This is a genomic window from Streptomyces sp. NPDC006208 (assembly GCF_040613775.1).
In the GTDB taxonomy this organism is placed as follows: Bacteria; Actinomycetota; Actinomycetes; order Streptomycetales; family Streptomycetaceae; genus Streptomyces.
The window spans coordinates 1-56,327 of the sequence record NZ_JBEXSW010000034.1; the positions used below are offsets into that span (position 1 = coordinate 1).

General features: G+C 70.5%; 51 protein-coding genes, 1 tRNA gene and 1 pseudogene (1 of these 53 running past the window's edge). 35 read left to right on the plus strand and 18 right to left on the minus strand.

The features are described 5' to 3' along the window. Positions 1-185: 185 nt before the first annotated feature. Genes ABZ208_RS25605 through ABZ208_RS25620 form a run of 4 tightly spaced genes read right to left on the minus strand, consistent with a single transcriptional unit; the run spans position 186 to position 3,617 of the window. On the minus strand, positions 186-1,256 hold the full coding sequence (locus tag ABZ208_RS25605; RefSeq protein WP_356911809.1) for a nitronate monooxygenase: 1,071 nt from the start codon (positions 1,254-1,256) through the stop codon (positions 186-188). Continuing rightward, positions 1,256-1,990 (minus strand): CoA-transferase, encoded by a 735-nt coding sequence (locus ABZ208_RS25610; protein WP_356911810.1) that lies wholly within the window; start codon positions 1,988-1,990, stop codon positions 1,256-1,258. Before ABZ208_RS25610 ends, ABZ208_RS25605 begins: the two co-directional genes overlap by 1 nt. Next, positions 1,987-2,835, minus strand: coding sequence for a CoA-transferase (locus ABZ208_RS25615; RefSeq protein ID WP_356911811.1), 849 nt, complete (start codon positions 2,833-2,835; stop codon positions 1,987-1,989). Before ABZ208_RS25615 ends, ABZ208_RS25610 begins: the two co-directional genes overlap by 4 nt. After that, on the minus strand, positions 2,832-3,617 hold the full coding sequence (locus tag ABZ208_RS25620) for an enoyl-CoA hydratase family protein (RefSeq protein ID WP_356911812.1): 786 nt from the start codon (positions 3,615-3,617) through the stop codon (positions 2,832-2,834). The genes ABZ208_RS25615 and ABZ208_RS25620 overlap by 4 nt, the downstream gene beginning before the upstream one ends. A gap of 56 nt (positions 3,618-3,673) precedes the next feature. Here ABZ208_RS25620 and ABZ208_RS25625 point away from each other — a divergent pair, with 56 nt between their 5' ends. The 4 genes from ABZ208_RS25625 to ABZ208_RS25640 all read left to right on the plus strand — a co-directional run bounded on the left by ABZ208_RS25625 (position 3,674) and on the right by ABZ208_RS25640 (position 6,263). Beyond that, the gene (locus ABZ208_RS25625) at positions 3,674-4,441 is read left to right on the plus strand and encodes an SDR family oxidoreductase (protein WP_356911813.1); all 768 of its coding nucleotides are present in this window, start codon (positions 3,674-3,676) and stop codon (positions 4,439-4,441) included. Then, positions 4,438-5,349, plus strand: coding sequence for an SDR family oxidoreductase (locus ABZ208_RS25630; RefSeq protein WP_356911814.1), 912 nt, complete (start codon positions 4,438-4,440; stop codon positions 5,347-5,349). The genes ABZ208_RS25625 and ABZ208_RS25630 overlap by 4 nt, the downstream gene beginning before the upstream one ends. 115 nt (positions 5,350-5,464) lie before the next feature. Then, positions 5,465-5,845 (plus strand): ribonuclease domain-containing protein, encoded by a 381-nt coding sequence (locus tag ABZ208_RS25635; protein ID WP_356911815.1) that lies wholly within the window; start codon positions 5,465-5,467, stop codon positions 5,843-5,845. Between the two features lie 31 nt (positions 5,846-5,876). Beyond that, positions 5,877-6,263 (plus strand): barstar family protein, encoded by a 387-nt coding sequence (locus ABZ208_RS25640; RefSeq protein WP_356911816.1) that lies wholly within the window; start codon positions 5,877-5,879, stop codon positions 6,261-6,263. Positions 6,264-6,387: 124 nt separating this feature from the next. Here ABZ208_RS25640 and ABZ208_RS25645 read toward each other — a convergent pair whose 3' ends face one another. Continuing rightward, positions 6,388-8,085 carry an ankyrin repeat domain-containing protein gene (locus ABZ208_RS25645; RefSeq protein WP_356911817.1) on the minus strand — a complete coding sequence of 566 codons (1,698 nt, stop codon included), beginning with the start codon at positions 8,083-8,085 and terminating at the stop codon, positions 6,388-6,390. Positions 8,086-8,108: 23 nt separating this feature from the next. After that, positions 8,109-9,002 carry a hypothetical protein gene (locus ABZ208_RS25650; RefSeq protein ID WP_356911818.1) on the minus strand — a complete coding sequence of 298 codons (894 nt, stop codon included), beginning with the start codon at positions 9,000-9,002 and terminating at the stop codon, positions 8,109-8,111. A 256-nt stretch (positions 9,003-9,258) separates the two neighbouring features. Here ABZ208_RS25650 and ABZ208_RS25655 point away from each other — a divergent pair, with 256 nt between their 5' ends. From ABZ208_RS25655 to ABZ208_RS25675, 5 genes are all read left to right on the plus strand, one after another. Next, positions 9,259-10,059, plus strand: coding sequence for a serine protease (locus ABZ208_RS25655; protein WP_356911819.1), 801 nt, complete (start codon positions 9,259-9,261; stop codon positions 10,057-10,059). Between the two features lie 171 nt (positions 10,060-10,230). Then, entirely contained in the window at positions 10,231-10,575 is a 345-nt protein-coding gene (locus ABZ208_RS25660) for a chorismate mutase (RefSeq protein ID WP_356911820.1), read from the plus strand. Positions 10,576-10,669: 94 nt separating this feature from the next. After that, positions 10,670-13,159: an aminopeptidase N gene (gene pepN, locus ABZ208_RS25665; RefSeq protein ID WP_356911821.1), complete on the plus strand. Its 2,490-nt coding sequence runs from the start codon at positions 10,670-10,672 to the stop codon at positions 13,157-13,159. Positions 13,160-13,355: 196 nt separating this feature from the next. Further along, positions 13,356-14,732 (plus strand): aminotransferase class V-fold PLP-dependent enzyme, encoded by a 1,377-nt coding sequence (locus tag ABZ208_RS25670; RefSeq protein ID WP_356911822.1) that lies wholly within the window; start codon positions 13,356-13,358, stop codon positions 14,730-14,732. Further along, entirely contained in the window at positions 14,729-16,147 is a 1,419-nt protein-coding gene (locus tag ABZ208_RS25675; protein WP_356911823.1) for a SidA/IucD/PvdA family monooxygenase, read from the plus strand. The genes ABZ208_RS25670 and ABZ208_RS25675 overlap by 4 nt, the downstream gene beginning before the upstream one ends. On the opposite strand, the gene ABZ208_RS25680 is transcribed toward ABZ208_RS25675, so the two are convergent. Further along, positions 16,144-17,952: a 5'-nucleotidase C-terminal domain-containing protein gene (locus ABZ208_RS25680; RefSeq protein ID WP_356911824.1), complete on the minus strand. Its 1,809-nt coding sequence runs from the start codon at positions 17,950-17,952 to the stop codon at positions 16,144-16,146. The two genes, ABZ208_RS25675 and ABZ208_RS25680, sit on opposite strands and share 4 nt — an antisense overlap. A gap of 164 nt (positions 17,953-18,116) precedes the next feature. On the opposite strand from ABZ208_RS25680, the gene ABZ208_RS25685 reads away from it, so the two are divergent. Further along, a complete protein-coding gene (locus ABZ208_RS25685) occupies positions 18,117-18,839 on the plus strand; it encodes an SIMPL domain-containing protein (protein WP_356911825.1) in 723 nt (240 codons plus the stop codon). 197 nt (positions 18,840-19,036) lie between these two features. Beyond that, a complete protein-coding gene (gene pyk / locus ABZ208_RS25690; RefSeq protein ID WP_356911826.1) occupies positions 19,037-20,464 on the plus strand; it encodes a pyruvate kinase in 1,428 nt (475 codons plus the stop codon). A 206-nt stretch (positions 20,465-20,670) separates the two neighbouring features. On the opposite strand, the gene ABZ208_RS25695 is transcribed toward pyk, so the two are convergent. The 3 genes and pseudogenes from ABZ208_RS25695 to ABZ208_RS25705 all read right to left on the minus strand — a co-directional run bounded on the left by ABZ208_RS25695 (position 20,671) and on the right by ABZ208_RS25705 (position 22,910). Further along, a complete protein-coding gene (locus ABZ208_RS25695; protein WP_356911827.1) occupies positions 20,671-21,894 on the minus strand; it encodes a hypothetical protein in 1,224 nt (407 codons plus the stop codon). A gap of 62 nt (positions 21,895-21,956) precedes the next feature. Then, positions 21,957-22,725 (minus strand): annotated as a pseudogene (locus ABZ208_RS25700) (transcriptional regulator). Positions 22,726-22,835: 110 nt separating this feature from the next. Next, positions 22,836-22,910: transfer RNA gene (locus ABZ208_RS25705), tRNA-Leu, on the minus strand. Between the two features lie 100 nt (positions 22,911-23,010). Between ABZ208_RS25705 and ABZ208_RS25710 the strand changes: the two genes are divergently transcribed. The 7 genes from ABZ208_RS25710 (at position 23,011) to ABZ208_RS25740 (ending at position 30,337) form a co-directional block, all read left to right on the plus strand. After that, positions 23,011-23,664 carry a response regulator gene (locus tag ABZ208_RS25710; protein ID WP_356911828.1) on the plus strand — a complete coding sequence of 218 codons (654 nt, stop codon included), beginning with the start codon at positions 23,011-23,013 and terminating at the stop codon, positions 23,662-23,664. Between the two features lie 651 nt (positions 23,665-24,315). Further along, positions 24,316-25,473: a branched-chain amino acid ABC transporter substrate-binding protein gene (locus tag ABZ208_RS25715; RefSeq protein ID WP_356911829.1), complete on the plus strand. Its 1,158-nt coding sequence runs from the start codon at positions 24,316-24,318 to the stop codon at positions 25,471-25,473. A gap of 179 nt (positions 25,474-25,652) precedes the next feature. After that, positions 25,653-26,576 carry a branched-chain amino acid ABC transporter permease gene (locus ABZ208_RS25720; protein ID WP_328401863.1) on the plus strand — a complete coding sequence of 308 codons (924 nt, stop codon included), beginning with the start codon at positions 25,653-25,655 and terminating at the stop codon, positions 26,574-26,576. Continuing rightward, the gene (locus ABZ208_RS25725; RefSeq protein WP_356911830.1) at positions 26,573-27,955 is read left to right on the plus strand and encodes a branched-chain amino acid ABC transporter permease; all 1,383 of its coding nucleotides are present in this window, start codon (positions 26,573-26,575) and stop codon (positions 27,953-27,955) included. The genes ABZ208_RS25720 and ABZ208_RS25725 overlap by 4 nt, the downstream gene beginning before the upstream one ends. Then, positions 27,955-28,986, plus strand: coding sequence for an ABC transporter ATP-binding protein (locus tag ABZ208_RS25730; RefSeq protein ID WP_356911831.1), 1,032 nt, complete (start codon positions 27,955-27,957; stop codon positions 28,984-28,986). The genes ABZ208_RS25725 and ABZ208_RS25730 overlap by 1 nt, the downstream gene beginning before the upstream one ends. Before the next feature lie 74 nt (positions 28,987-29,060). Next, a complete protein-coding gene (locus ABZ208_RS25735) occupies positions 29,061-29,750 on the plus strand; it encodes an ABC transporter ATP-binding protein (protein WP_328405954.1) in 690 nt (229 codons plus the stop codon). Between the two features lie 86 nt (positions 29,751-29,836). After that, positions 29,837-30,337 carry a GNAT family N-acetyltransferase gene (locus ABZ208_RS25740; protein WP_356911832.1) on the plus strand — a complete coding sequence of 167 codons (501 nt, stop codon included), beginning with the start codon at positions 29,837-29,839 and terminating at the stop codon, positions 30,335-30,337. Here ABZ208_RS25740 and ABZ208_RS25745 read toward each other — a convergent pair. Then, the gene (locus tag ABZ208_RS25745; protein WP_356911833.1) at positions 30,247-32,244 is read right to left on the minus strand and encodes a BTAD domain-containing putative transcriptional regulator; all 1,998 of its coding nucleotides are present in this window, start codon (positions 32,242-32,244) and stop codon (positions 30,247-30,249) included. The genes ABZ208_RS25740 and ABZ208_RS25745 overlap by 91 nt on opposite strands. Further along, on the minus strand, positions 32,241-32,654 hold the full coding sequence (locus ABZ208_RS25750) for a S26 family signal peptidase (RefSeq protein ID WP_356911834.1): 414 nt from the start codon (positions 32,652-32,654) through the stop codon (positions 32,241-32,243). Before ABZ208_RS25750 ends, ABZ208_RS25745 begins: the two co-directional genes overlap by 4 nt. A 252-nt stretch (positions 32,655-32,906) precedes the next feature. Between ABZ208_RS25750 and ABZ208_RS25755 the strand changes: the two genes are divergently transcribed. From ABZ208_RS25755 to ABZ208_RS25780, 6 genes are all read left to right on the plus strand, one after another. Then, positions 32,907-33,089, plus strand: coding sequence for a hypothetical protein (locus ABZ208_RS25755; RefSeq protein WP_356911835.1), 183 nt, complete (start codon positions 32,907-32,909; stop codon positions 33,087-33,089). A 13-nt stretch (positions 33,090-33,102) separates the two neighbouring features. After that, positions 33,103-33,291, plus strand: coding sequence for a hypothetical protein (locus ABZ208_RS25760; RefSeq protein ID WP_328401878.1), 189 nt, complete (start codon positions 33,103-33,105; stop codon positions 33,289-33,291). Positions 33,292-33,307: 16 nt separating this feature from the next. Further along, entirely contained in the window at positions 33,308-33,499 is a 192-nt protein-coding gene (locus tag ABZ208_RS25765; RefSeq protein WP_328401880.1) for a hypothetical protein, read from the plus strand. 97 nt (positions 33,500-33,596) lie between these two features. Further along, on the plus strand, positions 33,597-34,127 hold the full coding sequence (locus ABZ208_RS25770) for a MauE/DoxX family redox-associated membrane protein (protein ID WP_356911836.1): 531 nt from the start codon (positions 33,597-33,599) through the stop codon (positions 34,125-34,127). Between the two features lie 63 nt (positions 34,128-34,190). Next, positions 34,191-34,700, plus strand: a complete 510-nt coding sequence (locus tag ABZ208_RS25775; protein WP_356911837.1) for a hypothetical protein — start codon at positions 34,191-34,193, stop codon at positions 34,698-34,700. A gap of 65 nt (positions 34,701-34,765) precedes the next feature. Next, positions 34,766-36,553 carry an ABC transporter ATP-binding protein gene (locus ABZ208_RS25780; RefSeq protein WP_356911838.1) on the plus strand — a complete coding sequence of 596 codons (1,788 nt, stop codon included), beginning with the start codon at positions 34,766-34,768 and terminating at the stop codon, positions 36,551-36,553. A 69-nt stretch (positions 36,554-36,622) separates the two neighbouring features. Here the strand turns inward: ABZ208_RS25780 and ABZ208_RS25785 are convergent, their stop codons facing one another. After that, entirely contained in the window at positions 36,623-37,081 is a 459-nt protein-coding gene (locus ABZ208_RS25785; protein WP_356911883.1) for a hotdog fold thioesterase, read from the minus strand. Positions 37,082-37,178: 97 nt separating this feature from the next. Then, positions 37,179-39,458 carry an FdhF/YdeP family oxidoreductase gene (locus ABZ208_RS25790; RefSeq protein ID WP_356911839.1) on the minus strand — a complete coding sequence of 760 codons (2,280 nt, stop codon included), beginning with the start codon at positions 39,456-39,458 and terminating at the stop codon, positions 37,179-37,181. Positions 39,459-39,603: 145 nt separating this feature from the next. On the opposite strand from ABZ208_RS25790, the gene polA reads away from it, so the two are divergent. Then, entirely contained in the window at positions 39,604-42,312 is a 2,709-nt protein-coding gene (gene polA / locus ABZ208_RS25795) for a DNA polymerase I (protein WP_356911840.1), read from the plus strand. 87 nt (positions 42,313-42,399) lie between these two features. On the opposite strand, the gene ABZ208_RS25800 is transcribed toward polA, so the two are convergent. Continuing rightward, positions 42,400-43,218: a DUF4184 family protein gene (locus ABZ208_RS25800; RefSeq protein ID WP_356911841.1), complete on the minus strand. Its 819-nt coding sequence runs from the start codon at positions 43,216-43,218 to the stop codon at positions 42,400-42,402. A 196-nt stretch (positions 43,219-43,414) separates the two neighbouring features. Here ABZ208_RS25800 and ABZ208_RS25805 point away from each other — a divergent pair, with 196 nt between their 5' ends. From ABZ208_RS25805 to ABZ208_RS25815, 3 genes are all read left to right on the plus strand, one after another. Continuing rightward, positions 43,415-45,106, plus strand: a complete 1,692-nt coding sequence (locus tag ABZ208_RS25805) for a lytic transglycosylase domain-containing protein (RefSeq protein ID WP_356911842.1) — start codon at positions 43,415-43,417, stop codon at positions 45,104-45,106. 166 nt (positions 45,107-45,272) lie between these two features. Continuing rightward, entirely contained in the window at positions 45,273-45,410 is a 138-nt protein-coding gene (locus tag ABZ208_RS25810) for an SPW_0924 family protein (RefSeq protein ID WP_356911843.1), read from the plus strand. Positions 45,411-45,420: 10 nt separating this feature from the next. Then, positions 45,421-46,422, plus strand: a complete 1,002-nt coding sequence (locus ABZ208_RS25815; protein WP_356911844.1) for a DUF3068 domain-containing protein — start codon at positions 45,421-45,423, stop codon at positions 46,420-46,422. On the opposite strand, the gene ABZ208_RS25820 is transcribed toward ABZ208_RS25815, so the two are convergent. After that, complete coding sequence (locus tag ABZ208_RS25820) at positions 46,412-49,156, minus strand: ATP-dependent helicase C-terminal domain-containing protein (protein WP_356911845.1); 2,745 nt, start codon at positions 49,154-49,156, stop codon at positions 46,412-46,414. The genes ABZ208_RS25815 and ABZ208_RS25820 overlap by 11 nt on opposite strands. Then, positions 49,153-49,956 carry a class I SAM-dependent methyltransferase gene (locus ABZ208_RS25825; protein ID WP_356911846.1) on the minus strand — a complete coding sequence of 268 codons (804 nt, stop codon included), beginning with the start codon at positions 49,954-49,956 and terminating at the stop codon, positions 49,153-49,155. The genes ABZ208_RS25820 and ABZ208_RS25825 overlap by 4 nt, the downstream gene beginning before the upstream one ends. 350 nt (positions 49,957-50,306) lie before the next feature. On the opposite strand from ABZ208_RS25825, the gene rpsA reads away from it, so the two are divergent. The 4 genes from rpsA to ABZ208_RS25845 all read left to right on the plus strand — a co-directional run bounded on the left by rpsA (position 50,307) and on the right by ABZ208_RS25845 (position 54,025). Then, entirely contained in the window at positions 50,307-51,809 is a 1,503-nt protein-coding gene (gene rpsA, locus ABZ208_RS25830) for a 30S ribosomal protein S1 (RefSeq protein ID WP_328401903.1), read from the plus strand. 190 nt (positions 51,810-51,999) lie between these two features. Next, positions 52,000-52,938, plus strand: coding sequence for a PAC2 family protein (locus ABZ208_RS25835; protein ID WP_356911847.1), 939 nt, complete (start codon positions 52,000-52,002; stop codon positions 52,936-52,938). Positions 52,939-52,961: 23 nt separating this feature from the next. Next, positions 52,962-53,567, plus strand: a complete 606-nt coding sequence (gene coaE, locus ABZ208_RS25840; RefSeq protein WP_356911848.1) for a dephospho-CoA kinase — start codon at positions 52,962-52,964, stop codon at positions 53,565-53,567. An 89-nt stretch (positions 53,568-53,656) separates the two neighbouring features. Next, positions 53,657-54,025: a tetratricopeptide repeat protein gene (locus ABZ208_RS25845; RefSeq protein WP_356911849.1), complete on the plus strand. Its 369-nt coding sequence runs from the start codon at positions 53,657-53,659 to the stop codon at positions 54,023-54,025. A 28-nt stretch (positions 54,026-54,053) separates the two neighbouring features. Here ABZ208_RS25845 and ABZ208_RS25850 read toward each other — a convergent pair whose 3' ends face one another. Beyond that, positions 54,054-54,311 (minus strand): DUF6343 family protein, encoded by a 258-nt coding sequence (locus ABZ208_RS25850; RefSeq protein ID WP_356911884.1) that lies wholly within the window; start codon positions 54,309-54,311, stop codon positions 54,054-54,056. 125 nt (positions 54,312-54,436) lie between these two features. Here ABZ208_RS25850 and ABZ208_RS25855 point away from each other — a divergent pair, with 125 nt between their 5' ends. The 3 genes from ABZ208_RS25855 to ABZ208_RS25865 all read left to right on the plus strand — a co-directional run. Further along, positions 54,437-54,865 carry a DoxX family protein gene (locus tag ABZ208_RS25855; RefSeq protein ID WP_356911850.1) on the plus strand — a complete coding sequence of 143 codons (429 nt, stop codon included), beginning with the start codon at positions 54,437-54,439 and terminating at the stop codon, positions 54,863-54,865. A gap of 141 nt (positions 54,866-55,006) precedes the next feature. Then, a complete protein-coding gene (locus ABZ208_RS25860) occupies positions 55,007-56,122 on the plus strand; it encodes a slipin family protein (protein ID WP_356911851.1) in 1,116 nt (371 codons plus the stop codon). A 148-nt stretch (positions 56,123-56,270) separates the two neighbouring features. Next, positions 56,271-56,327: the start of a DEAD/DEAH box helicase gene (locus tag ABZ208_RS25865; RefSeq protein WP_356911852.1), read on the plus strand. The gene runs 2,850 nt beyond the window's last position; the window shows 57 of its 2,907 coding nt (coding positions 1-57); the start codon lies at positions 56,271-56,273; its stop codon lies beyond the right edge, outside the window.

Genomic DNA, 56,327 nt, shown 5'->3' on the forward strand with positions numbered 1-56,327 from the left:
CGCGATCTACCCCCCCCTCTCTACCCTCTGTCCCGCCCCGCCGCTCTTCCTATCCTCCGCCCCGGACCCCGCGCCTCGCCGTCCCCCGGACCTCGTCCGGGGGACCCACGGGCTGGTGATCAGCCGGTCCGGCGACCCCGGAAACGGCCGGAGGCCTACCGGGGGTGCGGGGGGCACAGCCCCGGTCACGGGAAGGGGCAGGGCGGGGGAAACGCTTCCGGCAGCGCGCCGAGCACCCTGGCCGCCTCGGACATCACGCGGCCGATGAGCTCCTCGCATCTCGGGAGATCCTCGATCACGCCCGCCACCTGCCCCGCAGCCATCACGCCGAGGTCCGTGCGGCCCTGGACCATGGACGCCCGGAGCAGCATCGGGGTGTTCGCGGCGAGCAGGACCTGGCTCCAGGCCAGGTCCTTGCCGTGTTTCATGGCCAGGCCGTCGCGGACCATCGCGGACCAGGACAGACCGGAGAGCTTCCGGAAGGCCGCGGCGTGGCGGACAGCGCGCAGCAGCGTTCGTGCACGGCCGCTGCTCTCCAGGGAGTCGACCAGCTCCGTACGGATCATGCGGTGCGGCAGGCCGTCCACGGCCCGGGTGACCGTGATGTCTTTGACGGTCGCGGCGAGATAGCGCGCCTTGACCGCGTCCGGCACCGTCGATTCCGCGGTGAGCAGGAAGCGGGTGCCCATCGCGATGCCCGCCGCGCCGTAGGCCAGCGCCGCGACCAGGCCGCGGCCGTCGTGGAAGCCGCCGGCCGCGATCACCGGGATTCCGACGGCGTCGACCACCTGCGGTAGCAGCACGGACGTGGCCACCTCGCCGGTGTGACCGCCGCCCTCCCCGCCCTGGACGATCACGGCGTCCGCACCCCACGCCGCCACCTTCTCCGCATGCCGGCGTGCCCCGACGGAGCAGATCACCACCACGCCCGCGTCCCTGAGCTCGGCGATCAGCTCCGGCGAGGGCGCGAGGGCGAAGGAGGCGACCCGCACGCCCTCGTCGACGATGATCCGCACCCGCTCCCGCGCATCACCGGCGTCGGCGCGGAGGTTGACCCCGAACGGCGCCTTGGTGCGGGACGCCACCTCGCGCACGGCCCTGCGCAGTTCCTCGGCGGACATGGTCGCGGAGGCGAGGATGCCGAGCGCCCCCGCGTTCGCGGCCGCGGACACCAGCCGGGGCCCGGCCACCCACCCCATCCCGGTCTGGACGATCGGGTGGCTCACCCCGGTGAGCCTGGTGAGTGCGGTCTCCATCAGGACGCGACCTCCCGTTCACGCAGGCCCGCGGGGTCGATCACCGTACGGATGAGCCGCAGCTCGTCGGGTGTCGGCTCGCGGGTGCACGGCACCTCGCCCGTGACGGCCAGGTCGAACCCCGTGGCCTCACGGACCTGGCCGACGCTCACCCCGGGGTGCAGCGACACGATGCGCATGGCGCGGTCGGGGGTCTCGAAGTCGAAGACGCCCAGGTCGGAGACGACCCGCGGGATGCGGTGGTACCGCGTCGCCGAAGGGCCCGCCGCGGCGGCGTTGTCGTAGCCCACACCGCAGACCATGTCCACGCGCTCGACGAAGGTCCGGGTGGAATGTCTGGGCACCCAGTAACTGACCGGGTTGTTGAGGGTGTTGACGGGCGCGCCGCGCACTCCGAGCAACTGGCGCGCCGGCCGGCGCCAGTCGCCGATGCACGAGATGTTCTGGTTGCCGTGCCGGTCGATCTGACTGGCACCCATCATGACGTGCCGCCGCCCGCCGGTGACCATGGTGAGATGGCGCCGGTAGGGCAGCCAGCCCTCCACCGTCCCGTCGAGGCCGACGAGCATCGCCTCGCCGTCGGTGAGCAGCAGTCCGGGGGAGAAGGTCCGCTTGGCGAGCCGGGCACCGATGGACGGGATCAGCCCCATGGGGCTCGCCAGGACCTCTCCGTTCTCCCGCCAGGCCTCGGCACAGGCGATGACGCAGTACTCGGAACGGCCGGCGGTCCTCATGTCTGCTCCTCGTGCCAGGCGGCCACGGCCCGCTGGTAGGCCCCTTCGTCCCCGGACAGGAAGCGCTCGGCGAACTGCGGCCAGGGCGTGCCGGCGTAGTGGCGCAGGAAGGCCTCGTCGCGGTCGTGGTCCGGGACGCAGGAGGTGAAGTGCGCGCCGTTCGGCGTCTCGACGACCCCGGTGACACTGTGCCGGCTGATCAGCAGGGTCTGCGGCGCCGCGTCCTTGGTCAGCTCGGCCGTCTCGACCAGCCGCTCGCACGAGACGTACGCCTCGTCGGCCGCCTCGCAGAACAGATCGTCGAAGTACGGGTCGGGTCCCAGGTACTGGGCGTTGCCGAGCCGGTCGGCGCGGTTCATGTGGACGAGCGCCGCGTCCATGCGCAGGGCGGGCACGGCGACGAGCGTCTCCCCGTCCTCGTACGGCGATGTCACCGTCCGCAGGCCCGGGTTGACCCGCATGACGTCGGAGCCGATCCCGGCCCGGACCGGCATGAACGGCAGCCGGTTCGCGGCGGCGTGCAGCCCCCACATGAACATCGCCTCGTCGAACTCCGCCAGTTCGAAGGCGCCCCGTTCGCGGGCCGCTCGGAAGTGCGGCTCGAGGGGCACCGAGTCGAGCGTGGCGAAGGCGGTGACCAGTTTGCGGATACGGCCCGCCGCGGCGAGCAGACCCACGTCGGGTCCGCCGTAGGAGACGACGGTGAGATCGGTGATCCCGGAACGGAGCAGTGCCCGCACCAGCGCCATGGGTTTGCGGCGCGCGCCCCAGCCGCCGATGCCGAGGGTCATCCCGCTGTGCAGCCGGGCGACGGCCTCGTCCGCAGTCATCGTCTTGTCGCTCATTCCCGGACCTCCCTGGCCTCCCCGGCCTTGCCGGCCTTCTGGGCCTCCTTGCCGAAGGTGTCGCGGACCCGGCCGGCGGCCCCGCTGAGCCCCGCCTCGAAGGTGAACCCCTGCTCGAAGCGGTAGCTGCGGCGTACGTCGACGGGGTCGATGCCGTTGATGGCCGCCTTCGCCAGCCGGATCAGGGTTCCGTCCTTCCGGGCGATCTCCCCGGCGAGGGCCAGTGCCTCGGCGGCCAGCTCGGCGCGCGGCACGACCTTGAAGACCGAGCCGTGGGTGTGCAGCTCCTGCGCGGACACCGTCCGCGAGGTGTAGTACAGGGCGCGCATCAGGTGCTGCGGGACCAGCCGGGCCAGATGGGTGGCGGCGCCCAGCGCGCCCCGGTCGAGCTCCGGCAGTCCGAAGGAGGCGTCGTCCGACGCGACGATCACGTCCGCGTTGCCGGCCAGGCCGATGCCGCCGCCCAGACAGAAGCCGTGCACCGCCGCGACCACGGGCACCTCGCACTCGTACACGGCGGCGAAGGCCTCGTAGCACCCCCGGTTGGCCCCGATGAGCGCGGTGTGCCCGTCGTCGCGCTGCAGCTCCTTGATGTCGACGCCCGCGTTGAAGCCGCGGCCCGCGGCGGCCAGCACCACACACCGCACATCGGGGTCGCGCCCCGCCGTGCGCACCGCGTCGGCGAGCTCGTACCAGCCCTGCACGGGCAGGGCGTTGACGGGCGGGAAGTCGACCGTGACGAGGGAAACGCCCTTCATGGGGCTTGCGGTGGAGACAGCCATGAGCGGATCATCTACCTTTCCACCAAACGTTTGTTAGGTGAGGAAGGTAGCAGCCGATGGAGCTGGACGGGAGGGTGGCCGTCGTCACCGGCGGGACCCGGGGCGTGGGCCGGGGCATCGCGAGGGCGTTCCTGCGGGCGGGCGCCACGGTGGTCGTCTGCGCCCGCCGCCCGCCCGAAGCCCCGCTCCCCGGCGTCGAGTTCCTGCCCCTCGACCTTCGGGACGGCGGTGCGGTGGGAGCCTTCTTCGACAGGGTGGCGGCCCGGCACGGCCGCCTCGACACCCTCGTCAACAACGCGGGCGGCACGCCCTGGCGGCTGCTCGCGCAGGCGGACGCGGACCGCCACGCCCGGGTGATCGAGCTCAATCTCACCGCTCCGCTGACCGCCTCGCTCGCCGCCCGGGAGCATCTGCGGGCGGCCCGTGGCTCCGTCGTGATGATCGGCAGCGTCAGCGGGGGCCGCCCGTCGCCGGGCTCGGCGGCGTACGGGGCGGCCAAGGCGGGCCTCGAGAGCCTCGCCCGGTCGATGGCCGTGGAGTGGGCCCCCGAGGTGCGGGTCAACACGCTGGTCGTCGGCATGGTCCGCACCGAACTGTCCCACCTGCACTACGGGGACGCGGACGGCGTCGCGGCCGTCGGCCGCACGGTGCCGCTCGGGCGGCTCGCCGAGCCGGCCGATGTCGGCGAAGCTGCCGTCTTCCTCGCCTCCGAGCGGGCCGCCTACATCAGCGGCGCCTCCCTTCTGGTGCACGGCGGAGGCGAGCGCCCCGCCTTCCTCGATGCCGCGAAAGCCGGCAACAGCGGTGAAGGAGAGACGAGATGACGGGTATGTGTGACGGGCGCGTGGTGATCGTGACCGGAGCGGGACGCGGTCTCGGCCGCGCCCACGCCCTCGCCTTCGCGGCCGAGGGAGCCAAGGTGGTCGTCAACGACCTCGGTGTCGGCCCCGACGGGGCGGGGGGTTCGGCCGGACCGGCGCAGGCCGTCGCCGGCGAGATCGTCGCGGGCGGCGGCGCCGCCGTGGCCCACACGGGCGACATCGCCACCACCGGGGGAGCGGCCTCCCTGGTGGCGGCCGCCGTCGACACCTTCGGACGGCTGGACACGCTCGTCAACAACGCGGGATTCCTGCGCGACCGCATGCTCGTCAACCTCAAGGAGGACGACTGGGACGCCGTCATGCGGGTCCACCTCAAAGGGCACTTCCTGCCGCTGAAGCATGCCGCCGCGCACTGGCGGGCCGAGGCGAAGGCGGGCCGCGAACCGGTGGCCCGGATCGTCAACACCAGCTCGGGCGCTGGCCTGCTGGGCAGCCTCGGGCAGGGCAACTACTCGGCGGCCAAGGCCGGGATCGCCGGGCTGACCCTGGTCGCGGCGGCCGAGCTGGCCAGGTACGGGGTCCAGGTCAACGCCATCGCCCCGGCCGCGCGCACCCGGATGACCGAGCAGACCTTCGCCGAGGCGATGGCGGCTCCGGAAGCAGGCGAGTTCGACGCGATGGACCCGGCGAACGTGTCCCCGCTGGTGGTCTGGCTGGGCTCGGCCGGCTGCGAGGGAGTCACCGGCCGGGTCTTCGAAGCGGAAGCGGGCCGGATCACGGTCATGGAGGGCTGGCGGCCGGGACCCACCGTGGACAAGGGGGCGCGCTGGACACCGCCGGAGGCGGGCGGAGCTGTACGGAAACTGCTGACGGAGGCGGAGGCACCTCATCCGGTGTACGGCGTGGGGTAGTTGGGAGGAGGGCCGGTGAAGGCGTCCATACGTTGATCCGGAATCCGGTTAACTCCTGGAGAACTTCACGGACTTGTCATTGACGCGTCAAGTTCTACGCGCATCAATGGTGGCCATGCGAATCCCCCCACGGATAGCCGCCCTCGGTGGCGCAGCCGCTCTCGTCTCGACACTTCTCATCGGCGGACAGGCAACTGCCGCCACCACCGCGGTCGGTGACATCTGTTACTCCGACCTGCCCTCCCAGGCCTACACCACGCTCGATCTCATCGACCAGGGCGGGCCCTTCCCCTACCGGCAGGACGGCAGCGTCTTCCAGAACCGCGAAGGCGTCCTGCCCTCGCACTCCTCCGGCTACTACCACGAGTACACGGTCAAGACCCCGGGCTCCTCCACCCGCGGCGCCCGGCGCATCGTCACCGGCCAGGCGTACGAGGAGGACTACTACACCTCCGACCACTACGCGTCCTTCGACCTCATCGACCACGACTGCTGACCGGCAGTCCCGGCCCGGTATCCTCCGCCCCGTGACCACGACGTTCGTGATCGACGGGGCGGGGATCACCGGCCTGGACAGCTTCTGGAAGGCCATCGGTGAAGCCGTCAACGGGCCGGGCGGCTACTTCGGCAGCAACCTCGACGCACTCGCCGACTGCCTGAGCGGCGGAATGGGGACACCGGACGACGGCGATTTCGTCATCGAGTGGCGCGACCACCAGCAGGCCCGTCGCGTGCTGGGGCACGAGGAGACCGTACGGCAGTTGGAGCTCAGGCTGCGGCGCGCCCACCCGTCGAACCGGGCCGCGATCGAGCACGAACTTGACCGGGCGAGGGCCGGGCAGGGCCCGACGGTCTTCGACCGGCTCGTGAAGGTCTTCGAGGAACAGGCGCCGGGAGCCCTGCGCCTGCGGTAGCCGGCCCACGGCCGCACCGGTCAGGCCCTGCGACCCCTGGCAGCTGCGGCGCAGTCCGTGCCGCGCTCCGCCTCTGTGTCGTCCCGCGCGGCGTCGCAGGACAGCCGGGCCTTTCCGGCAGCGGTCAGCGTCGACGCGGGACCGTACCTTCCAGGCGCCGCCTCAGCCTCTCGTCCCGGATGTGACCCACCGCCTCCATCGCGGTGCCGTACGCAAAGCCGTCCGGATCCTCCTCCGCGAGCAACCGGGTCAGCACCTCGTCCGCGCGCGGATCCTGGCGCATCGCCAGACCGCGCGCCGCCTCCGCCGCGGTGTCGGGGTCCGCGTCGTCGGTACGGGCCGCGAGCGCCTCGCGGATGTCCGGCGTATCGGCCGGCACGGCCGCCAGAGCCATGGTCGCCCAGTCCCGGGTGCGTGTGTCCGCGTCGCGGGTCAGCGTGATCAGCGCGGCGATACCGTCCGCATGGTCGGCGGGCACCAGCCCCGCGAGTGCCAGCACCACCCGGTAGCGCACTTCCGGGTCCGGATGTCCGGCATGCCGCAGGATCTCCGGGAGCGCGGCCGGGTCTCCCTGGTGCCCGAGCCCGAGCACGGCCGACTGGATCAGCTCGGCGTCCCGGGCCTCCCGGGCCAGCTCCCGCAACAGCGGCAACGTACGCGCGGCGAACGGCCGCCGTACGTCCTCGGCGCCGTCCTCGCCGCCCCGGCAGACGTCCGTACCGGCCGCCGCGGCAGGCTGCGCCATGCCTGTCCGCGACCCGTCCGGGGACTCCGGCATGGTCACGGGCCCGTCCGCCGGGTCCGCAGGCGCCGTCACGCCCTCCGCCACCGGCCCCGCTCCGTACATGAACCCCAGCTGGGCCAGAACATCCGCCGCGAACGCCTGGTGCAGCGGATCATCGCTCGCGCAGCCCGCGGCCGCCGCCCGGAACGTCTCCTCGTCGCCCCGCCGCGACAGTGCCGTCGCCGACTCGGACCAGTTGTCGAAGTCCGGGCGGCCGTCGCGCAGCGCCCGCCCGGCGAGCTGCGCATAGGGGGTACGGATCCCCAGCTCCTGCTCCAGGACCGTGGCGATCGCCCCATGGCCGGTCTGCCGCTCGTTGCCCGCCCCCGGCACGCCGTCGCGCAGCACCTCGACGACGACGGTCACCCCGCCGTCCTCCTCGACCCGGCGTGTCAGGGTCTCCTGCCCGCTCCCGTACGTGCCGAGGAGCCCGTCCCGCAGCTCCTGCTCCACGTCCCGGCCGAGCCACCGCCGGGCCTCCTCCAGCGCGGCGGCATATGCGCTCGCGCCCGCGCGCAGCAGTGCCCCCACGGTGGACGGCGAGCCGCGCCGCGCGGCGAGCACCAGCGGCGGCTCTCCGCCCGGGCCCGGAAGATCCGGATCGGCACCGTACTCGAGCAGCGCCTCCACCGTGTGTTCATGGCCCTGCCCCGCCGCCCACGCCAGCGCCGTGAAGTCGAACGCCTCCCGGAGGTCGGGCCGCGCACCCGCGGCGAGCAGCGCCCGTACCGCTTCGGTGTGGCCGTTGACCGCCGCCCCGCACAGCGGAAGATCACCCTCGTCGACGCCGCAGGCCCGGTCGGGATCCGCCCCGGCCGCCAGCAGCAGCCGCACGACGCCCGCCTTCCCGGAGACCGCCGCCAGATACAGCGGTGTCCGGCCTTCCTCGTCGGTCCCTTCCGCCCGCGCGCCGGCGCGCAGCAGCCGCACCACCGCGTCCTCGCCGTCGTACAGCGCGGTGAAGAGGTCCTGCGCCGCGTCCGCCGCCGGATCGCCCGCCGGAGCGCCGGCCGCTTCGTTCGCCCGTTCGTCCTCCATGCTCCGACCCTACGGAAGAGCCCTCAGGTGTCGCATTCGAGAATCGTCCGGCACAGGCCGCACCGCGCCCGTACCCGGCCCTGCACCGGCAGCCGGATGCGCTGGTGGCAGGTGGGGCAGGGGAAGGAGACCCGCAGCCCGTCCGGGCCGTGCTCGAAGCCGTAGGCCGCGGGGCCGGGGCCCGGGTGGCCCGGGCGGTCCAGGGCCTGGCGACGGTCCTTGGCGTAGCGGTGCCGGCCCGTCCAGCCGGCCACGGTGAGCGGAGGATGCCGGGCGTCATGCAGCGCCTGTGCGCGTCCCGCGGTGTATGCGCGGTAGCCCTGCGGGCTGGTGAACCAGGGCGCGGGGTCCTCGTCGAAGGCGAGCGCCCGTTCGGCGAGCACATAGCCGAACTCCTCGGGCGTGAGATAGCCGAGCTTCTGGCTGGAGACGTCGTCCTCCCGGAACGCGTCCAGCAGCAGCCAGCCCGCCCCCAGGTAGGTGGTGGCCGTGTCGGTGAGGATCTCGTTGTCCCGGGTGCCGGGGAACGACAGATCGAGCCGGTGCAGCAGCACATGCATGATCTCGTGGGCGAGAGCGGCGCCGATGTCCCGGCGATGGGTGCGGAAGCGGTCGTTCAGCTCGATGAAGTACTCGGGTCCCGCCGTCAGTTCGACACTCGCCGCATGCTGCATCTCGCGGAAGCTCACGATCACCCGGGCGTCGGGCAGCCGCAGATGATGCACCAGGGCGCGGGCCACGCGCTGGGCGCCGAGATGCAGATCGTCGTGGTCGCTGAAGGCCACATCCGCCGGGAGCACGCTGGGCGCGTACGAGAGCACGCCATCGGGCGACAGCCGCCGGTACAGCGCGGTGATCGCCGCCCGCACGGTGTCGAGGTGCGGAAAGCCGTGTGCGACCTCGCTGCCGTTCACCACGTCCCCGTACCCCCTGCACGACGGTCGGTCCCGCTCCAACTCTACGGGAGCGCGGGCTCGTGGTGAGCGTGTGCCCACAGCGCCGGGGGTGGCTGGTTCGGGGTGGTTCTTCCCTTCCGGCGCTTGGGGTGACGCCCGTGCAGATGGCCGAAACGTGCTTCTTGTGGCGTCCGCGATCCGGTGTTCATAATCCGGTTCACGTCTTGTCGGGCCCATGTCAGAAATGATGTCCGCTGCGTGGGTCCGTCAACGGCGTATGCCTCAACCCCCCACGAAAGGCAGTCCGTTGAAGCAGCTTCTGCGTGTGCTCAAGAGATGCGCCGCGGCCGGCGCCGTCGTCCTCGCCGCAGTCAGCCTCCAGCCCACCTCGGCCTCCGCCGCCGCCCCGCCCGTCGTGGGCGGCACGCGCGCCGCCCAGGGCGAGTTCCCGTTCATGGTCCGGCTCTCCATGGGCTGCGGCGGCGCGCTCTACACCCAGCAGATCGTCCTCACCGCCGCCCACTGCGTCGGCGCCACCGGCAACAACACCAGCATCACCGCCACCGCCGGAGTGGTCGACCTCCAGAGCTCCAGCGCCATCAAGGTCAGGTCCACCAAGGTCTTCCGGGCGCCCGGCTACAACGGCACCGGCAAGGACTGGGCCCTGATCAAACTCGCCCAGCCCATCAACCTGCCCACCCTCAAGATCGCCGAGACGACGGCGTACAACAACGGCACCTTCACCGTCGCCGGCTGGGGTGCCCGCAGGGAGGGCGGCGGCCAGCAGCGCTACCTGTACAAGGCCACGGTCCCGTTCGTCTCCGACGCCTCCTGCAAGCAGTCCTACCCGGAACTCGTCTCGAACGAGGAGATCTGCGCCGGCTACACCCAGGGTGGCGTCGACACCTGCCAGGGTGACTCCGGCGGCCCGATGTTCCGCAGGGACAACGCCGGAGCGTGGATCCAGGTCGGCATAGTCAGCTGGGGCGAGGGCTGTGCCCGGCCCGACTACCCCGGCGTCTACACCGAGGTGTCCACCTTCGCCGCCGCCATCAAGTCCGCGGCGGCCACGCTGTAGCACCCGCACCTGAGCACGGCGGAGGGGCAGGCCCGAGCCCGGCCTGCCCCTCCCGCACACGCCTCACTGCAGTCCCCGGCAACCGGAGCACGGGAGCAACCGGAGCAACCGCGTCCCGGACCCTGAACACCCGCCGATCCTCACCACCGGACCGACGTAAGCTCGACGACCATGACCACGAGGGACATCGACGAGACCGTACGCGCCGAACTGACCCGCCTGCGCGAGAGCATCGACAACATCGACGCCGCAGTCGTCCACATGCTTGCCGAACGCTTCAAATGCACCCAGCAGGTCGGCCACCTCAAGGCGGAGCACCACCTCCCGCCCGCCGACCCCGCCCGCGAAGCCCGCCAGATCGAGCGGCTGCGCCAGCTCGCGGAGAACGCCAAGCTCGACCCGGCCTTCGCCGAGAAGCTGCTGAACTTCATCATCGCCGAGGTCATCCGCCACCACGAGCAGATCGCCGACAAGCCCCCGGCCGGCCCCGGGCCGCACGATCCGAAGCAGCCCTGACATGGGCACACCTCGGAATACGGGCACCGGTGTGCGCTGACAGCGAACCGTCCCCCCCTGTGCCGCCCCCCGCCCATCCGGCAGCATGGGCGGCATGTCCGTACTGACGCGCGACGAAGCGCAGACCCGAGCCCGTCTCCTCGACGTCCACCGGTACGAGGTCGACCTCGATCTCACCACCGGCGAAGAGACCTTCGACTCCCGAACCGTCATACACTTCACGGCCCGCGCCGCCGGGGACACCTTCGTCGAGCTCAAGCCGGCCGTCCTGCGCAGCGTCACCCTTGACGGACAGCCCCTCGACCCCGCCTCGCTCACCGAGAACCGGCTCCCGCTCACCGGCCTCACCGCGGGCGAGCACCGCCTCAGCGTCGAATCCGGCATGCGCTACTCCCGCACCGGTGAGGGCATGCACCGCTTCACCGACCCCAGCGACGGCGAGGCCTACGTCTACACCCAGTTGTTCATGGAGGACGTCCAGCGCGTCTTCGCCGCCTTCGACCAGCCCGACCTCAAGGCCGTCTTCGACCTCTCCGTCACCGCACCCGAAGGCTGGACCGTCCTCGGCAACGGCATCGCCGCACACGACGGCAACGGCCGCTGGACCTGCGCCACCACCCCGCCGCTGTCCACCTACTTCGTCGCGGTCGCCGCCGGCCCCTGGCACTCCGTACGCGCCGAGCACGCCGGACTGCCCTTCGGTCTCCACGTGCGCCGTTCCCTCGGCGCCTACCTGGACGCCGACGCCGACGAACTGTTCGAGATCACGACGCAGTGCTACGACCGGTACCACGAGAAGTTCGAGGAGCCCTACCCCTTCGACTCCTACGACCAGGCCTTCGTACCCGAATTCAACGCCGGCGCCATGGAGAACCCGGGCCTGGTCACCTTCCGCGACGAGTTCATCCACCGCTCCGCCGTCACCGACACCCAGCGCCAGACCCGCGCCATGGTCATCGCCCACGAGATGGCCCACATGTGGTTCGGCGACCTCGTCACCCTCACGTGGTGGGACGACATCTGGCTGAACGAGTCCTTCGCCGAATACATGGGCTACCAGACCCTCACCGAAGCCACCCGCTTCACCGACACCTGGGTCGACTTCGGCATCGCCCGCAAGTCCTGGGGCTACGACGCCGACCAGCGGCCCTCCACCCACCCCGTCGCCCCCGACCCGGACGCCGTCCCCGACACCGCCTCCGCGATGCTCAACTTCGACGGCATCTCCTACGCCAAGGGCGCATCCGCCCTGCGCCAGCTCGTGACCTGGATGGGGGAGAAGGACTTCCTCGCCGGCATCAACAACCACTTCGCCCGGCACAAGTTCGGCAACGCCACCCTCGCCGACTTCATCGACTCCCTCGCCCAGGCCACCGACCGCGACGTGCACGCATGGGCCGACGCCTGGCTGCGCACCACCGGCGTCGACACTCTCACCCCCACCGTCACCGACACCCCCGGCGGCTGGCAGCTGTCCGTCGGCCACACCGGCAGCCGCCCGCACCGCATCACCGTCGGCGCCTACGACACCGACCCGGTCAGCCCCGGCACCCTCGTGCTGCGCGACCGCTTCGACGTGGACGTACCCCACGGCGCACCTGACACCCACCCGGGCCGCCGCCCCGCCCTGCTCGTGCTCAACGACGGCGACACCACCTACGCCAAGGTCCGCCTCGACGACATCTCCTGGGCCACCGCCCTCGGCTCTCTCTCCGGCATCCCCGACCCGCTCACCCGCGCCGTCGTGTGGAACGCCGCCCGCGACATGGTCCGCGACGGCGAGCTGGCCCCCGCCGCCTACCTGGAGGCCGCCGCCGCCCACCTGCCGCGCGAGAGCGACCTCGCCGTCGTCCAGGGCGTCCTCACCTTCGCCGCCACCGAGATCGCCGACCGCTACCTCCCCGCCGGACAGCGCGCCGCCGCACTCGCCACCCTCACCGGCATCTGCCGCGCCCTGCTGCGCCGCACCGAGGACGGCAGCGACCCGGGCCTGCGGCTCACCGCCGTACGCCACTTCATCGACGCCGTCGCCCAGCCCGAGCCGATCCAGGAATGGCTGGCCGACGGCAGTGTCCCCGGCGGACCCGAACTCGACCCCGAGCTGCGCTGGCGCATCCTCAAGCGCCTCTGTGTCCTCGGCGCCACCGACGAGCGCGCCATCGCCGCCGAACTGGACCGCGACCCCAGCGCCACCGGCCAGGAAGGCGCCGCCCGCTGCCGCGCCGCCCTGCCCGACCCCGAAGCCAAGGCGGCCGCATGGCACGCCATGTTCGCCTCGGACGACCTGTCCAACTACCTGTTCGCCGCCACCGCCCAGGGCTTCTGGCAGCCCGAACAGGCCGACCTGGTGGGCGAGTACGTCGCCCGCTACTACCCCGACGCGGTCGCCCTCGCCACCCGCCGCGGCCCGGCCATCGCCGAAGCCGCCGGCCGCTACGCCTTCCCCACCCACGCGGTCGACCCGGACACACTGCGCCTGGGCCAGGACTGCCTGCGCGACGCGGACATGATCCCGGCGCTGCGCCGCAAGCTGGCCGACCAACTGGACGACCTGCGCAGGGCCCTGGAGGTACGCGGGGCGTAACCGTACGGCGGCACAGCCTCCGTGGCGGGAGGCAGCAGGGCGGGGGAAGCCCCACATACCAGCACCCCGCCCCTCAACCCCCGTCCTCCGCAAAGCAATACCACTTTCGGGTCACGCTCGTTGTGCACGGCGGCCGCCCCACCCGGTCCACGACCAGGGTGGTGCGACCGCCGCGCACGAGCCCGAAGGACCCCGCATGAGTACGCCGCCACCCCTCGCGGGAGGAACCACCGGCCCCGACGCCCTGCGCCCGCTGATCGCCGTCGTACTCGACGCGCTCACCGAAGGCGCGGCCGGCCGGGGCGGACCCCTTCCCGCAGGCGGACCCCAGGACGTCGCCGCACACATGCGCCACGCCCTCGGCACCGTCCTGCCCGAGCACGGCAGCGGCGCCGACGACGCCCTGCGGACCCTCGTCCGCGCCTTCGCGCACGGCGCCGCCGACCCCGCCGACCCTCTGTGCACCGCCCACCTGCACACCCCGCCGCTCGCCCTGGCCGCCGCCGCAGACCTCGCCGCATCCGCGCTCAACCCGTCCATGGACTCCTGGGACCAGGCCCCGGCCGCCTCCGAGCTCGAGGCCACCGTCACCCGCGCCCTCGCCGCCGAGATCTATCCCCACGGCCCCGACCCCGATGCCCTCGTCACCACCGGCGGCACCGAATCCAACCAGCTCGCCCTGCTCCTCGCCCGCGAACGCCACGGCACCCTCCAGGTCATCTGCAGCGCCACCGCCCACCACTCCGTACACCGCGCCGCCTGGCTTCTCGGACTGCCCGAACCCGTCACCGTGCCCGCACCCGCCGGCATCCTCGACCCCGCCGCCCTCGACGAAGCCCTCACCGACCTGCCCGGTCCCCTCCTCGTCGTCGCCACCGCAGGCACCACCGACACCGGACGCATCGACCCCCTCCCCGAGATCGCCGCCCTCACCCGACGCCACGGCGCCGAACTCCACATCGACGCCGCCTACGGCGGGCCACTGCTGTTCTCCGCCCAGCACCGAGCCCTGCTCACCGGACTCGACCGCGCCCACTCCGTCACCCTCGACCTGCACAAACTCGGCTGGCAACCCGTCGCAGCCTCACTGCTCGCCGTACCCGAGCGAGCCGCCCTCGCCCCCCTCGGCCACACCGCCGACTACCTCAACCCCGCCGACGACAGCGACGCCGGGCTGCCCGACCTGCTCGGCCGCTCCCTGCGCACCACCCGCAGACCCGACATCCTCAAGATCGCCGTCACCCTCCGCGCCCTCGGCCGCAGCGGACTCGCCGACCTCGTCGACCGCACCTGCGCCGCCGCCGGACAGTTCGCCGACCTCGTCGACAAGAACCCCGGCCTCACCCTGTACGAACGGCCCACCCTCACCACGGTCCTGTTCCGCCCCACCGAAGCCACCGACGAACAGACCGCCGGCATCCGCCGCACCCTCCTGAACCAGGGCCGCGCCGTCCTCGGCCGCGCCCACGCCGACGGCCGCCTCTGGCTCAAGGCCACCCTCCTCAACCCGCACACCACCCCCGGTGACCTCGAAACCCTCATCGCACTCGTGGAAGGCAGCACCCCCCGATGACCGGCACGCCCGCCCCCGGCGCCCACGACCCCGACCAGCCCCATGACCTCGTGGGCATCGGCATCGGCCCGTTCAACCTCTCGCTCGCGGCCCTCGCCCACGGCGTCCCCGGCGGCCTCGCCACCGCCTTCTACGAACAGGCACCCGCCTTCCACTGGCACCCCGGCCTGCTCATCAAAGGCGCAACCCTCCAGGTCCCCTTCCTCGCCGACCTGGTCACCCTCGCCGACCCCACAAGCCGCTGGTCCTTCCTCAGCCATCTGCGCTCCAAGGACCGGCTCTTCCCCTTCTACTTCGCCGAGCGGTTCCACATCGAACGCACCGAATACGACGCCTACTGCCGCTGGGTCGCGGATCACCTCCCCGGCCTCCACTTCGCCCACCAGGTCGACGCCGTCCGCTGGAACGCCGAACGCGCCCTGTTCGAAGTCGACTTCACCCAGCTCGACACCGACGGCAACGCGGAATCACTCGGCCGCACCTACACCCGCTCCATCGCACTCGGCATCGGCACCGAGCCCTACGTCCCCGACCCGCTGCGCCCGCTCGCCGACGCCCCCAGCGCCCCCGTCTTCCACTCCGCCGACTACCTCGAGCACCGCCAACAGCTGCTGGCCGCCGAACACATCACCGTCATCGGCTCAGGACAGTCCGGCGCCGAGATCTTCCTCGACCTGCTGCGCGCCCGGCCCGCCGGCGCCGAGAAGATCCACTGGATGGCCCGCACCGAGGCGTTCGCACCGATGGAATACTCCAAACTCGGCCTCGAGCACTTCACCCCCGACTACACCCGCTACTTCCACGCCCTGCCCGAAACGGTGCGCAACGAACTCGTCCCGCGCCAGTGGCAGCTCCACAAAGGCATCGACACCGACACCATCGCCGCCATCCACGACGAGCTCTACCACCGCAGCCTGCACGGCGGCTGGCCCGATGCCGTCCTCACCCCCGGTGTCACCGTGCGCACCGCCGGCCGGGTCGCCACCACCAAGATCGAACTCCACCTCGAACACAGCCAGCAGGGCACCCGCACCCGCTTCATCACCGACGCCGTCGTCCTCGCCACCGGCTACCGCGAACGCCCCCTGGGCCACCTGCTCGCCGGACTCGAGCCCTACATGCTCCGCGACAGCGCAGGACGCCCCCTCATCGACGAGGAGTACCGCCTCGTCCTCGACCCGGCCGTGACCGGATCCGCCTACGTACAGAACGCCGAACGCCACACCCACGGCGTCGGCGCCCCCGACCTCTCACTCGCCGCCTGGCGCAGCGCCGCCATCCTCAACTCCCTCACCGGCAAGGAGCCCTACCCGCTGCCCCGCCGCACCGCCTTCACCCGCTTCGGCATGGAAACGCGCAAGGCGCCCGGCATTCCGGGCCAGGCGCCCCCGCTCATCCCGATCGAACAGCGCTAGAAGACCGGCACACCCTCCCGGGTCAGCTTCCAGCCCACCGACGCGAACTGCGCAGGATCGACCGTGCCCTCCGCCTTCACCCAGTTGATGATCGTGTTCCGGATCTCCTCCGAGTTCGCCCACAACTGCTGGGCCCGCGCGACATGCGGGAAGTTGCCGCCACCGGCCGCCCGGTAGTTGTTCACCGCCAGCACGAACTGCGCCGCCGGGTCGATCGGCTCGCCCCCGAACGACAGATCCACGATCCGCGACCCGGCCGGCCGCGCAATGTCGATGTCGTAGGTCAGACCCGAGACGGCGTCGTAGTTGTAGTCCGGCGTGCCATCGGCGTTCGTCAGCTTGGCGGTGTCCACCGGGGCACCGGCCGGCGTCTGCACGAAATACCGCGCCGAGAACTCCAGATAGTCCTTCAACTGCGCACCCGTCAGCAGCCGCGCCTCCAGCGTGTTCTCGAACACATACAGACCCGCCGCGTCACGGATCGTCACCTGCCCCGCCGGAATCGACGCCGTCCGCGAGAAACACGACGCCTGCGACAGCACCGGCAGCGCCGCATACTGACCGCCCGCCAGCGCCGCCTTCACCGTCTCGGCCTGGACATGGTTGATCAGATCGATGATCGGCTCGTCCTGCCACGGCGCAGCGACCGTCGACATCGCCGCCGTGGAGGTGCCGATGACCTGGTTGACGTACGCCACGACCTTCCGGTGCTCATCGCTCAGCAGCCGGGTGATCTTCTCGTCCTCGGCGACCGTGTTCGAGTTCAGCACCTTCGCGCCGACCTTCTCGACCGTCCAGCGGCCCTTGTCCCACACCAGCTCGAAGTCGAAGAGCGTCAGCCGCTGCCCCCACTTCAGCGGCTCGGACAGCACCACCTGCTTGCCCGACTCCTTGTTCGTCACGAAGTACTCGGCGATCTCCGTGTGCGCATGACCCACCAGAATCGCGTCGATCCCCGGCACCTGCTCGGCCACCAGACCCGCGGCGTTCTCGACGTACGGAAGCTGGTCACCGTACGACGACGTGCCGCTGGAGCCCGAATGCGCGGACACGATCACCACATCCGCACCCATCGAGCGCAGCTTCGGCACCCACTTCGCCGCCTGCTCCTCCAGACCCGGGAAGACCATCTTGCCGCTGACGTTCTGCTTGTCCCAGATCGCGATCCCCGGATTGGTCAGACCCAGCACCGCCACCTTCACATCACGGCCGTGCGGGGTGCACAACCGGTGCATGCTGTACGGCGCGAACGCCGGACGCAGCGTCTTCGCGTCCAGCGCGTTCGCCCCCAGCAGCGGGAAGTCGCACTGCTCCTCGAACTTCCGCAGCACCGGAATGCCGTAGTTGAACTCGTGGTTGCCGAGCGCCGCCGCGTCATAGCCGATCGCGTTCATGGCCTGCGCCATCGGATGCACCGGGCCGCGCTTCGCGGTGATCGGGTCGACCTTGGCGTAGTAGTACGACAGCTGAGTGCCCTGGATCGTGTCACCGGCGTCTATGAGGAGCGTGTTGCGCCGCCCCTTCTCCTTGCGGATCTGCGTGACCAGCGTGGAGATCTTCGCCAGACCGACATCGTTGTGCGCCTTGTCGTCGAACTCCCGGTCCGTGAAGTAGTCCCAGTTGAAGACATTTCCGTGCAGGTCGGTCGTCCCCATGACCGTGAAGGAGTACCGCTTCGGCGGACGTCCATGGCCCTGCCCGTCCCGCTCGTCGGCAGCAGCGGGCACAGCCGTACCCACGGCGACGGCCACACCGGCACCCGCGGCGGCCGACCGCTCCAGGAACGTCCTACGGTTCAGGGGCATTTCGTCTCCTTCGATTCGATGCACAACGCGCGTAGATTCTGGCCCAACAGCGCTCCGCCGCAACACCCCCGACAGGTTTCGATCCGGTGTCCTCCCGCTGACCGCGACAGATGCGAGAGTGGCCCCGACCGCCACCTTGACCGCCCGGAACCAGGGAGCTGCCCATGACCGCCGACACCCCCGAGCCGCCGCTGCCGTCCCCGCCCTTCGGCACCCCCGAAATGCCCCGGGTCGCCGTCCGCGGCGAAGCCCGCCTCGAGGTCGACCCCGAAATCGCCAGAATCTCGGTCGCCGTCAGCGCCCGTGGCAAGGACCGCAGAAGCGCACTCCAAGACCTCACCCGCCGCAACACCGACGTCCTCGACCTGATCAAGTCCTACGGCGACGCCGTCGAAAAGCTCGAGACCGGCGCCTTCTCCATCAGTCCGGAACTCACCCAGCGCGGACGCGGCGAACGAATCCGCGCCTACCACGGCAGCGTCCACATCACCGCCGAACTCACCGACTTCACCGCGCTCGGCGAACTCACCACCCGCCTCGCCGACCTCGAACTCACCCGAGTCACCGGCCCCTGGTGGTCCCTGCGCCCCGACTCACCAGCCCACGGCGAAGCCCGCCGCCGAGCAGTACACGAAGCAGTCCAGCGAGCCCGCGAATACGCCGGCGCACTCGGCGCGCAACTCGCGGCCCTCGTCGAGCTCGCCGACCTCGGCGCGGAAAACGCCGTCCCCTACGGCACACCCCCGGTCCCCGGCGGCATGATGCGCACCGCGTTCGCCGCAGCCACCCCCGAAACAGCGGCCCCCGCCCTCGACCTCGAACCCCAGCGCCAGACCGTCCACGCCCAGGTCAACGCCCGCTTCACCATGACCCCACCCCAGCTGTGACCGGCCACCGCTCCACCCGCACATCATGCGCACGTCATTCGCACCCCATGAGGCGCACGGGCACGGGAAACCCGCTCATGCTCATCGGAGCACCCCCGTGCACAATTCAACACTTGTCAATAACCTTTCACGCAAAGGTTGTTGAGTAGTCACGCGCGGCCAATTCTCTACCCGCGGGTAAGCCATAGGCTCGACATATGCGCCGAGCGAAGATCGTCTGCACCCTGGGCCCCGCCACCGACACATACGACCAGATCAAGACACTGGTCGAAGCCGGAATGGACGTCGCCCGCTTCAACCTCAGCCACGGCACCTACGCCGACCACGAAGAGCGCTACCACCACGTCCGCAAGGCCGCCGACGAAACCGGCCGCAACGTCGGCATCCTCGCCGACCTTCAAGGCCCGAAGATCCGCCTCGGCCGCTTCCGCGAAGGCCCCGTACTCCTTGAACGCGGCGACGACTTCACCATCACCGTCGAACCCCTCGAAGGCGACCGCCACACCTGCGGCACCACCTACCAAGGACTCGCCGCCGACGTCACACCCGGCGAACGCATCCTCGTCGACGACGGAAAGGTCACCCTCGAAGTCACCGAAGTCGACGGCCCCCGCGTCCGCACCACCGTCATCGAAGGCGGCATGGTCTCCGACCACAAAGGCCTCAACCTCCCCGGCGTAGCGGTCTCCGTCCCCGCACTCTCCGAAAAGGACGTCGAAGACCTCCGCTGGGCCCTGCGCACCGGCGCCGACGTCATCGCCCTCTCGTTCGTCCGCACCGGACACGACATCCACGACGTCCACCGCATCATGGACGAAGAAGGCCGCCGCCTCCCCGTCATCGCCAAGGTCGAAAAACCCCAGGCCGTCGACAACATCGACGACATCGTCGCCGCCTTCGACGGAATCATGGTCGCCCGCGGCGACCTCGGCGTCGAAATGCCCCTGGAACAAGTCCCCATCGTCCAAAAGCGCGCCATCAAACTCGCCAAGCGCAACGCCAAACCCGTCATCGTCGCCACCCAGATGCTCGACTCGATGATCGACAACTCCCGCCCCACCCGCGCCGAAGCCTCCGACGTCGCCAACGCCGTCATCGACGGCACCGACGCCGTCATGCTCTCCGGCGAAACCAGCGTCGGCAAATACCCCGTCGAAACCGTGCGCACCATGAGCCGCATCGTCGAAGCCGCCGAAGAAGACATCCTCGCCAAGGGCCTCCCACCCCTCACCGACCGCAACAAGCCCCGCACCCAAGGCGGCGCAGTCGCCCGCGCAGCCGCCGAAATCGGCGACTTCCTCGGCGCCAAATTCCTCGTCGCCTTCACCCAGTCCGGCGACACCGTCAAACGCCTCTCCCGCTACCGCTCCCCGATCCCCCTCCTCGCCTTCACCCCCGACCCCGCCACCCGCTCCCAGCTCAACCTCACCTGGGGCGTCGAAACATTCCTCGGCCCCCACGTCGACTCCACCGACGCGATGGTCGCCCAGGTCGACGAAGAACTCCTGCGGATCGGGCGCTGCCAGAAAGGCGACATCGTCGTGATCACAGCCGGTTCCCCGCCCGGAGTCCCCGGCTCCACCAACCTGGTCCGCGTCCACCACATCGGCGAAAGCCTGAAGTGACATGCCTGAAGTGACATGCCTGAAGTGACATGCCGGAAGTGACATGCCGGAAGTGACATGCCTGAGGTGACACACCACTGAACCGCCCACCGGAGCCGCGCAAGCGGCTCACCCGGGCAAGGCTCCCCGCCACCGGCCGAACCCGCCGCACGCCCCTCCACAGAGACCACATCGCCGAGCGGCCGTGCACCCACGCCCAGCTCAGCTCACGACCCCGCCAGCCGCCTCCCGGCCGCGACCCTGACCTCCGGCTCCTCCATCGGATCGTCCCGCAGCCGAGCGAGCCGCTCCCGGACCAGCGGCACATCCGGCGCCGAAGCAACACCGAGCAGGCGCGCGTCCGACTCGCAGTCCCACAGCGACTCCGTGTACTCCCGATCCAGACCCGCCGGATCGATGGCCGCCAACGCCTTCACATAGGCCGACCGCTCATAGGAATGCGGAGTACGCAACCAGAACCGGCGCAGCACGGGAGCGGCCGCCGACGCCTCGGGACCGAACCGCGCCAGACCGGCCGCCAGCACCTCGGGGCCACACCAGCAGCGCTCCTCCCACAGCACAGCCAGCTCCCTCAACAACAGCGGCAGATCCTCCGCCTCGCCGTGCCCGGCCAGCACCTCGATCCCCATCCAGACCAGCCACGGCCGCCCTTCCGCCACCCACTCACGAGCAGCCGGAACGGCAAGCGCACCGAGCCGTTCGACCGCCCGCGAGAGCAACGGCAGAGGCCGCTCACCGTCCGAGGCGCCCAGCGACGGCACCAAGCACATCAGCGCCGACTCCGGCGGGCGGCCGGCCAGCGCGTGCAGAGCGCCGACCTTCGCACCCTCGGCCGCCCCAGGATCGGCAAGCAGAGCAAGCAGCCGGCCACTGCTCGGACCCACCTCGACGGTATGCACCCCGAGCGGGCCAGGCCGCGCCGCGACCCCGAACCGAGGACGCCAGCGCACCCACGGCTCACAGCGCCACAGCAGCGGCTCGTCCCCGGTGAGCCGGGCCCGCGCGACATCGGCCAGGTCGTCCCACCACTCGACCGGCCAGCTGCCCGCCACCGACTCCAGGACGTCCACCCAGTGCTCGCCCTCCCGGACGTAGGACCGCAGAGCCTCCCGCGACTCGACCGACCCCGACCTCGCGAGCAGCTCCAGCACGCGTGTGGCCTGCTCGCAGGCGTCCTCATCACCCGTCAGCCGGGCAATGACCGGTGCCGGCGACAGCTCCAGATCCCGGACCAGTCTGGCCAGATAGACGTGGCGGTCGTCCACCGAGTCCCAGCGCCAGTCCTGCCGGATGCCTTCGTACACCAGCTCACCGGCCGACCCCGGACCGTGCGCCGCCTCAAGCGCGCCCAGACCCCGTCCCCGTTGCAGCAGCCCCTTGAGTGTGCTGACAGGCGCGTACGCCCACCCGTCCTCTGATTCATCGCTCATCGTGGCGGAGCCTGCCCGAGGTATGGCATCGCCGCCAGGTGTTTTCGGTTCCGAGGGGTGGCTCAGTACTTGGGCCCGATGTGGGCGTCCATGAGTGTGACGGATGCGCGTCGGGCGACGGAGACGGTGACGGCGGCGCGGCTCTGGTTGAGCGGCTTCCACTCGATGCCGAGCCGGTCGAGGGTGCGCGTAGAGCCCGATGATGTCGGTCGACGTATTGGTGAAGAAGTACCGGGGGTACTCGTAGCGCTTGCGCTCGCCGTCGACGATGCGGGTGGTCCAGTTGGTGACCCGGCAGCCGTCGGAGTGGATCAGGCCGCGGATGAACTCCCACGGGTGAGCGTCGACGATCTCCTGCTGCCAGGGTTCGAGGGCGATCTTGCGGTCGTGCTTCCTGCCCGGACCGTGCTGAGGAAAGAGGCAGGGCCAATGCTTGCTGTGGCTGGTGACGTTCTGGCAGCCCTGGCGCTGGACACGGAACACCTTGTTGTCGGGCAGTACGGTCTGCATGGCTTCGGCGCAGGCGTCGATGAGGCCGGGCCAGGCATCGGCGCAGGCGATGCGGAGGAAGTACACGCCCCGGCGGGCCGCGCTGATGCAGCCGTCGCCGAGGTAGAGGCCCAGAAGATAGGAGTACGCAGCCGGGGCCTCGGGCAGAACGGGCGTCTCGCGGCACCGCGGACAGCGGAAGTCACGGTTGAGAGGCCCGAGTCGCACCTGCCAGGAGCGGATGGCCGCCCGAGAAACGCCGACCTCTTTGCTCACCGAGTTCACGCTGCGTCCCTCGGCGACAAGCGCCAGGGCCCGCTCGCGCGTATCCAAGTCGTACACAAGGCCGAGCCTGGCCGAGTCGACGCCAGCGTTGAGGTGATTCCCGGAGTGATCACACGTTCACGTGAAGATCCGCGATTCTGCTCGCGACCTTGGAATCGAAGGAAAAGTGCCCCGGGTCGGACTCGAACCGACACTGTATGGGTTTTGAATCCATTGCCTGCTGCCAATTGGGCTACCGGGGCTCGCTTAATCGAAGGTTACCCTTGACCAGCTGCGACCCCACCTTACCGCAGCTCGGTAGGCTCATGGGGAGCTGTATATGTGCCGTACCAAGGAGCCCCCGTGACCGCCCCCGAGTCGCCCCAGCCCACCGCCGATGACGACAAGTCGCACGTCCCGCCGCTGACGACCCGGGTCGTCATCGCGGAGGACGAGGCGCTCATCCGGCTCGATCTCAAAGAGATGCTCGAGGAAGAGGGGTACGCGGTCGTCGGCGAGGCCGGGGACGGGCAGCGGGCCGTGGAGCTGGCCCGGGAGCATCGGCCGGATCTCGTCATCCTCGATGTGAAGATGCCCGTCCTCGACGGGATTTCCGCGGCCGAGAAGATCGCCGAAGAGTCCATCGCCCCCGTCCTCATGCTCACCGCCTTCTCACAGCGCGATCTCGTCGAGCGTGCCCGGGACGCCGGGGCCATGGCGTATCTCGTCAAGCCGTTCAGCAAGAGTGACGTCGTGCCGGCGATCGAGATGGCCGTGTCCCGGTTCACCGAGCTGAAGGCGCTCGAGAAGGAGGTCGCCGACCTCTCGCAGCGGCTGGAGACGCGCAAGCTCGTCGACCGGGCGAAGAGCATTCTGCAGACGCAGTACGGATTGACGGAGCCCGCCGCGTTCCGGTGGATCCAGAAGACGTCGATGGACCGGCGGCTGTCGATGCAGCAGGTTGCCGAGGCGGTCATCGAGGACGCCGAGGAGAAGAAGGCGGCGAAGGGGCAGTAGCTCCTGGCGATGGCTCCCGTTCGTGGGAGGGCTTGCAGGGCCCCCGGTCCGGTTCCGCTCGGTGAGCGGGAGGGCGATCGGGGGCTCTTTGCTGTTTCCGGCCGAATACGTGTGTGCTCCGCGCTACAGTGACGCGGACACAACATCGGCAGCGTGTGGCACTGCGCTCACGGTGGGTGTGCAGGGCCTCCGTGCACGTCGGCGAGTGGGGTGTGACCGCTCTCCGGTGAGACAGTGGGCTTGTTCCGAAGGGGACGAGGGGCGCTGAGGGGGCCTGTTCCGGCCATTGTGTGGTGGCGGTGGGGACGGCGGGCTGTGGGTCCCTGACGAACGCCAAAGGGCGACTGAGCAGGATGTTTCCGGTCGGCTCGGTGTCCTTCCGGATGCTCCCGGAGCGCCGCGATGAAGATCGTGTGTGAGTTGTCGGGAAGTTGTGGATCGCGGCTGACATGTCCGGTCGCCGGTAAGGAGTGTTCTGTTTCCGGCGCATGACTCAGGTCACAGGGCGATCACACATCGGGCGGTCACCTATCCGTGTGCCTTATTGCCCGATTACATTCCCCGCACACCGCACGGACTGGCGGTGTCCTGTGAAGGAAGAGCAACTTCCCTCACAGACAAGATCGTTCGCGCGGCTCCGAGGGGTTCCTAGTGCTGAACAAGACCATCGTCAAGCTGGCTATTCCGCTGGCTGTTGGTGCTCTGGCGTTGACCGGTTGCGGCAGTGACTCCGGCAGCGGCGACGCCTTCAAGATTGCTTTCCAGGGCCCGCTCTCCGGCGACAACGTCGCACTGGGCGAGAACATGCAGAACGGCGTGAAGCTGGCCATCGAGCAGGCGAACGCCAAGGGTGACCTCGACTTCAAGCTCGAGTACGTCGCCGCGGACGACCAGGGTCTGCCGGACAAGGCCACGGCCGCTGCGCAGAAGGCCATCGACGACGAGAGCGTCGTCGCGGTCGTCGGTCCCGCCTTCTCGGGTCCGACCAACACCGCCTCTCCGCTGTACGCGGAGGCCGGTCTGGTGACGGTTTCCCCGTCGGCCACGAACCCGCTGCTGACCGACCCGAAGAACGAGTTCAAGAGCTTCCTGCGTGGTGTCCCCAACGACAACATGCAGGGTGCCGCGATGGCCACGTACTTCGCCAAGAAGGTCAACGCGAAGACGGTCTACCTGATCGACGACAAGACCGACTACGGCGTGGGCCTGGCCGGTGTGGCCGAGAAGGGTCTGAAGGAAGCCGGCATCAAGGTCGTCAAGAAGTCCGTCCCGCAGAAGACGCCGGACTACAGCGCGACCGCGAAGGACGTCGTCAACTCGAAGGCCGACGCCCTCATCTACGCCGGTTACTACCAGGACCTGGCGCCGTTCGCGAAGAAGCTCAAGGACGCCGGCTACAAGGGCGCGGGCATCTCGGGTGACGGTTCCAACGACGCGAAGTTCATCGAGCTCGCGGGTGACGCGTCCGAGAACTGGTTCCTGACCTGCCCGTGCACCGACGCCACCGTCGAGGCCGGCACCAAGAAGTTCGCCACGGACTACCAGAAGGAGTTCGGCCGGGCCCCCGGTACGTACTCCGCCGAGGCGTACGACATCACCAACATGATCATTGACCAGGTCAAGGGCATGAAGGGCGATGTCCAGCGTGAGGCTCTGCGCGACGCTCTGGCGAAGGCGTCGTACAAGGGTCTGACGAAGACCTTCTCCTTCGACGAGAACGGTGAGTTCAAGGGCACGGACGTGTACCTGTACCAGGTCAAGGGCGGCAAGATCGCGTACCAGGGCAACGTCAACGAGCTGGTCGGCTGACGCCGAGGCTTGACTGGCTGACGCCATGTGATCGGGGGCCGGGAGGAGGAAGTTCTCCCGGCCCCTGATTGCGAAGTGCGGCGTAACAGCCCCCGCTTTTCAGAAAGTTCCGCCCGCAATCCGCCCTCGTCGCCACGAGCGAAGCGGCTTGCTCAGCTCCCACAAGGAAGTCTTGCTCCATGTCCCTTCAGGAATTCTGGGACTATCTCGTCCTAGGGGTGATGCTCGGCTCGCTGTACGCCGTCATCGCCATCGGCTACACCCTTGTCTACGGTGTGCTGCAGCTGATCAACTTCGCGCACAGCGAGGTCTTCATGCTCGGCGCCTATGGCAGCCTCATCGTCCTTCAGCTGGTCAATCCGGGGGACAACCCGTCCGCTCTGGCCTCGATCGGTTTCGTCGCTCTCGCGATGGCGGGTTCGGCGCTGTTCGGCGGCTTCACGGCGTACGGCCTGGAGAAGGTTGCGTACCGACCACTACGCAGACGTGGTGCGCCGCGGCTGATCTTCCTGATCACCGCGATCGGCGCCTCGTTCTTCCTGTACAACCTGGCCGGCAAGCTGTTCGGGCGTGACCCGCTGCCGCTGCCGGAGATGTACGACAACCACGAGGTCTTCTCGATCTTCGGCGCGGGTGTGAACATCACTCAGATGCTGCAGTTCGCAACGGCCGTGGTCATGATGGTCGCGCTGGACATGCTGGTGAACCGCACCAAGCTCGGCAAGGGCATCCGCGCGGTGGCGCAGGACGCCGAGGTCGCCGGTCTGATGGGTGTGAACATCGACAAGGTCATCTCGCGTACCTTCATCGTCGGCGGTGTCATGGGCGGTGTGGCGGGCTTCCTGTTCGCCAACCTGAACCAGGTGTCGTACACGATGGGCTTCATCCCGGGCATCACCGCGTTCGCCGCTGCCGTCGTCGGCGGTATCGGCAACATTCGCGGTGCGATGTTCGGTGGCATCCTGATCGGCATCGTGGAGACGATGACGGTGCCGCTGCTCGGTGACGAGTGGCGCAGCGTCTCGGCCATGGTGGTCCTGATCCTGGTGCTGATGTTCCGCCCGATGGGCATCCTCGGTGAGCGAGTGGGGAGGGCGGCATGAGCACTGTGGAGACTTCCAAGAATCTGACGCCGACCGCGGCGGCGAAGCTCCGTCGTACGGCGTGGTACCGGACTGAGCGGTTCTCGCGGCTGTGGGCGATGATCGCCCTGGGTCTGCTGATGGCTGTGATGACGGGTGAGCAGGGCAACACCCGCGATGTGTTCTTCTCGCTGGAGACGACGTTCACGGGTGCGAGCCTGTGGATCTGGCTGGCTGTTGCGGTCGCGATCTGGGCGCTGCGTGAGTTCTTCGCCGAGCCCATCAAGGGTGGTTTCTCGAAGGCGAAGTCGTCGGCGCAGGCGGCTTCGGGCGGTCCGCTGGGCTCGCTGCGGGCGCGGTTCCAGAGCGACAAGCGGGTGCGCTACGGCGTGCTGACGGTGGTTCTGGTCCTGGCTCTGGTGATTCCGTCGGGTCTGACGCGGATGTGGCAGACGGTGCTGGTGGACCAGATCGCGATCTTCGCGCTGCTGGCGATCGGCCTGAATGTGGTGATCGGCTGGGCGGGTCTGCTGGACCTCGGGTTCTTCGCCTTCTTCGCGGTGGGCGCGTACTCGACGGCGTTCTGGACGGGCCGGCTGCCGATCGAGCCGCCGGTGGTGCTGAACAACTTCTGGGTGATTCCGGTCGCGGTTCTCACGTGTCTGGCGTGTGGTCTGCTGCTGGGTGCTCCGACGCTGCGGCTGCGGGGCGACTATCTGGCGATCGTGACGCTCGGTTTCCACGAGATCATCTATCTGGTCGCGAAGAACGCTGACGGCATCACGGGTGGCCCGCAGGGTGCCCGTCTGATCCCGGACTTCTCGATCGACCTTGCCGGCTTCGAGTACGAGTGGTCGATCAAGCCGCTGCCGTACTGGTATCTGCTGGTCTTCTTCATCGTGCTGGTGATCATTCTGTTCTCGCGCCTCGAGCACTCGAGGGTGGGGCGTGCCTGGACCGCTATTCGTGAGGACGAGATCGCGGCTGCCGCGAACGGTGTCAACACGGTGCAGTTCAAGCTGATGGCGTTCGCGATCGGTGCGTCGACCTCCGGTGTCGCGGGTGTGATCTTCACCAGCAAGTACGGGTACATCAACCCTGAGGTGTTCCCGCTGCTGCAGTCGATCCTGATCCTGGCGTACGTCATCTTCGGTGGTATGGGTTCGATCCCGGGTGTGCTGGCGGGTACGGCGATCCTGGTGTGGCTGCCCGAGGCGCTCAAGGACGTGGTGGAGCCCTCTGACCGGTACATGTACCTGGGCGCGCTGCTGGTGGTCATGATGATCTACCGGCCGCAGGGTCTTTGGCCTTCGCGCCGTAGGCAGCGTGAGCTGAAGATGGCGGAAGAGGGCCTCGGTGACGCGGACGCGATGACCGAGCCGGCAGGAGGCAAGATCTGATGACCACCGACGTGAAGAACGGTGCGGCTGCGCCTTCGCAGCCGGCGGCCGGTGGCGATGTGGTGCTGCAGGCGTCCGACGTGACGCTGCGGTTCGGCGGTCTGACCTGCCTGGACCATGTCAACCTGAACATGCAGCGCGGTGAGGTGCTGGCGGTCATCGGGCCGAACGGTGCGGGCAAGACCTCGCTGTTCAACTCGCTGACGGGTGCGTACACGCCGCAGGAGGGCCGGATTGTGTTCCGGTCCAAGGACGGTGACGAGAAGTCGCTGCTGGGCAGCAAGCCGCACCTGGTGAACCGGGTCGGGCTGGCTCGTACGTTCCAGAACATCCGGCTGTTCGGGGCGCTCACCGCGCTGGAGAACGTGAAGATCGCGGCGGAGACCCGGCTGAAGGCCGGTCCGGTGTCGATCATGCTGGGTCTGCCGAACGCGCGTAAGGCGGAGCGTCTGAGTGACGAGCGGGCGCACCGGCTGCTGAAGTTCGTGGGTCTCGAGGACAAGCTCAACGAGATCGCGGGCAGCCTGTCGTACGGTGACCAGCGGAGCCTGGAGATTGCGCGGGCGCTGGCGACGGATCCGCAGGTGCTGCTGCTGGACGAGCCGGCGGCCGGTACGAACCCGACGGAGAAGCTGGAGCTGGAGCAGCTGATCCGCCGGATCAACACCGAGCTGGGTGTGAGCGTGCTGCTGATCGAGCACGACATGCGTCTGGTGATGTCGGTGGCGGACCGGGTCATGGTCCTCAACTTCGGCAAGAAGATCGCCGAGGGGACGCCGAGCGAGGTGCAGCAGCACCCGGCGGTGATCGAGGCCTATCTGGGTGCTTCGGCGGAGGACGCCGAGGTGGTCCAGGCGGCCATAGGGGAGCAGCGGTCGGCGCCGGAAGAGGAGTCGGTGGCGTCTTCGGACGCCTCGGCGGTCGCGTCGGACGAGGCTTCGGACGGTGACGCGTCGGGCGAGGACGTGCCGGACGGTGCGTCCGCCGGCGAGGCGTCGGGCGACGAGTCGGACGAGGAGAGCGGCAAGTGAGCACCACGACTGAGCTGCAGAAGGACACCGGCACGCCCGGGTCGTCCGAGGAGACGCTGCTCGAGCTGAAGGGTATGCGGGTGTTCTACGGCGCCATCGAGGCGCTGAAGGGCATCGACCTGACGGTCAAGAAGGGCGAGATCGTCGCCCTGCTGGGCGGCAACGGCGCCGGCAAGACGACGACGCTGCGCACCATTTCGGGCATGCTTCAGCCGCGCCATGGCGAGGTGCTGTTGCGCGGTGAGCGCATCGACGGCATCAAGTCGCACGAGCTGGTGCAGTTCGGCGTCGGGCATGTGCCCGAGGGCCGGCGGGTCTTCGCGACGATGACGGTGCGCGAGAACCTGGAGATGGGTGCGTACCGGTTCTCCTCGGTGGACTCCGCCGAGATGGACCGGGTGTTCACCCTCTTCCCGCGTCTGGCGGAGCGGCGTTCGCAGCTTGCGGGCACGCTGTCGGGCGGTGAGCAGCAGATGCTGGCGATCGGCCGGGCCATGATGGGCAAGCCGGAGCTGCTGCTGCTGGACGAGCCGTCGATGGGTCTGGCGCCGCTGATCGTGCAGCAGATCTTCGAGATCATCGAGGAGATCAACAAGCAGGGCACGACGGTGCTGCTGGTGGAGCAGAACGCCACGCAGGCGCTGGGTCTGGCGAACCGCGGCTATGTCCTGGAGGTGGGCGAGGTCGCGATGTCGGGTCCGGCGGGCGAGCTGCTGGCCGACAACCGTATCCGTGCGGCGTACCTCGGTGAGGGCGCGGCCTGACGGTTCGGTGACTGAGTGGCGGGGCCGGGATTCCTTCGGGTTTCCCGGCCCTGTCGCGTTGTGCGGAGGGTGGCACACTGCGGGGCATGGACATCACGATCAGGAGGATCGGGCCCGGGGAGCATGCCGAGCTCGGTGAGCTGACGGCGCAGGCCTATCTGCGGGGTGGTCTGCTGGATTTCGGCGAGGACGATCCGTATCTGGTGGTGCTGCGGGATGTTGTGGGGCGGGCCGCGGGTTCCGAGGTGTATGTGGCGGTCGACGGGCCGGGCACGGTGGTCGGTGGGGTCGCGTTCGTGCCGGACGGCGGGCCGTGGGCGGACATTGCGGGGGCGGGTGAGGCGGAGTTCCGGATGCTGGCGGTCTCCGAGCACGCGCGGGGCCGTGGTGCGGGCGAGGCGCTGGTGCGTACGTGTGTGGAGCGGGCGCGGGCCGTTCCGGGGTGTGTACGGCTGGTGCTGTCGACGCAGAGCGGCATGCACGCCGCTCATCGGATCTACCACCGGCTGGGTTTTGTGCGCACTCCGGAGCGGGACTGGGAGCCGGTTCCGGGCCTTGGGCTGCTGACGTACGCGCTGGAGCTGTAAGGCTGCTTGTGGCGTGCCACGGCCGGCGGGGGGCGGTGCGGCAGCATGCCTGCGGGCGTGGCGAGTTCGGCGGCGTACAGGCGGATCAGTTCGTGCATGCGGAAGGTGTTCTCGGTGACGGGTTCGATGAGCTGGGCGTCGACCAGTTCGTCGAGTGCGCCGGCGGCCTGGCGGGTGTCGGTGCCGAGCAGTGCGGCCGTGTCGGTGATGTCGAACTCGTGGTGGTCGAAGAGGCCGAGGAGCTGGAAGGCCCGTGCGGAGCGGGCGCGGCCGGTGAGCGGGGTGCGAAGGAGCTGGCGGTAGCTCTGGGCGATGCAGGCGCGTACGGAGAGGCCTTCGGCCTGGAGTTCGTCGAGGCGCCGGGCCCGGTGGCGCAGCCGGCCGGCGAAGCCTGCGAGTGACCATTCGGGTCTGGCGACCAGACGGGCTGCGGCGATGCGCAGTGCGAGGGCGTGGTGGCCGCAGAGCCGGGCGAGTTCGACGGTGGCGTCGTGTTCGCGGGCGAAGCGTTCGCCGGTGCCGATCAAGGCCAGGAGCCGGACGGAGCTTGTTTCGTCGAGGGTGCCGACGGCGATGCGGGTGGCGAGGAGGGTCGGCAGGCTGGAGCGGCTGGTGGCGAGGACGGCGCAGGCGTTGTTGGCCGGGATCAGGGGCCGGATCTGGGAGGCGTCGCGCGCGTTGTCGGCGACGATCAGCAGGCGGCGGCCGGCGAGCATGGACTGGTAGCGCAGGGAGGCTTCGGCGGTGGTGTCGGGGATGTGCGGGGGTGGGACGCCCAGTGCGCGCAGGAAGCCGGTGATGATGTCGAAGGGGCGTGGGGGGTGCCCTTGCGGGGTGGGGCAGGTGAGGTCGGCGTAGAGCTGGCCGTCGGGGTAGAGGGGGGCGAGGTCGTGTGCGTGGCGCAGTGCGAGGGCCGATTTGCCGAAGCCTCCCTGGCCGTGGAACACGACGGTCGGTGCGCTGACGGTGGTGGTGGGGCCGGCGCGCAGGGCTTCGTGTGCGGCTGCGATCTCCCGTTGCCGCCCGACGAACACTGTTGATTCCGGGGGGAGTTGACGGGGGATGCTCTGAGGTCCGGTGGGTCCGGTGGGTCCGGCGGATCCGGTGGCGGGCGGTCCGGGCAGCAGGGCCGGGTCGCGGCGCAGGATGGCCCGGTGGAGCCGGGAGAGTTCCTCGCCCGGGTCCATGCCGAGTTCTTCGCGCAGTGCGTTGCGCGCTTCGGTGAAGGCGCCGAGGGCTCCTGCCACATCGCCGTTGCTGTAGAGGGCGAGCATGAGGCGTCCGCGGAGCCGTTCGTGCAGCGGATGGAGTTTGATGACGTGGCGCAGGTGCTGGATGACGGTGCCGTGGCGGCCGAGGGCGGTTTCGACGCCCACCTGTTCCTCCACGATGCTCAGGTAGAGCTCGCTGAGGTGCTGGGTGAATCCGCGCAGTGCCGCGCCCTGGGTGACGTTCTCCAGGGGGAGTCCGCGCCACAGGGCCAGTGCCTGGGTGTAGAGCTCTGCGGCTTCGGGCAGTTGTCGCTGGGCGACGGCGCGGCGTGCGTCCGCGGCCTTGGCGCGGAAGCGGGGGATGTCGAAGTCGGTGTCGTCGACGTGCAGTACGTAGCCGGAGCGGGAGGTGGCAAGCCGCGCTTCGCCGGCCGGGAGATGGCGGCGTAACTGCATCACGTAGGTGCGCAGGTTGGCCACGGCCGACGGTGGCGGGTCGTCGCCCCAGATCTCGCGTATGAGCGCGGGGACGGGTACGGCCCGCCCGTCGTGGGCGAGGAGCATGGCAAGCAGGACGCGTTGTTTGTCGGCGCCGATACGGACCGGGGCGCCCGCGACGCGCAGTTCGAGTGTGCCGAGGGTGCGGAAGGTGACGGCTTCGGGTCTCGGACAGTCGCTGTCCGCGGCGGTTCTCATATCCGGCTGCCGCCGAGCCGGCGTACCGCGGTCCCGAGGAGCTGGTCGCCGGGGAAGAAGCCGCGGTGGCGGGAGTCGATGCTGTCGGGGTTGTCGCCGAGTACGACGAGGGATCCGGGTGGCACTGTCGTGCGCGGGCCGGCGCCTGCGGTGCCGTCCGGGACGGGTTCGCCCGGCAGTGCGGCGACGCGTTTGATGTTCCACCCGGCGCCGTCGTGGTCGGTGGCGTACGGGCCGCTGGTGTGCGGTGGTTTGAGGACGACGACGTCACCGCGGCTGACCCGGGCGAGGGGACGGCGTCGTACGACGACCCGCTCTCCGTCTCGCAGGGTGGGCGCCATGCTGCTGCCCTGCACCGCAACGACCAAAAATGATTTGCGTATGTGTACGGTGGCAAGTGTAGCTGTCATGAGGAGCGCACACAGTGCGGCGGCGAACCATCCCATGGGCAACGACCCCCGTCTTAGGCCTCTTTGATGGTGATCAGGATCTTGCGCGGCTGAGCGCCGGGTGTCAATCCCCTGCCCGCAGGGTCTTCGCTTGCATGCCATTGCCAACGGTCTGGTGGCTGTATTTCTGCTGTACGGCCGGCTGTACGGGCCGCTCGTAGGGTCCTGAGCCGCACCCACATTCACACCATCAGTGAAACGGAAGGGGAGTGCGTGAACGGAATTCTCAGGAAGCTCGGGGACCGGGCGCTGGAGCGTCTGGTGCCCAGCACCACCGCCCGGGCGGAGGTCGGCTACTACAAGTTCTGCTACTGCAGCGGGCCGTTCTCCTACGAGCGGTTGTGTCCGTGGAACGGCGGTGCCTGCGGTGGCTGCCGTCGCATCGGTGAGTGCTAGGAGGAGAGGAACGATGACGGGAATTCTGCGGAAGATGGGCGACCGGGCGCTGGAGCGTCTGGTGCCCAGCACCACCGCCCAGGCCGACACGAGCTTCTACAAGTTCTGCTACTGCAGCGGGCCGTTCTACTACCGCCGGCTGTGCCACGTCGTCGGTGGCACGAGCAGCTGCGGGGCCTGCTACCGCTCCGGCGAGTGCTGAGACAGGGAGAGGGACGATGACGGGAATGCTGCGGAAGATGGGCGACCGGGCGCTGGAGCGTCTGGTTCCGAGCGCCACCGCCCAGGCGGACACGAGCTTCTACAAGTTCTGCTACTGCACGCACAACCGGGCCTACCGGAAGCTGTGCCACATCGTCGGTGGTACGACGGGGTGCACTCCCTGTCAGTTCTGGACGTACTGCAACTGACGTCGTGCTTGATCCGACGCATGAACTGCCGGTCCGCCGTAGCTCCCCCGCCGGCGGGCCGGCACCTCTCCGGGGCCGGACACCAAGGAGCTGAAGCGTGTACTACATCGGGCTTGCGGCCCGTCTCCTGCTGGTCCTCGTCTTCGCCGCCGCGGCTGCCGGGAAGTCCTGGCGCCGCGGGTCCTTCGACGCGTTCGGCTCGTCGCTGACCGCGCTGCGGCTCTTCCCCCGCCGGCTGTCCGCCCCCGTGGCGGTGGCGACGGTCGTGGCCGAGGCGGTCACGGCCGTGCTGCTGGCCGTTCCCGCGACGGCGGGCGCGGGGCTCGCCCTGGCTCTGGTCCTGCTCGGCGCGTTCGTCGCCGGGATCCTGGCCGCGCGGCGGGGCGGGCGGCAGGTGCCGTGCCGGTGCTTCGGCGCCACCAGCATGCCGCTCGGCATACCGCATGTGATCCGCAACGCGCTGCTCGCCGCCGTCGCGGTGGTGGGTCTCGCAGCCATGGCCTCGACGTCCGCGCCCGGGTCGGTGCACCCGGGCGGGCTGGCGATCGCGGGCGTCACGGCGGCGGTCGGAGCCCTGATGGTGGTGCGCATGGACGACCTGCTGGCGCTTGCGCCGATTGCTCGCTGACCGCCGGGCTGCCCGGTGGACCGACCCGGCCGGCCCGTCCGGCCCGCTGACTGGAGTATCTGAATGGCCTTTCTCGTTGTCGCGCTGGTGCTCCTCACCGCGCTCTGTGTCTTCCAGCTCGTCCTCGTGCTCGCCGTGCTGCGCCGGCTGCGCGAGCACGAGAGCCGCTTCGAGCAACTGGCAAAGGCCGCCGGACCGATGGGCGCCTCCGACCCGGCGGCCGAGCTCGTCGGACGGCGGGTCCCCGAACTCGCCGAGCACACCGGCGGATCGCCGCGCACGGTCGGCTTCTTCTCCGTCGGCTGCGAGGCCTGCCACGAGCAGGCGCCCGAGTTCGTCGCATCGGCGGCGGCAACAGGTGCCTCGGCGATCGTGGTCGGCACCCCGGCGGACGAGCTGGCCGGGCTGCTGGAGGGCGTGCAGACGGTGGTCACCGGTGCGGAGGGCGAGAGGCTGATGAAGGCCGTCGACATCAAGGCGTTCCCGACGTTCCTGCAGGTGGACGGCGAAGGGCTGATCGTCCGGGCGGGCATCGCCGTTGCGGAGCTGCCCGCCGTGGCGCCCGCGCTGTGACGGGCGGGCCCCGGGCAGTCGGGCGCACCGGAAGTCATCTGCGTACCGCATGGGGCTACTGCTGGGTGGCCGCCCCATGGGTGTGGGCAGGGCATCTGCCGGTCGCGGTGGTGGCCGGGCTCGTTCCGCCGGCGACGGCCTGGCTGACCAAGCTCCTGATCGACGACCTCACGACAGGCGGGGGGGAACGCACTCTGTGGTTCGCGGCGGGGCTCGCGGGGCTCGGGCTGCTGGTCGGGTTCCTGCCGCATCTGGCCGAGTACCTGCGCGGCGAACTGGGCCGCAGGATGGACCGGTTCCTGCAGGACCGGCTGCACACCGCGGTCAACGGCTTCCAGGGCCTGTCACGGTTCGAGGATCCGCGTCATCTCGACCGGCTCCGGATGGCGGCCCAGGCGTCCGGCGGCTCACTGCTGCCGGTGACCGGCGGCATGACCGAGACCGGTCGCCACGCCGTCGCCCTGGTCGGTCTGCTCGCCACACTGTTCGTCCTCAGCCCGGTCATGGCGCTGCTGGTGCTGGTCGCGGCGGTGCCCGTCCTGGCCGGTCAGCTGTGGCTGTCGCGCCGGCGCGTGGGGATGCTGGCCGCGACCTCGACGGCGATGCGCAAGGAGCTCTTCTACTCCGCGCTGCTGACCGAGGAGCGGGCGGCGAAGGAGGTGCGGCTGTTCGGGCTCGGTAGCTTCCTCAAGGAGCGGATGCTCGGCGAGCTCGCCCACATCCAGTCCGCCGAACGCCGCCTGGACCGCAAGGACGCGACCACGCAGAGCGCTCTGTCCGCGCTGTCCGCCGTGGTGGCCGGCGGCGGACTGGTGTGGGCCGTCGACGCGGCTGTGGCGGGCCGGCTGACCGCCGGTGACGTGATGGCGTTCGTCGCGGCCGTCGCCGGGGTGCAGGGCGCCCTGGTCGCCCTGGTGGCGGGCATCGCGCAGGCGCACGAGGCGCTGCTGATGTTCTCGTACCACACGGAGATCACCTCTCTTCCCGACGATCTCGCCCCGCCGCGCGGACCCGGCCCTGCCACGGTGCGCGAGCTGCCGGCGCTGCGGCGCGGTGTGGAGCTGCGTGACGTGTGGTTCCGCTACGACGAGGGGCATCCGTGGGTGCTGCGGGGGGTGAACCTGTTCATCCCGTCCGGGCAGTCGCTCGCGCTGGTCGGTCTCAACGGGGCGGGCAAGAGCACCCTGATCAAACTGCTGTGCCGGTTCTACGACCCCGTGCGCGGTTCGGTCCACTGGGACGGTACGGATCTGCGGGACATCGCCCCGGACGAGCTGCGGCGCCGGATGGGCGTGCTCTTCCAGGACTTCATGAACTACGACCTCACGGCGCGGGAGAACATCGGCGTCGGCGCGCTGGAGCTGCTGGGGGACCACGACCGGGTGCGGCAGGCGGCCGAACTGGCCGGTGCGCACGAGCTGGTCACGGCCCTGCCACGCGGCTACGACACCCTGCTCAGCCGGATCTTCTTCGCCGACGGGGAGGGCGAGGAGGAGGACCCGGAGGCGGGTACGGCGCTCTCGGGAGGGCAGTGGCAGCGTCTCGCGCTGGCCAGGGCGCTGCTGCGACAGGGCAGGGACCTGCTGATCCTCGACGAGCCCAGCGCGGGCCTGGACGCGCGGGCCGAGTACGAGGTGCATGCGAGGCTGCGGGCGCACCGCGCCGGGCGGACGAGCCTGCTGGTCTCCCACCGGCTCAGTGCCGTGCGGGAGGCCGATGTGATCGTGGTGCTCGACGGGGGCCGGGTCACCGAACAGGGCACGCACGACGAGCTGATGGCGGCCGGCGGCGTGTACGAGCGGCTGTTCACGGTGCAGGCCGAGGGGTATCTGCCGCAGCCCGCGGCGGGCTGAGAACGGGCCCGGGAGCCGTCCCGGGCCCACCCGCGGGCTGCGGGGCCGGGCCCGGCAGCGTGGCCCGGCCTAGCCCTGGGCGTCGCGCAGCAGGCAGGTCAGCCGCGCCGTGCAGACCCGCTTGTCCTGCTCGTCGGTGATCACGATCTCGTAGGTGGCGGTGGACCGGCCGCGGTGCACCGGGGTGGCGACGCCGGTGACCTGGCCGGAGCGCACTCCCCGGTGGTGGGTGCAGTTCAGGTCGACACCGACGGCGATCTTGGTGATTCCGCCGTGCAGCATCGAGCCGACGGAGCCGAGCGTCTCGGCGAGCACCGCGGAGGCCCCGCCGTGCAGCAGCCCGTACGGCTGGGTGTTGCCCTCCACCGGCATCGTGCCGACGACGCGGTCCGCGGACGCTTCCAGGATCTGCACGCCCATGCGCGTGCCGAGCGTCCCCGCGGAGAAGAGTGCGGGCAGGTCGATGCCGAGCGCCGCGTACTCGTCGATGACCTCTTGCGGGAACTTCACGGTGGTCTGCTCGCCCATGGGGCCGTGCTCCGATCTCCTGCGGGTGTGTGCTGTGGGCACCGTCTTATCAGATGCCTGAGCGAACGCTTAGACGGGAGGGTCTGTTCCCGGGCGGTCAGGCACCCGCCGTGCGCTCGAACCGTACGATCACCGACTTGCTCGCCGGGGTGTTGCTGGTGTCGGCGGTGGACTCCAGCGGAACGAGCACATTGGTCTCCGGGTAGTACGCCGCGGCGCAGCCCCGCGCGGTGGGGTAGTGGACCACCCGGAAGCCGGGTGCGCGGCGCTCCACACCGTCCTTCCACTCGCTGACCAGGTCGGTGTACGAGCCGTCCGCGAGATCCAGCTCACGGGCGTCGTCCGGGTTCACCAGCACCACGCGGCGGCCGCCCTTGATGCCCCGGTAGCGGTCGTCGAGGCCGTAGATCGTGGTGTTGTACTGGTCGTGCGAGCGCATCGTCTGCAGCAGCAGCCGGCCCGCCGGGACCTTGGGGAACTCCACGGGGGCCGCCGTGAAGTTGGCCTTGCCGGTGGCCGTCGGGAAGCGCCGCTCGTCGCGCGGCGGGTGCGGCAGGGTGAAGCCGCCCGGCCGGGCGATCTTCGCGTTGAAGTCCTCGAAGCCGGGGATCACCCGGGCGATCCGGTCGCGGATCGTCGCGTAGTCCTTCTCGAAGTCCTCCCACGGCGTGCGCGACGCGGGGCCGAGCACGGCGCGCGCCAGCCGGGCCACGATCGCCGGCTCGGACAGCAGATGCGGGCTTGCGGGGGCGAGGTTGCCGCGGGAGGCGTGCACCATGCCCATCGAGTCCTCGACGGTCACCACCTGCCGTCCGCTCGCCTGCACGTCCTTGTCGGTGCGGCCCAGCGTCGGCAGGATCAGCGCGCGCCGGCCGGTGACGGCGTGCGAGCGGTTCAGCTTCGTGGAGACATGGACGGTCAGCCGGGCCCGGCGCATCGCCGCCTCGGTGACCTCGGTGTCCGGGCCGGCGCCGACGAAATTGCCGCCCATGGCGAAGAAGACCTTCGCCCGGCCGTCGCGCAGCGCCTCGATGGACCTGACGACGTCGAGGCCGTGACGGCGCGGCGGGGCGAAGCCGAACTCCCTCTCCAGCGCGTCCAGGAACGCCGGGGCGGGCCGCTCGAAAATGCCCATGGTGCGGTCACCCTGCACGTTCGAGTGGCCGCGCACGGGGCAGACGCCCGCGCCGGGGCGGCCGATGTTGCCGCGCAGCAGCAGGAAGTTGACCACCTCGCGGATGGTGGGCACCCCGTGCTTGTGCTGGGTCAGCCCCATCGCCCAGCACACGATGGTGCGCTCCGAGGCGAGCACCATCGCCAGCGCCTGCTCGATCTCGGCGCGCCCGAGGCCGGTCGCCGCGAGGGTCTCGTCCCAGTCCGCGGCGCGGGCCGCGGCGGTGAACTCCTCGTATCCGTGGGTGTGTTCGCGCACGAACTCCTCGTCCACCGCACCCGGGGTACCGATGATCAGCTTGTTGAGGAGCCGGAACAGCGCCTGGTCGCCGCCGATGCGGATCTGCAGGAACAGGTCGTTGAGCGCGACGCCCTTGAGCATGCCGCGCGGGGTCTGCGGGTTCTTGAACCGCTCCATGCCGGCCTCGGGCAGCGGATTCACCGAGATGATCTTCGCGCCGGACGACTTGGCCTGCTCCAGCGCGGACAGCATCCGGGGATGGTTCGTACCCGGGTTCTGCCCGGCCACGATGATCAGGTCGGCCTGGTGCAGGTCCTCCAGCGAGACGCTGCCCTTGCCGATGCCGATCGTCTCGTTCAGCGCCGAGCCGGAGGACTCGTGGCACATGTTGGAGCAGTCGGGCAGGTTGTTGGTGCCGAACTCGCGGGCGAACAGCTGGAACAGGAACGCCGCCTCGTTGCTCGTGCGGCCCGAGGTGTAGAACAGTGCCTCGTCGGGGGAGTCGAGCGCACCGAGCTCCTCGGCGAGGATCGCGAACGCCCGCTCCCAGGTGACCGCCTCGTACCGCTCCCCGCCCTCGGGCAGATACACGGGCTGAGTGATCCGGCCCTGCTGGCCCAGCCAGTAGCCGCTGCGCGAGGCGAGGTCGGCGACGGTGTGCGCGGCGAAGAAGTCCGGGGTGACCCGGCGCAGGGTGGCCTCCTCGGCCACGGCCTTCGCGCCGTTCTCGCAGAACTCCGCGACATGGCGCTTGCCGCCCTCCGGCCAGGCACACCCGGGGCAGTCGAAGCCGTTCTTCTGGTTGACCCGGAGCAGGGTCTGCGCGGTGCGGCGCACACCCATCTGCTGCTGCGCGATGCGCAGCGTGTGCCCGATGGCAGGCAGGCCCGCCGCCGCTTGCTGCGGGGCCGCGACCTGCGGTGCGTCCTGGACCGGATCCCCTGCGGGCGGCTTGCTGGCCATCGCGCTCTCCCTTGAGCGTCGTCTGCTGCTGTACGCCCCAGATCCTGTCACGCACCGCCGGTGCGCCCACGCCCGGGCCGTCGGGCCGTGGGGCCGTGGGGCTGACCGGTCGGGATTGTCAGTGGTACGTGGCAGGATCGGGGTCGTGGCCGAGACAGCATCGAAGAAGACCGCAGACAACCGACCGCGCCTGCTCCTCATGGACGGGCACTCCCTGGCGTACCGGGCGTTCTTCGCGCTGCCCGCGGAGAATTTCACGACCGCGAGCGGCCAGCCGACGAACGCGATCTACGGCTTCGCGTCCATGCTGGCGAACACGCTGCGCGACGAGTCGCCCACGCATTTCGCGGTCGCCTTCGACGTGTCCCGCAAGACCTGGCGCTCGCAGGACTTCCCCGAGTACAAGGCGAACCGCTCCAAGACCCCGGACGAGTTCAAGGGGCAGGTCGAGCTGATCGGCGAACTCCTGGACACGATGAACGCGGTGCGGTTCGCGGTGGAGGGCTTCGAGGCCGACGACATCATCGCCACCCTCGCCACCCAGGCCGAGGCGGCCGGCTTCGAGGTGCTGATCGTCACCGGCGACCGGGACTCCTTCCAGCTGGTCAGCGAGCACACCACCGTGCTGTACCCGACCAAGGGCGTCTCGGAGCTGACCCGCTTCACGCCGGAGAAGGTCGAAGAGAAGTACGGACTGACCCCGCAGCAGTACCCGGACTTCGCCGCGCTGCGCGGCGACCCGTCCGACAATCTGCCCGGCATCCCCGGGGTGGGGGAGAAGACGGCCACGAAGTGGATCAACCAGTTCGGCTCGTTCGCCGAGCTGGTCGAGCGCGCCGACGAGGTCAAGGGCAAGGTGGGCCAGGCGCTGCGCGACCACTTGGAGTCCGTCAAGCTCAACCGCCACCTCACCGAGCTGGTGCGGGACGTGGAACTGCCCAAGGCGGTAGCGGACCTGGAGCGCGCGCCGTACGACCGATCGGCGCTGAAGGGCTTCCTGGAGGTCCTGGAGATCCGCAACCCGAGCCTGCGCGAGCGGCTGCTCGCCGTGGACCCGGGTGCGGAGGAGGACCAGGCTCCCGTCCCGGACGCCGGGGTCGAGCTGGACGGCACCGTGCTCGGCGCAGGCGAGCTCGCCGGCTGGCTGGAGCGGCACGGCGGGCGGCCGCTCGGCGTGGCCACCGTCGCGAGCTGGGCGCTGGGCGTCGGCAGCGTCAGCGAGATCGCGCTCGCCGGGTCCGACGGGGCCGCCGCCTGGTTCGACACGACCAGGCTGGACGAGGCCGACGACCGGGCCTTCGCCGCGTGGCTCGCCGACCCGGCCCGGCCGAAGGTCATGCACAGCGTCAAGGAGGCGCTGCGGGTCTTCCCCGAGCACGGCTGGGACATCGCCGGTGTCACCATGGACACCGCGCTCGCCGCCTATCTGGTCAAGCCGGGCCGCCGGTCCTTCGCGCTCGACACCCTCTCCGTCGAATATCTGCACCGTGAGCTGGCCCCGCCCGCCGCTGACGGGCAGCTGGCCTTCGGCACCGATGAGCAGGCCGAGGCCGATGCGCTGATGGCGCAGGCCAGGGCGGTCCTCGATCTGGGCGAAACCTTCGGCGAGAAGCTGACGGAGGTCGGAGCGGGCGAGCTGCTGCACGACGTGGAGCTGCCGGTCTCCGTGCTGCTGGCCCGTATGGAGCGGCACGGCATCGCCGCCGACCAGGCGCATCTGGAGGCGATGGAGCAGCAGTTCGCCGGCGCCGTGCAGCAGGCGGTCAAGGAGGCGCACGCCACGGTGGGCCACGAGTTCAACCTCGGCTCGCCCAAGCAGTTGCAGGAGGTCTTCTTCGGCGAGCTGAACCTTCCCAAGACGAAGAAGACGAAGACGGGTTACACCACGGACGCGGACGCCCTCGCGTGGCTCGCCTCCCAGACCGAGCACGAGCTGCCGGTCATCATGCTGCGCCACCGCGAGCAGGCCCGGCTGCGCTCCACGGTCGAGGGCCTGATCAAGACGATCGCCGCCGACGGCCGCATCCACACCACCTTCAGCCAGACGGTCGCGGCCACCGGCCGGCTGTCCTCCACCGACCCCAACCTGCAGAACGTGCCGGTGCGCACGGACGAGGGGCGCGCGATCCGCCGCGGTTTCGTCGTCGGCGAGGGCTTCGAGTCACTGATGACCGCGGACTACAGCCAGATCGAGCTGCGGGTGATGGCCCATCTGTCGGAGGACGAAGGCCTGATCGAGGCCTTCACCTCCGGTGAGGATCTGCACACCACCGTCGCCTCCCAGGTCTTCGGTGTGGATCGCCCGGCGGTCGACGCGGAGATGCGCCGCAAGATCAAGGCGATGTCGTACGGACTGGCCTACGGCCTCTCGGCGTTCGGGCTCTCGCAGCAGCTGAGCATCGAGCCCGCCGAGGCCCGGGTGCTGATGGACACCTACTTCGAGCGGTTCGGCGGGGTGCGCGACTATCTGCGCCGCGTCGTCGACGAGGCGCGGGCCACCGGCTACACGGCCACGATGCTCGGCCGCCGCCGCTATCTACCGGACCTCAACAGCGACAACCGGCAGCGCCGCGAGGCGGCCGAGCGGATGGCGCTCAACGCGCCGATCCAGGGCACGGCAGCGGACATCGTCAAGGTCGCGATGCTCAAGGTCGACCAGGCTCTGGCGGAGGCGGAGCTCTCCTCCCGGCTGCTGCTCCAGGTCCACGACGAAATCGTGCTCGAGGTCGCCCCGGGCGAACGCGAGCAGGTCGAGGCACTGGTCCGCCGGGAAATGGCCTCGGCCGCGTCCCTGCGCGCCCCGCTGGACGTCTCGGTGGGCGTGGGCCCGGACTGGGAGTCGGCAGCGCACTGAGTCAACGGGGACGTTCAGGCTCCCGGGGGTGTGCGGCACCTCCCGGGGGCCAGGCGTATCGAGCAGCCCGCCCCGACCGCACTGCCCTCAGCGGCTCGCGCCGGCCGTGTCCCGCTCCCGGAGCCGTACCGCGGCGCCGTACAGGACGATCCCCACCGCCAGTCCCGCACCCGCACCGAAGCAGGCCGTCGGGATGATGTCCAAAGGTGTGTCGATGCCACCCCAGTACGCGTACCAGCGCACGCACCTGTGGACCGTCCCCGCCAGCACGCACACCGCCAGCAGCACCCCGGCCGCCCGGCGTTCGCCGGGCCCGAGCACAGGGACGCTCGGGGGCGGCGCGGTGGCCGGCAGGCGCCGCAGGGCCGAGGCCGTGAACCAGACCAGGACGATCAGGGCAAGCGCCGAACTCCCGTACTGCGTGTACGTGTAGAGGGGGAATCCCCCGACGACCTCACCGAGTACCGGTGCGACCCGCATGCCCCACCGGTCGAAGTGGGTGAACGCGTCCCACACGACATGTGTCGTCGCCCCGATCACCGCCGCGACGTAGAACCAGAGCGCCGTGGCTATCGGCGGGCGGCCCCGCCACGAACGCCCCCGCACGAACGTGTGCACCCGCCCCTGCCACCCGTACGGCAGGAGCGCCACCAGCGGTTCACGGACCATCAGCCACAGTCCCACGAGAGCCGCGGTGATGGCGGCGTCGACGGTCACCACACCCAGCGGCCCGTGCGTCACGGTCCCGAACGTCATCGCACCCGGCAGCACGCTCGCGGCGAAGTACGTCATGTCCGGGGCGAAGGAGCCCATGACGAGGGCCGAGGCGATCAGCGGACCGCGTCCCGTGCCGGTGCGCCGGACACCCGGCAGCACCGCGGCGGCATGGCTGAGTGTGAACGGCATGGCCCGGCCCCCTGTGACTGCTGTTGATCAACGCTGCCCAGTATGCGTGACGCGCCGGGCCCGCGATCCGGGGACCGGGACGTGGCGAAGTGGTGAACACCGGTCAAGGGCCGGTGTTCCGGGGCCCGGCGTTGCACTAGGGTCGGCTGGGTATGCGCGCTGGGGAGCGCGGAGCCGCTGGGGAGGGAACATACGTATGGCAGCGCATTTCGGCCGCCGACTGCGCAAGGGGGCCACGACGACCGCAGTGGCCGCGGCCGCGGTCGCGGCGCTCTCCGCCTCGCAGGCGCCCGGCGTCACGCACGCCCCGTCGGGCGAGAGCCTGGAGATGGTCGAGACGACCCCGCCGCCCGGTACCCCGGTCACCGGCAACTCCCCCTACTACACGGACCTCCCGCCGCTGAACGTTCCCGACAAACCGGACGCTTCGATCGACCGGCAGGCGAACGGCCCGACGGAGTCGGGCATCCCCGCCACCGTTCTCGCCGCCTACAAGCAGGCCGAGCAGACCATCGCGGCGTCCGACCCCTCCTGCCGGCTTCCCTGGCAACTGCTCGCGGCCATCGGCAAGGTGGAGTCCGGCCAGGCTCGTGGCGGCAGGGTCGACGCCAACGGCACCACCGACTCGCCGATCCTCGGCCCGGTGCTCAACGGCGTCGGCTTCGCCAACATCTCGGACACGGACAACGGCGCCTACGACGGCGACAGCGTCCACGACCGCGCCGTCGGCCCGATGCAGTTCATTCCGTCCACCTGGGCGACCTGGGGCCAGGACGCCAACGGCGACAGCCGCAAGGACCCCAACAACATCTACGACGCGGCGCTCGCCGCGGGCCGCTACCTGTGCCACGGCGGCCGGGACCTGGGTGTCAGGGAAGACCTGGAAAAGGCGATCCTCGGCTACAACCACTCGCGGGAGTACCTGCGGACGGTTCTGTCCTGGTTCGAGTACTACAAGCGGGGCACGCACGAGGTCCCGGACCGCACGGGTGTGCTGCCGCCGGGCGACGGACCCGACAGTGCCGGCCCGCTGCCGGACCCGAAGCCCGCACCGCCGCCCACCCGGCCCGGCACCCCGCCGAGCTCGAAGCCGACGCCCCCGAAGCCGACGAAGCCCGGAAGCGGCACCACCAAGCCGACGAAGCCCCCGGCTGCGGCTGGCCCCGCGCGTATCGAGGACGCGGGCACCGGCACGCTCACCGCGATGGCCGGCCGCGAGTTCACCGAGCGCGCCACGGTCCGGGTGGAGAACGCCGCGGGTGCCGGCCTTCCGAGGCAGCCCGTCCGTTTCGAGATCATCGGCAACACCGACGCGCGATTCCCCGGCGGCAGGACATACATCGCGCTGATCACCGGCCTCGACGGCACGGTCGCCGCCCCCGCACTGGTCGCGGGGGAGGAGACCGGCCCCTTCGCCGTGCGCGCCGTGGTGGAGGGCCGCACGCTGCCCGCCGTCACCTTCCGTGCGACCGTCACCCAGCGCGAGGCCGACAAGGTCGAACGGACCGGCACTGAGGCGCTGACGGCAGCCCCCGGCGCCGAGTTCGCCGGTGAGGTCGAGGTCAAGGCCACCTACGAGGGCGGTATCGCCTCCGGCGTCGCGGTCACCGCCACCATGATCACCTCGGTGGAGGACCCGGCCACGGGCGACAAGGGCCCGTACTTCAAGGACGCCGACGGCAAGCCGGTCCGTGCCCTGACGGAGCTTCGGACCGACGCGGGCGGGCTCCTCAAGCTCCCGAAGATCTTCGCGGACGGCACCGAGGGCACCTTCGTACTCCGGCTCACCACCGCCGGGGGCGCGTTCGTCGACATCGAGCTGAAGGTGGCGGCCCCGGCCGAGCCGACGCCGACCCCCACGCCGACCACACCGACCCCCACACCGTGACCGCCTGACCGACGCGCGCCGCGCCGCGCCACCGCACCGCCCCCGCCCCACCCGGCACGGGGCGGTGCACTGCGTTCTGCGCTGCCTGTTCTCATCTCACGACCGCGTTGCTACGGTGCCCCAGCCCTGACGCTGCATCAGATCCGAGCACACCGGGAGGCCGAGCATGCGCGCCCTCGTCGCCGCTGCCATCGGGCTGGCGGCCGCCCTCGCCCTGGTTCTCACCGTCACCGGCCTCGGCGCTCCCGAGGGCGGAACCTCCCCGAAGCCACTGCTGACCACCGTCCCCGGTCCGAAGAAGTAGGGGCACCGCCATGCGCCGCCGAGCCAGCCTCGTCCTCGTCGCCCTCGCCGTCTTCTGCGCCGCCCTCGGGCCCCTGCTGCGCTGGTACGCCTTCCCCCGCCTCGCCAAGATCCCGCCCGGTCAGTACCAGGAGATGGTGCTCGAGGCGAAGCCCGCGACCCTCCTCGACTACGGCACCCTCCAGGCGAAGGAGGTCGAGAAGGTCACCATCGTGCAGACCCTCAAGGGCAACGTGGAGGAGTCCCGGAAGATCGAACGCAGCGCCGGGCGCGATGTCGTCGTCTGGGACTGCCTCTCCTATGTACAGGGACCCGACGGCAGGATGGTCTCCCAGATCCCCGAGCGCTACATCTTCGACGCGCACAGCCAGGCACCCGTGCACGCCACCGGCGAAGCCGTCGACGGCGACGCGGTGCGGCGCGAGGGCATCGAGTTCAAGTGGCCGTTCCTCACCGAGAAGCGGGACTACGAGTACTTCGACGCCCAGACCCGTACATCCGCCCCCATCCACTACAAGGGCACCCGCACCTTCCGCGGCCTGGACGTCTATTACTTCGAGCAGACCATCGCGTGGACCAAGGTGCCGTACCCGAAGAAGATGCCGATCCCCGACGTCGACGCGACCACACTGGAAAAGCAGACCGGCACCACCCGCTGGTACACCACCAAACGCATGTTCTGGGTCGAACCGGTCACCGGAGCGCCCGTGAACGGCGAGGAGATCCACAAGGAGGAGCTGCGCGGCGGCACCCTGCTCGGCGGCCGGGACAAGGTCACCGCGTTCGCCGGGCACGTCAAGATGCGCGAGGACTACCTCGACCACACCGTCGCCCTCGTCAGCTCCCAGCGGCAGCTGGTGCTGCTGATGACGTCGTACCTCCCGTGGGGTCTCGGCACACTCGGCTGCTCACTGCTGGCTCTCTCCCTGTGGCTGGAGGCCCGCTCGCGCCGCCCGGACGACCCCGCCCCCGCGGCCGACGCCCGGACTCCCGAACCGGCAGTCAGCGGTTGAGCCGTGCCGTGGTGTGCCGGGTCGGCTGCGCTGTCGAGGGGTCCTCGGGCCACGGGTGCTTGGGATAGCGGCCCCGCAGTTCCGCGCGCACGGCCCGGTACCCCTCCCGCCAGAACGACGCCAGGTCCGCGGTCACGGCCGCGGGTCGGCCCGCCGGGGAGAGCAGATGCACCAGCACGGGCACACCCGCGACCTCCGGTGTCCGACTCAGCCCGAACAGTTCCTGCAGCTTCACCGCCAGCACCGGCTGCCCGCCGCCGTACTCGACCCGGATCCGTGAGCCGCTCGGCACCTCGATGCGCTCCGGTGCGAGTTCATCGAGCCGGGCCGCGTCACCCGTCGCCCACGGCAGCAGACGCTGCAGCGCCTGGCCGGCCTGGATCCGGGCCAGGTCCGCCCGCCGGCGGGCGCGGGACAGCTCCGGTTCGAGCCACTCGCCGGCCCGGTCCAGCAGGGCGCCGTCCGAGACCTCGGGCCAGGGATCGCCCAGCACGCCGTGCACGAACGCGAGCCGCTCGCGCAGCCCCTGTGCCTCGCGCGTCCAGCGCAGCAGCCCGAGGCCCTCGCGCCGGAGTCCTTCCAGCAGGGCCTCGCGCACGAGCGCCGGGCCGGGCTCCTTCAGCTGCCGTACGGACAGTTCCACCGCGCCCAGCCGCTCCACGTCCCGGGCGACGACATCGCCGTCCTCCCAGTGGACCTCCTCGCCCCTGCCGAGCAGATGGGAGGCGGCGCGGCAGGCGGTGTCCCGGTCGATCACGGCGGCGAGCCGCACCCGCGCGGACGCGGCGGTCGCGGCCCGGTCCGCGACGGCGACCGCCAGCCATTCAGCGCTGCCGAGCCGTGATCCGTCACCCAGCTCGCCCCCGGTTCCCGACGCCATCAGATATGCGCCCTCGCCCCGCTGCCGGGCCACCCGCTCCGGGAACGCGAGCGCCGTGACGAACCCGGCGACGATGTCGTCGGCGGCATGCCGTCCGCCGCCGACGACTGCCTGCCCGACCGTCCTGCCGCCCGCGTTGCCCGCGCGGAAGGCGGCGTGGCCGCCCGGGGCAGTGCGCCCGTCCGCATCGGCAGGGCCCCCTTCCGCAGGCCGGGCGTCGGCCCTGTCCCGGCGGTCCCCGGTGGCGTGCCGGGCGGTACCGCCCACGGGCCCGGAGTCGTCCCCGGCCCGCGGGGGTCCCGCGGTGGGTCCGGCCGCCTCGGGGCCATGCGCCGCAGTCCGCTCGTCCGCGCCGGCGGCACCGACGGCCGCTCCCGTCAGCGACGACTCCAGCCGCCGCACCTCCGCGCGCCAGCGCGCACCGTACGCGTCCGTCCCGCGGCGGGCCGTGCGCCAGGCCGCGGCCAGGTCGTCGCCGTACTCCCGCGGCGGTTCCTCGCTCAGCAGCGCGACCACCTCGGCCGCCCGGCGCGCACCCACCTCGTCGGAGCCGTCGAGCAGGGCGCGGGCCAGCCGGGGGTGCACGCCGAGCCGGGACATCCGTACGCCCCGCCCGGTTGCCCGGCCGGTGCCGTCCACCGCGCCGATCGCGGTCAGTACGGAGCGCGCGGCCGCCAGCGCTCCGGCCGGCGGCGGATCCAGCAGCGCGAGACCGGTGGCCGCCGGATCGCCCCAGCACGCCGCCTGGAGGGCGAATGCCGCCAGGTCCGCGACCTTGATCTCGGGGGAGGGGAACCTCGGCAGCCGGGCGTCCTCCGCCTCGGACCAGCAGCGGTACACGACGCCCGGCGCCTCGCGGCCCGCGCGGCCCGCCCGCTGGCGTGCCGCCGCCTGCGAGGCCCGGACCGTCGTCAGCGCGCTCAGCCCGCGCGCATGGTCCGTGCGCGGCTCTCGGGCGAGACCCGAGTCGACCACGATCCGCACGCCCGGCACGGTCAGCGACGACTCCGCGACCGAGGTCGCGAGCACGACCCGGCGGGCCGGTCCGCCCGCGAGCACCGCGTCCTGCACGGCCGCGGGCGCCCGCCCGTGCACCTGGAGCACCTCGGCGTCCACACCCGCCAGCAGTCCGGCGACCCGTGCGATCTCCCCGACACCGGGCAGAAAGCACAGCACGTCACCTGTGTGAGCGGCCAGCGCCCCTCGCACCACCGAGGCGACATGGGCCAGCAACGCCGGATCGACGCGCATCCCGTGCGGCGGCCGTACCGGACGCGCCGGGGGAGCCCACATCACCTCCACCGGATGGGCGACACCCTCGGCCGCCACCACCGGCGCGTCACCGAGCAGCCGGGACCACCCGGCCGCGTCCGTGGTCGCCGAGGCGGCCACCAGCTTCAGCTCCGGGCGCAGCGCAGCCCGTACGTCCAGCAGGAACGCGGCCACCGTGTCCGCGTCCAGATGCCGCTCATGACACTCGTCGAGCATCACCGCGTCGACGCCGGGCAGCTCCTGGTCGCGCTGCAGCCGCTGCAGCAGCACACCGGTGGTCACGACCTCCACGACCGTCTGCCGCCCCACCGCACGCTCCCCGCGCACGGTGAACCCGACCCGGCCGCCCACCCGCTCCCCGAGCAGCCACGCCATCCGCCGTGCCGCGGCCCGCGCGGCGATGCGCCGTGGCTCGGCGACCACGACCCGGGCGCCGCGCTCCGCGAGCGCAAGCGGTACGAGCGTCGTCTTGCCGGTGCCGGGCGGCGCGCACAGCACCGCGGCGCCGTGTCCCTCGAGAGCCGCCTGAAGGGCGGGCAGCGCGCTGCGGACGGGAAGCCCGAGCCCCTCGGGACGGATCACGCGCGTTCGCAGACGAAGACGGCCGTCCCCGGGATGAGGCTGCCCCGCAGCGGGGACCAGCCGCCCCACTCCTGGCTGTTCCACGCCGGCCACTCCGGCTCCACCAGATCGAGCAGCCGGAAGCCGCCCGCCACCACGTCCCGCACCCGGTCGCCCAGGGTCCTGTGGTGCTCGACGTACACCGCGCGGCCCGCCTCGTCCTGCTCGACGTACGGGGTGCGGTCGAAGTACGAGGCGGCGACCGACAGCCCCTCCGGCCCCGGCTCGTCGGGAAACGCCCAGCGGATGGGATGCGTCACCGAGAAGACCCAGCGCCCGCCCGGCCGCAGCACCCGCCTGACCTCCAGGAACACCGTCACCGGGTCGGCGACGAACGGCACCGCGCCGTATGCCGAGCACGCCAGGTCGAAGCTGCCGTCCCGGAACGGCAGCGCCCCCGCGTCCGCCTCCACGAGCGGGACGTCCCCGCCGATCCGCAGCGCGTGCTGGAGCTGGCGGTGGGACAGGTCCAGGGCGACCGGGCGGGCGCCCTGCGCGGCCAGCCAGCGCGAGCACTGCGCCGCGCCCGCGCCGATCTCCAGGACGTCCAGGCCCTTCAGTGACCCGGCGGGTCCCAGCAGCGCGGCCTCCGCCTCGTCCAGGCCCTCGGGTCCCCAGACGAACCGGTCGTCGCCCAGGAACGCGCCGTGCTCCAGCTGGTACTCGTCGGCGTTGCGGTCCCACCAGCCGCGGCTGGCCCGGCTGCTCTCCGGATCCCCGGCAATACGGCGGGTGGCTTCCGGTTCGAAATCTTGGCTCATCGTCACCGTCGTTGTAGTTTGCGTGCAGCACGCTGATGGCGGCCGGAGTCAGCCTTTGTGGCCTCGGCAAACACGAGTTGTGCCGGGTTTGGGGGGTTCTGCCCCCGCTGTGCGGCTTCGCGCATTGACCATGCCCGGCTGCCCCCGTATGCTACAAGTTGCGCTGCGGGCCTGCGCGCCTCAGACGGAGCAGGCCGCGCTCGCATCTGTATGTATCCCTCGGTTCACGAGGCGCCACCAGCAGTTCTGGATCGGCGCTTCCTAAGCTGTCCGGCTTCTACAGCTGCGATACGGGCTCTCGGCGTAGCAGTACCTACGACTTCAATGTCCGTACCGGAGCCCTTTCCCACATGACGAGCAGCACCGAGACCACCGCCACCACCCCGCAGGTTGCGGTCAACGACATCGGTAACGAGGAAGCCTTCCTCGCCGCGATCGACGAGACGATCAAGTACTTCAACGACGGCGACATCGTCGACGGCGTCATCGTGAAGGTCGACCGGGACGAGGTCCTGCTCGACATCGGTTACAAGACCGAAGGTGTCATCCCGAGCCGCGAGCTCTCGATCAAGCACGACGTCGACCCGAACGAGGTCGTCAAGGTCGGCGACGAGATCGAGGCCCTTGTTCTCCAGAAGGAGGACAAGGAAGGCCGCCTGATCCTCTCGAAGAAGCGCGCCCAGTACGAGCGTGCCTGGGGCACCATCGAGAAGATCAAGGAAGAGGACGGCATCGTCACCGGCACCGTCATCGAGGTTGTCAAGGGTGGTCTCATCCTCGACATCGGCCTCCGTGGCTTCCTGCCGGCCTCCCTCGTCGAGATGCGTCGCGTCCGCGACCTCCAGCCCTACGTGGGCAAGGAGCTCGAGGCGAAGATCATCGAGCTGGACAAGAACCGCAACAACGTGGTCCTGTCCCGCCGTGCCTGGCTCGAGCAGACCCAGTCCGAGGTGCGCCAGACGTTCCTCACCACCCTGCAGAAGGGTCAGGTCCGCTCCGGCGTCGTTTCCTCGATCGTCAACTTCGGTGCCTTCGTGGACCTGGGTGGCGTCGACGGTCTCGTCCACGTCTCCGAGCTCTCCTGGAAGCACATCGACCACCCCTCCGAGGTTGTCGAGGTCGGCCAGGAAGTCACCGTCGAGGTTCTCGACGTGGACATGGACCGCGAGCGTGTCTCCCTGTCGCTCAAGGCGACGCAGGAGGACCCGTGGCAGCAGTTCGCCCGGACCCACCAGATCGGTCAGGTCGTCCCGGGTAAGGTCACCAAGCTCGTTCCGTTCGGTGCGTTCGTGCGCGTCGACGAGGGCATCGAGGGTCTGGTCCACATCTCCGAGCTGGCCGAGCGCCACGTGGAGATCCCGGAGCAGGTCGTCCAGGTCAACGACGGAATCTTCGTCAAGGTCATCGACATCGACCTCGAGCGCCGCCGCATCAGCCTCTCGCTGAAGCAGGCCAACGAGTCCTTCGGTGCCGACCCGGCCTCGGTCGAGTTCGACCCGACCCTGTACGGCATGGCCGCGTCCTACGACGACCAGGGCAACTACATCTACCCCGAGGGCTTCGACCCGGAGACCAACGACTGGCTCGACGGCTTCGAGACCCAGCGTGAGGCGTGGGAGACGCAGTACGCCGAGGCGCAGCAGCGCTTCGAGCAGCACCAGGCCCAGGTCATCAAGTCCCGCGAGGCCGACGAGGCCGCCGCTGCCGAGGGTGGCCCCGCCGCTCCGGCCGGTGCCCCGGCGGGTGCGTCCGGCGGTTCGTACTCCTCGGAGTCGGACGACAACTCCGGCGCCCTGGCGTCGGACGAGGCGCTGGCCGCCCTGCGCGAGAAGCTGGCCGGCGGCCAGAGCTGAGGCTCTGACCCCGGGCTGGTAGACAGCTGACGTAAGGCCCGCTCCCCTCAGGGGGAGCGGGCCTTACGGCGTTCGCGGGCCACTTTGCCGGCGAACTGCGCCAGGCCGGTGGGGTGTTCGGCGGCGGAACAGGGAATGCACCTCCTCGACCACGCGTTCTTCTGTAAGGACACGAGGAGGAGCGGTATCCGTGCTTGATCCGCAGGGTTTGTACGAATGGGAGCCGAAGGGTCTGGCGGTCGTCGACATGGCGCTCGCGCAGGAGTCGGCCGGTCTGGTCATGCTGTACCACTTCGACGGCTACATCGACGCGGGCGAGACCGGCGAGCAGATCGTCGACAACCTGCTGGGTTCGCTTCCCCACCAGGTGGTGGCGCGCTTCGACCACGACCGGCTCGTGGACTACCGCGCCCGCCGTCCGCTGCTCACCTTCCGGCGTGACCGCTGGACCGGCTACGAGACCCCGACGCTGGACGTCCGGCTCCTCCAGGACGCGACGGGCGCGCCGTTCCTGCTGCTGTCCGGCCCCGAGCCGGATGTCGAGTGGGAGCGTTTCGCGGTCGCCGTGCGCCAGATCGTCGAGCGGCTCGGCGTACGGCTCGCGGTCAACTTCCACGGCATCCCGATGGGCGTCCCGCACACCCGCCCCGTCGGCCTCACCCCGCACGGCAACCGCACGGACCTCATGCCCGGTCACCGCAGCCCCTTCGACGAGGCGCAGGTCCCCGGCAGCGCCGAGTCGCTCGTGGAGTACCGCCTGATGGAATCCGGCCACGACGTGCTGGGAGTCGCCGCGCATGTGCCGCACTACGTCGCCCGCTCCTCGTACCCGGACGCGGCGCTGACCGCGCTGGAGGCGATCACGGCCGCGACGGGCCTCGTGCTGCCTGCCGTCGCGCACACACTGCGCACCGAGGCGCACCGTACCCAGACCGAGATCGAGCGCCAGATCGGCGAGGGCGACGAAGAGCTCGTGGCGCTCGTGCAGGGCCTTGAGCACCAGTACGACGCGGTGGCGGGCGCCGAGACCAGGGGCAATCTGGTCGCCGAGCCGGTCGACCTGCCGTCTGCCGACGAGCTCGGCCGCGAGTTCGAGCGCTTCCTGGCGGAGCGCGAGGGTGAGGCCTGAGGAGGCTCGCGTAGGCTGCCGCCATGCTGACCGTGGGGTTGACCGGCGGAATCGGAGCCGGAAAGAGCGAAGTGTCCCGGCTACTGGTGTCGTACGGGGCGGTGCTGATCGACGCCGACCGGATCGCCCGCGAGGTCGTCGAGCCCGGCACGCCGGGGCTCGCGGCCGTCGTCGACGCCTTCGGCACCGGCATTCTGACGCCGGACGGCACCCTGGACCGGCCGAAGCTCGGCACCATCGTCTTCGCCGACGCCGAGCGCCTCGCCACGCTGAACGCGATCGTCCATCCGCTGGTCGGCGCGCGCTCCACGGAACTTCAGGGTGCTGCGGGCGCGGACGCCGTGGTCGTCCACGACGTACCACTGCTCACCGAGAACAAGCTGGCGCCGCTGTACGACCTGGTCGTGGTGGTGGACGCGGCCCCCGAGACACAGCTCGACCGGCTGGTGCGGCTGCGCGGCATGGCGGAGTCCGAGGCCCGGGCGCGGATGGCGGCACAGGCCACCCGTGAGGAGCGGCGGGCGGTCGCCGATCTGCTGATCGACAACGACGGACCGCTGGAGAAGCTGGAACCGCAGGTCCGCAGGGTGTGGGAGGAGCTCTCCCGGCGGGCGGTGTCCGCCGGCTGATCCGCAGGCGGCCGTGACACCGGGGCGCGGCCGGAATAGCGTTGCCGGATGCGGTGTTGCAACCGGGCGTCGAAGGGAAGGATGCCTCCGTGGCGAACAGCAACCCGGATACGCACGTCATCGACTTCCGCGCGGCCGAGCAGTTGCTGGCCGCGCGTGATCCGCGTGGTGCCGTGAAACTGCTGGACTCGGTCATCGCAGCCCACCCCGAGAACACGGCGGCCAGGCTGCTGCGTGCCCGGGCCTTCTTCGCCGCGGCACAACTGCGTCCGGCAGAGCTCGAGTTCGAGCTGGTCCTGGAGCGGGAGCCGGACAATGCCTTCGCTCACTTCGCACTGGCCCGGACGTTCGAGCGGGCAGGGCGGCCGGAACAGGCGAAGCGGCACTTCCGCCTGGCGGCCGCGCTGGACCCCAAGCCCGAATATCTGAAGGCCGCCGGCTTCGAGGGCGGGGCCTGACGCCGGTGCCGCTCGCGGCGGCGGCGCATCAGCCGTGGTCGGGCTCGTACGGCGGGATGTTGCGGCCCGGCTGGTAGTGCGGCCCCTGGTGGATATGGCGCAGCACCAACGCCAGGTCCACGGTCACGATCACGAGCAGCACCCCGCACGCCGCCGCCCAGCCCGGGCGCCCGGCGAGCGCGAACGCCGTCGTGCCCCCGGCCGCCCAGATCAGGCCCCACAGACTCAGCCAGAACCGCAGCCGCAGCGGACTGCGCGCGGTGATCGGCTCGTTCCCGGTACGCATGGTCATCGCCTCTTCCCTTCCAGCATGCACCCGCTTTCCGGAACAGCGATGAGTTCTGGGCGCCGCGGTCGTCCACCTCCTGAACGCGCTGCCGAGCGCGGGAGAACTCACCGGAGGGGACCACGATGTCTGCAACGTCCACCACTGCCACCGCCACCGCCGCAGGGCCTGGGCGCCGTACGGACCTCGCGGTGCGTGCCCTGCAGGTCGTGCTCGCGCTGTTCTTCGCCGTCGCCAGCGCTGCTCCGAAGCTCGTCGCGCATTCCTCGGCGACCGAGAGCTTCGACAGGATCGGCCACGGCGACTGGTACATGTACCTCGTCGGCGCCCTGGAGCTGGCCGGCGCGATCGCGCTCGTGATCCCGGTTCTGTCCGGCCTCTCGGCGCTCGCCCTGATGGGACTGATGGTCGGGGCGTTCCTGACCCAGGTCGTGGTGTTCGACGGGCAGTACGCGGTGACGCCGGTCGTCTTCTTCGTCCTGCTGGCCGTGGTCGCCCGGGTCCGTCGCCGGCGCACGGCGGAGCTCTTCGCCCTGGTGCGCGGGAGCGCCTGAGGGGCGGAGGCCGGCCGCGCGCAGGTACCGGCGGCCGCGAGTGCGGGGGTGCGGGAATGAGGGTTCGCCCCGCCGGGCATAACGGACATACCGTGGTACTCATCCTCGCGATATCCACCTCGGACGACAGGGGGTGCCCCGATGGTCGAGGACCTGGTGGTGGCCGGTGTGGCGGCCGCCTCGGTGTGTGCGGTGTACGTGGCCGCGGCGGCGAAGGTCGTGAAGCAGTACGAACGGGGCATCGTGTTCCGCCTCGGGCGGCTGCGGAACCGGATCCGCCAGCCCGGATTCACCATGATCGTTCCCGGGGTCGACAGGCTGCGCAAGGTGAACATGCAGATCGTGACCCTGCCCATCCCGGCCCAGGAGGGCATCACCCGGGACAACGTCACGGTGCGGGTCGACGCGGTCGTCTACTTCCGGGTGATCGACCCGGCCAACGCCGTCATCGAGGTCGAGGACTACCGCTTCGCTGTGTCGCAGATGGCCCAGACGTCGCTGCGCTCCATCATCGGCAAGAGCGATCTGGACGACCTGCTCTGCAACCGCGAGAAGCTCAACCAGGGGCTCGAGCTGATGATCGACAGCCCTGCGGTCGGCTGGGGTGTGCAGGTCGACCGGGTGGAGATCAAGGATGTGTCGCTGCCGGAGGCCATGAAGCGGTCGATGGCACGACAGGCCGAGGCCGACCGTGAGCGGCGCGCCCGGGTCATCAACGCCGATGCCGAGCTGCAGGCATCGGTGAAGCTGTCCGAGGCCGCGAGGGAGATGTCGAAGCAGCCGGCCGCGCTGCAGCTGCGACTGCTGCAGACCGTGGTCGCCGTCGCCGCCGAGAAGAACTCCACGCTGGTGCTGCCGTTCCCTGTGGAGCTGCTGCGTTTCCTGGAGCGGGCTCAGCAGCCCGGACCGGCGGGCACGCTGCCGCCGCAGACGGCTGACCAGACGGCTGACCAGACGGCTGACCAGACGGCTGACCAGGCGGCTGACCAGGCGGCACTGGAACCCGGGACGCCGGAACCCGGGACGCCGGAGCGGGCGGCGGTTGCCCGGCCGGTGGACGGTCGGGCCGCTGTGGAGGAACCGGTGCCCGAACGGTCCGCGCTCGGCGCCCCGGCGCAAGGGTGGCCGGATCCCGACGGTGGCGGACAGGGGTCCGAGGTCGCATCGGGGTCCGTGGAGGCGCTGGCCGAGGCGCGGGTGCAGGAGCGACGTGACCCGTCGCGGCTTCCGCCCGCAGGACCGTCCGCCGCAGCCTGACAAGCCGCCCATCGCCGATGTATTCACAGGTCACAGCGGTGACCGGGGCCATTGTCGGACCCTGCCCGTAAGGTCGTGGATCGAGTGATCCGGTGCTCGGGCGCTGCGGCGTCCGGGCACGGCGACGGCCCGAGGGGAGGTGGCCCTGATGATCCTGGACGCGAGTCCGGCGCATCCGCTGCGCGCCTGCGCGGCGGTCTTCGTG

What these genes read in the sequence shown, in the direction of transcription:
- ABZ208_RS25815 (WP_356911844.1), top strand. Translation starts at nt 45,421, where the DNA reads ATGCGCCGCCGAGCCAGCCTCGTCCTCGTCGCCCTCGCCGTCTTCTGC.
- rpsA (WP_328401903.1), top strand. Translation starts at nt 50,307, where the DNA reads ATGACGAGCAGCACCGAGACCACCGCCACCACCCCGCAGGTTGCGGTC.
- ABZ208_RS25675 (WP_356911823.1), top strand. Translation starts at nt 14,729, where the DNA reads ATGACCGGCACGCCCGCCCCCGGCGCCCACGACCCCGACCAGCCCCAT.
- ABZ208_RS25810 (WP_356911843.1), top strand. Translation starts at nt 45,273, where the DNA reads ATGCGCGCCCTCGTCGCCGCTGCCATCGGGCTGGCGGCCGCCCTCGCC.
- ABZ208_RS25790 (WP_356911839.1), bottom strand. Translation starts at nt 39,458, where the DNA reads ATGGCCAGCAAGCCGCCCGCAGGGGATCCGGTCCAGGACGCACCGCAG.
- coaE (WP_356911848.1), top strand. Translation starts at nt 52,962, where the DNA reads ATGCTGACCGTGGGGTTGACCGGCGGAATCGGAGCCGGAAAGAGCGAA.
- ABZ208_RS25685 (WP_356911825.1), top strand. Translation starts at nt 18,117, where the DNA reads ATGACCGCCGACACCCCCGAGCCGCCGCTGCCGTCCCCGCCCTTCGGC.
- ABZ208_RS25850 (WP_356911884.1), bottom strand. Translation starts at nt 54,311, where the DNA reads ATGCGTACCGGGAACGAGCCGATCACCGCGCGCAGTCCGCTGCGGCTG.
- ABZ208_RS25620 (WP_356911812.1), bottom strand. Translation starts at nt 3,617, where the DNA reads ATGGCTGTCTCCACCGCAAGCCCCATGAAGGGCGTTTCCCTCGTCACG.
- ABZ208_RS25775 (WP_356911837.1), top strand. Translation starts at nt 34,191, where the DNA reads ATGGCCTTTCTCGTTGTCGCGCTGGTGCTCCTCACCGCGCTCTGTGTC.
- ABZ208_RS25695 (WP_356911827.1), bottom strand. Translation starts at nt 21,894, where the DNA reads ATGAGCGATGAATCAGAGGACGGGTGGGCGTACGCGCCTGTCAGCACA.
- ABZ208_RS25740 (WP_356911832.1), top strand. Translation starts at nt 29,837, where the DNA reads ATGGACATCACGATCAGGAGGATCGGGCCCGGGGAGCATGCCGAGCTC.
- ABZ208_RS25825 (WP_356911846.1), bottom strand. Translation starts at nt 49,956, where the DNA reads ATGAGCCAAGATTTCGAACCGGAAGCCACCCGCCGTATTGCCGGGGAT.
- ABZ208_RS25610 (WP_356911810.1), bottom strand. Translation starts at nt 1,990, where the DNA reads ATGAGGACCGCCGGCCGTTCCGAGTACTGCGTCATCGCCTGTGCCGAG.
- ABZ208_RS25605 (WP_356911809.1), bottom strand. Translation starts at nt 1,256, where the DNA reads ATGGAGACCGCACTCACCAGGCTCACCGGGGTGAGCCACCCGATCGTC.
- ABZ208_RS25720 (WP_328401863.1), top strand. Translation starts at nt 25,653, where the DNA reads ATGTCCCTTCAGGAATTCTGGGACTATCTCGTCCTAGGGGTGATGCTC.
- ABZ208_RS25660 (WP_356911820.1), top strand. Translation starts at nt 10,231, where the DNA reads ATGACCACGAGGGACATCGACGAGACCGTACGCGCCGAACTGACCCGC.
- ABZ208_RS25625 (WP_356911813.1), top strand. Translation starts at nt 3,674, where the DNA reads ATGGAGCTGGACGGGAGGGTGGCCGTCGTCACCGGCGGGACCCGGGGC.
- ABZ208_RS25765 (WP_328401880.1), top strand. Translation starts at nt 33,308, where the DNA reads ATGACGGGAATGCTGCGGAAGATGGGCGACCGGGCGCTGGAGCGTCTG.
- ABZ208_RS25630 (WP_356911814.1), top strand. Translation starts at nt 4,438, where the DNA reads ATGACGGGTATGTGTGACGGGCGCGTGGTGATCGTGACCGGAGCGGGA.
- ABZ208_RS25725 (WP_356911830.1), top strand. Translation starts at nt 26,573, where the DNA reads ATGAGCACTGTGGAGACTTCCAAGAATCTGACGCCGACCGCGGCGGCG.
- ABZ208_RS25645 (WP_356911817.1), bottom strand. Translation starts at nt 8,085, where the DNA reads ATGGAGGACGAACGGGCGAACGAAGCGGCCGGCGCTCCGGCGGGCGAT.
- ABZ208_RS25855 (WP_356911850.1), top strand. Translation starts at nt 54,437, where the DNA reads ATGTCTGCAACGTCCACCACTGCCACCGCCACCGCCGCAGGGCCTGGG.
- ABZ208_RS25860 (WP_356911851.1), top strand. Translation starts at nt 55,007, where the DNA reads ATGGTCGAGGACCTGGTGGTGGCCGGTGTGGCGGCCGCCTCGGTGTGT.
- ABZ208_RS25615 (WP_356911811.1), bottom strand. Translation starts at nt 2,835, where the DNA reads ATGAGCGACAAGACGATGACTGCGGACGAGGCCGTCGCCCGGCTGCAC.
- pyk (WP_356911826.1), top strand. Translation starts at nt 19,037, where the DNA reads ATGCGCCGAGCGAAGATCGTCTGCACCCTGGGCCCCGCCACCGACACA.
- ABZ208_RS25635 (WP_356911815.1), top strand. Translation starts at nt 5,465, where the DNA reads ATGCGAATCCCCCCACGGATAGCCGCCCTCGGTGGCGCAGCCGCTCTC.
- pepN (WP_356911821.1), top strand. Translation starts at nt 10,670, where the DNA reads ATGTCCGTACTGACGCGCGACGAAGCGCAGACCCGAGCCCGTCTCCTC.
- ABZ208_RS25730 (WP_356911831.1), top strand. Translation starts at nt 27,955, where the DNA reads ATGACCACCGACGTGAAGAACGGTGCGGCTGCGCCTTCGCAGCCGGCG.
- ABZ208_RS25805 (WP_356911842.1), top strand. Translation starts at nt 43,415, where the DNA reads ATGGCAGCGCATTTCGGCCGCCGACTGCGCAAGGGGGCCACGACGACC.
- ABZ208_RS25750 (WP_356911834.1), bottom strand. Translation starts at nt 32,654, where the DNA reads ATGACAGCTACACTTGCCACCGTACACATACGCAAATCATTTTTGGTC.
- ABZ208_RS25670 (WP_356911822.1), top strand. Translation starts at nt 13,356, where the DNA reads ATGAGTACGCCGCCACCCCTCGCGGGAGGAACCACCGGCCCCGACGCC.
- ABZ208_RS25655 (WP_356911819.1), top strand. Translation starts at nt 9,259, where the DNA reads ATGCCTCAACCCCCCACGAAAGGCAGTCCGTTGAAGCAGCTTCTGCGT.
- ABZ208_RS25800 (WP_356911841.1), bottom strand. Translation starts at nt 43,218, where the DNA reads ATGCCGTTCACACTCAGCCATGCCGCCGCGGTGCTGCCGGGTGTCCGG.
- ABZ208_RS25760 (WP_328401878.1), top strand. Translation starts at nt 33,103, where the DNA reads ATGACGGGAATTCTGCGGAAGATGGGCGACCGGGCGCTGGAGCGTCTG.
- ABZ208_RS25680 (WP_356911824.1), bottom strand. Translation starts at nt 17,952, where the DNA reads ATGCCCCTGAACCGTAGGACGTTCCTGGAGCGGTCGGCCGCCGCGGGT.
- ABZ208_RS25735 (WP_328405954.1), top strand. Translation starts at nt 29,061, where the DNA reads ATGCGGGTGTTCTACGGCGCCATCGAGGCGCTGAAGGGCATCGACCTG.
- ABZ208_RS25785 (WP_356911883.1), bottom strand. Translation starts at nt 37,081, where the DNA reads ATGGGCGAGCAGACCACCGTGAAGTTCCCGCAAGAGGTCATCGACGAG.
- ABZ208_RS25745 (WP_356911833.1), bottom strand. Translation starts at nt 32,244, where the DNA reads ATGAGAACCGCCGCGGACAGCGACTGTCCGAGACCCGAAGCCGTCACC.